36 protein-coding genes, 1 tRNA gene and 2 pseudogenes (1 of these 39 running past the window's edge) are annotated in these 57,671 nt (G+C 56.5%); 15 read left to right on the top strand and 24 right to left on the bottom strand.

Going from position 1 to position 57,671, the window contains the following annotated elements:
* A protein-coding gene (gene miaE, locus ACLEXF_RS20210) for a tRNA isopentenyl-2-thiomethyl-A-37 hydroxylase MiaE (RefSeq protein WP_004206526.1) crosses the window boundary here: on the top strand, nucleotides 1-192 show its final stretch. The gene continues 573 nt to the left of window position 1, outside the view; 192 of the gene's 765 nt are visible here — the last part of the coding sequence; its start codon lies beyond the left edge, outside the window; its stop codon occupies nucleotides 190-192.
* Nucleotides 193-475: 283 nt separating this feature from the next.
* Here the strand turns inward: miaE and ACLEXF_RS20205 are convergent, their stop codons facing one another.
* The 4 genes from ACLEXF_RS20205 to pepA form a co-directional block, all read right to left on the bottom strand.
* Complete coding sequence (locus ACLEXF_RS20205; RefSeq protein ID WP_017900565.1) at nucleotides 476-979, bottom strand: GNAT family N-acetyltransferase; 504 nt, start codon at nucleotides 977-979, stop codon at nucleotides 476-478.
* A 119-nt stretch (nucleotides 980-1,098) separates the two neighbouring features.
* Complete coding sequence (locus ACLEXF_RS20200; RefSeq protein WP_017900564.1) at nucleotides 1,099-3,954, bottom strand: valine--tRNA ligase; 2,856 nt, start codon at nucleotides 3,952-3,954, stop codon at nucleotides 1,099-1,101.
* The gene (gene holC, locus ACLEXF_RS20195) at nucleotides 3,954-4,397 is read right to left on the bottom strand and encodes a DNA polymerase III subunit chi (RefSeq protein WP_004206530.1); all 444 of its coding nucleotides are present in this window, start codon (nucleotides 4,395-4,397) and stop codon (nucleotides 3,954-3,956) included. The genes ACLEXF_RS20200 and holC overlap by 1 nt, the downstream gene beginning before the upstream one ends.
* A gap of 121 nt (nucleotides 4,398-4,518) precedes the next feature.
* Nucleotides 4,519-6,030 (bottom strand): leucyl aminopeptidase, encoded by a 1,512-nt coding sequence (gene pepA, locus ACLEXF_RS20190; RefSeq protein ID WP_004206531.1) that lies wholly within the window; start codon nucleotides 6,028-6,030, stop codon nucleotides 4,519-4,521.
* 389 nt (nucleotides 6,031-6,419) lie between these two features.
* Here pepA and lptF point away from each other — a divergent pair, with 389 nt between their 5' ends.
* Nucleotides 6,420-7,517 carry an LPS export ABC transporter permease LptF gene (lptF, locus tag ACLEXF_RS20185; RefSeq protein WP_012969078.1) on the top strand — a complete coding sequence of 366 codons (1,098 nt, stop codon included), beginning with the start codon at nucleotides 6,420-6,422 and terminating at the stop codon, nucleotides 7,515-7,517.
* On the top strand, nucleotides 7,517-8,599 hold the full coding sequence (lptG, locus tag ACLEXF_RS20180; protein WP_002886956.1) for an LPS export ABC transporter permease LptG: 1,083 nt from the start codon (nucleotides 7,517-7,519) through the stop codon (nucleotides 8,597-8,599). Before lptF ends, lptG begins: the two co-directional genes overlap by 1 nt.
* Before the next feature lie 49 nt (nucleotides 8,600-8,648).
* Here the strand turns inward: lptG and ACLEXF_RS20175 are convergent, their stop codons facing one another.
* Nucleotides 8,649-10,151 carry a helicase HerA-like C-terminal domain-containing protein gene (locus ACLEXF_RS20175; protein WP_048322798.1) on the bottom strand — a complete coding sequence of 501 codons (1,503 nt, stop codon included), beginning with the start codon at nucleotides 10,149-10,151 and terminating at the stop codon, nucleotides 8,649-8,651.
* Nucleotides 10,152-10,248: 97 nt separating this feature from the next.
* Entirely contained in the window at nucleotides 10,249-11,070 is an 822-nt protein-coding gene (locus tag ACLEXF_RS20170) for a TIM barrel protein (protein WP_128316135.1), read from the bottom strand.
* A gap of 351 nt (nucleotides 11,071-11,421) precedes the next feature.
* On the opposite strand from ACLEXF_RS20170, the gene ACLEXF_RS20165 reads away from it, so the two are divergent.
* Both ACLEXF_RS20165 and iolB read left to right on the top strand, forming a co-directional pair.
* A complete protein-coding gene (locus tag ACLEXF_RS20165) occupies nucleotides 11,422-12,927 on the top strand; it encodes a CoA-acylating methylmalonate-semialdehyde dehydrogenase (RefSeq protein WP_004146794.1) in 1,506 nt (501 codons plus the stop codon).
* A gap of 18 nt (nucleotides 12,928-12,945) precedes the next feature.
* Nucleotides 12,946-13,755 (top strand): 5-deoxy-glucuronate isomerase, encoded by an 810-nt coding sequence (gene iolB, locus ACLEXF_RS20160; RefSeq protein ID WP_004206535.1) that lies wholly within the window; start codon nucleotides 12,946-12,948, stop codon nucleotides 13,753-13,755.
* An 860-nt stretch (nucleotides 13,756-14,615) separates the two neighbouring features.
* Here the strand turns inward: iolB and ACLEXF_RS20155 are convergent.
* Entirely contained in the window at nucleotides 14,616-15,473 is an 858-nt protein-coding gene (locus tag ACLEXF_RS20155) for a MurR/RpiR family transcriptional regulator (protein WP_004206536.1), read from the bottom strand.
* A gap of 151 nt (nucleotides 15,474-15,624) precedes the next feature.
* A complete protein-coding gene (locus ACLEXF_RS20150) occupies nucleotides 15,625-17,538 on the bottom strand; it encodes a bifunctional 5-dehydro-2-deoxygluconokinase/5-dehydro-2-deoxyphosphogluconate aldolase (RefSeq protein WP_407259952.1) in 1,914 nt (637 codons plus the stop codon).
* A gap of 505 nt (nucleotides 17,539-18,043) precedes the next feature.
* Here ACLEXF_RS20150 and iolD point away from each other — a divergent pair.
* From iolD to iolE, 4 genes are read left to right on the top strand one after another with little or no spacing between them, the layout of a single operon-like run.
* The gene (gene iolD, locus ACLEXF_RS20145) at nucleotides 18,044-19,984 is read left to right on the top strand and encodes a 3D-(3,5/4)-trihydroxycyclohexane-1,2-dione acylhydrolase (decyclizing) (protein WP_004152191.1); all 1,941 of its coding nucleotides are present in this window, start codon (nucleotides 18,044-18,046) and stop codon (nucleotides 19,982-19,984) included.
* A gap of 46 nt (nucleotides 19,985-20,030) precedes the next feature.
* Nucleotides 20,031-21,044 carry a Gfo/Idh/MocA family protein gene (locus ACLEXF_RS20140; RefSeq protein WP_004186740.1) on the top strand — a complete coding sequence of 338 codons (1,014 nt, stop codon included), beginning with the start codon at nucleotides 20,031-20,033 and terminating at the stop codon, nucleotides 21,042-21,044.
* Nucleotides 21,045-21,085: 41 nt separating this feature from the next.
* Nucleotides 21,086-21,970, top strand: a complete 885-nt coding sequence (locus ACLEXF_RS20135; RefSeq protein ID WP_004152193.1) for a sugar phosphate isomerase/epimerase family protein — start codon at nucleotides 21,086-21,088, stop codon at nucleotides 21,968-21,970.
* A 23-nt stretch (nucleotides 21,971-21,993) separates the two neighbouring features.
* The gene (gene iolE, locus ACLEXF_RS20130; protein ID WP_004192343.1) at nucleotides 21,994-22,893 is read left to right on the top strand and encodes a myo-inosose-2 dehydratase; all 900 of its coding nucleotides are present in this window, start codon (nucleotides 21,994-21,996) and stop codon (nucleotides 22,891-22,893) included.
* A gap of 185 nt (nucleotides 22,894-23,078) precedes the next feature.
* Here iolE and ACLEXF_RS20125 read toward each other — a convergent pair whose 3' ends face one another.
* The 8 genes from ACLEXF_RS20125 to ACLEXF_RS20090 all read right to left on the bottom strand — a co-directional run bounded on the left by ACLEXF_RS20125 (nucleotide 23,079) and on the right by ACLEXF_RS20090 (nucleotide 31,459).
* Nucleotides 23,079-24,389 carry an ABC transporter substrate-binding protein gene (locus ACLEXF_RS20125; protein ID WP_043519346.1) on the bottom strand — a complete coding sequence of 437 codons (1,311 nt, stop codon included), beginning with the start codon at nucleotides 24,387-24,389 and terminating at the stop codon, nucleotides 23,079-23,081.
* Entirely contained in the window at nucleotides 24,382-25,455 is a 1,074-nt protein-coding gene (locus ACLEXF_RS20120; RefSeq protein ID WP_407259951.1) for an ABC transporter ATP-binding protein, read from the bottom strand. Before ACLEXF_RS20120 ends, ACLEXF_RS20125 begins: the two co-directional genes overlap by 8 nt.
* Before the next feature lie 5 nt (nucleotides 25,456-25,460).
* Entirely contained in the window at nucleotides 25,461-26,285 is an 825-nt protein-coding gene (locus tag ACLEXF_RS20115; RefSeq protein ID WP_064839899.1) for a phosphodiesterase, read from the bottom strand.
* Between the two features lie 10 nt (nucleotides 26,286-26,295).
* Complete coding sequence (locus tag ACLEXF_RS20110; protein WP_009484068.1) at nucleotides 26,296-27,183, bottom strand: carbohydrate ABC transporter permease; 888 nt, start codon at nucleotides 27,181-27,183, stop codon at nucleotides 26,296-26,298.
* On the bottom strand, nucleotides 27,173-28,057 hold the full coding sequence (locus ACLEXF_RS20105) for a carbohydrate ABC transporter permease (RefSeq protein WP_004146807.1): 885 nt from the start codon (nucleotides 28,055-28,057) through the stop codon (nucleotides 27,173-27,175). The genes ACLEXF_RS20110 and ACLEXF_RS20105 overlap by 11 nt, the downstream gene beginning before the upstream one ends.
* Nucleotides 28,058-28,187: 130 nt before the next feature.
* Nucleotides 28,188-29,207, bottom strand: coding sequence for an NADPH-dependent aldehyde reductase Ahr (gene ahr / locus ACLEXF_RS20100; RefSeq protein ID WP_117062782.1), 1,020 nt, complete (start codon nucleotides 29,205-29,207; stop codon nucleotides 28,188-28,190).
* Nucleotides 29,208-29,318: 111 nt separating this feature from the next.
* Nucleotides 29,319-30,788, bottom strand: a complete 1,470-nt coding sequence (locus tag ACLEXF_RS20095; protein WP_407259950.1) for a SulP family inorganic anion transporter — start codon at nucleotides 30,786-30,788, stop codon at nucleotides 29,319-29,321.
* Complete coding sequence (locus ACLEXF_RS20090) at nucleotides 30,785-31,459, bottom strand: carbonic anhydrase (protein WP_407259949.1); 675 nt, start codon at nucleotides 31,457-31,459, stop codon at nucleotides 30,785-30,787. Before ACLEXF_RS20090 ends, ACLEXF_RS20095 begins: the two co-directional genes overlap by 4 nt.
* A gap of 612 nt (nucleotides 31,460-32,071) precedes the next feature.
* Here ACLEXF_RS20090 and ACLEXF_RS20085 point away from each other — a divergent pair.
* The 3 genes from ACLEXF_RS20085 to ACLEXF_RS20075 all read left to right on the top strand — a co-directional run bounded on the left by ACLEXF_RS20085 (nucleotide 32,072) and on the right by ACLEXF_RS20075 (nucleotide 42,292).
* Nucleotides 32,072-32,156: transfer RNA gene (locus tag ACLEXF_RS20085), tRNA-Leu, on the top strand.
* A gap of 503 nt (nucleotides 32,157-32,659) precedes the next feature.
* Complete coding sequence (locus ACLEXF_RS20080) at nucleotides 32,660-35,959, top strand: STY4851/ECs_5259 family protein (protein ID WP_136084723.1); 3,300 nt, start codon at nucleotides 32,660-32,662, stop codon at nucleotides 35,957-35,959.
* A gap of 12 nt (nucleotides 35,960-35,971) precedes the next feature.
* Nucleotides 35,972-42,292: a DEAD/DEAH box helicase gene (locus ACLEXF_RS20075; protein ID WP_136084722.1), complete on the top strand. Its 6,321-nt coding sequence runs from the start codon at nucleotides 35,972-35,974 to the stop codon at nucleotides 42,290-42,292.
* 40 nt (nucleotides 42,293-42,332) lie between these two features.
* Here the strand turns inward: ACLEXF_RS20075 and symE are convergent.
* The 6 genes and pseudogenes from symE to ACLEXF_RS20045 all read right to left on the bottom strand — a co-directional run bounded on the left by symE (nucleotide 42,333) and on the right by ACLEXF_RS20045 (nucleotide 51,173).
* Nucleotides 42,333-42,660 (bottom strand): annotated as a pseudogene (symE, locus tag ACLEXF_RS20070) (endoribonuclease SymE).
* Between the two features lie 227 nt (nucleotides 42,661-42,887).
* Nucleotides 42,888-44,243 carry a restriction endonuclease subunit S gene (locus ACLEXF_RS20065; protein WP_136084721.1) on the bottom strand — a complete coding sequence of 452 codons (1,356 nt, stop codon included), beginning with the start codon at nucleotides 44,241-44,243 and terminating at the stop codon, nucleotides 42,888-42,890.
* Entirely contained in the window at nucleotides 44,240-45,829 is a 1,590-nt protein-coding gene (locus ACLEXF_RS20060; protein ID WP_136084720.1) for an N-6 DNA methylase, read from the bottom strand. The genes ACLEXF_RS20065 and ACLEXF_RS20060 overlap by 4 nt, the downstream gene beginning before the upstream one ends.
* A 71-nt stretch (nucleotides 45,830-45,900) precedes the next feature.
* Complete coding sequence (gene hsdR, locus ACLEXF_RS20055; RefSeq protein WP_136084719.1) at nucleotides 45,901-49,410, bottom strand: type I restriction-modification system endonuclease; 3,510 nt, start codon at nucleotides 49,408-49,410, stop codon at nucleotides 45,901-45,903.
* 201 nt (nucleotides 49,411-49,611) lie between these two features.
* On the bottom strand, nucleotides 49,612-50,271 hold the full coding sequence (locus tag ACLEXF_RS20050) for a winged helix-turn-helix domain-containing protein (protein WP_108433443.1): 660 nt from the start codon (nucleotides 50,269-50,271) through the stop codon (nucleotides 49,612-49,614).
* Nucleotides 50,272-50,303: 32 nt separating this feature from the next.
* Nucleotides 50,304-51,173, bottom strand: a complete 870-nt coding sequence (locus ACLEXF_RS20045; RefSeq protein ID WP_407259946.1) for a phosphorothioated DNA-binding restriction endonuclease — start codon at nucleotides 51,171-51,173, stop codon at nucleotides 50,304-50,306.
* Nucleotides 51,174-51,352: 179 nt separating this feature from the next.
* Here ACLEXF_RS20045 and ACLEXF_RS20040 point away from each other — a divergent pair, with 179 nt between their 5' ends.
* A complete protein-coding gene (locus ACLEXF_RS20040; RefSeq protein WP_114465968.1) occupies nucleotides 51,353-51,991 on the top strand; it encodes an HNH endonuclease in 639 nt (212 codons plus the stop codon).
* 81 nt (nucleotides 51,992-52,072) lie between these two features.
* Here the strand turns inward: ACLEXF_RS20040 and ACLEXF_RS20035 are convergent, their stop codons facing one another.
* Together ACLEXF_RS20035 and ACLEXF_RS20030 are read right to left on the bottom strand one after the other, a co-directional pair.
* Nucleotides 52,073-53,752 (bottom strand): glycoside hydrolase family 43 protein, encoded by a 1,680-nt coding sequence (locus tag ACLEXF_RS20035; protein ID WP_153245311.1) that lies wholly within the window; start codon nucleotides 53,750-53,752, stop codon nucleotides 52,073-52,075.
* 58 nt (nucleotides 53,753-53,810) lie between these two features.
* Complete coding sequence (locus tag ACLEXF_RS20030) at nucleotides 53,811-55,250, bottom strand: MFS transporter (protein ID WP_072206957.1); 1,440 nt, start codon at nucleotides 55,248-55,250, stop codon at nucleotides 53,811-53,813.
* A 426-nt stretch (nucleotides 55,251-55,676) separates the two neighbouring features.
* Between ACLEXF_RS20030 and xylA the strand changes: the two genes are divergently transcribed.
* Both xylA and ACLEXF_RS20020 read left to right on the top strand, forming a co-directional pair.
* A complete protein-coding gene (gene xylA, locus ACLEXF_RS20025; RefSeq protein ID WP_017900971.1) occupies nucleotides 55,677-56,996 on the top strand; it encodes a xylose isomerase in 1,320 nt (439 codons plus the stop codon).
* Nucleotides 56,997-57,326: 330 nt separating this feature from the next.
* Nucleotides 57,327-57,671, top strand: a pseudogene (locus ACLEXF_RS20020) (carbohydrate porin); the annotation flags it as partial.

Below are 57,671 nucleotides of genomic sequence, written 5' to 3'. Positions count from 1 at the left end.
CTGCAGAAGTTCTATCTGTCGCTGCTGCGCTCGGAAGCGCGTCACTATCAGGACTACCTGGATCTGGCGCAGAAGATTGCCGGAGAAGATATCAGCGAGCGGGTACGCCAGCTCGGCGAGGCGGAAGCGGCGCTGATCCTCCGTCCGGAGGCCGAGTTCCGCTTTCACAGCGGCGTGCCGGCGGCGGCGTAGCCCACGCTATTCGGCCCCTGTAGCCCCGGTAGCCACTAACACCGGCAGTTTCATTAGCCATGGGGAGAGAGATAGCGTTGAGAGCTTCAGCTCGCAATAGTACGGGCCGTAGGTTGGGTAAGGCGTTAGCCGCCACCCGACAAAAAAACGGCACCGCGAGCACGGGTAAGGTGCCAGCAGTGCCATCCGGGACATACCCCGGCTCGCGCTGCGCTTAGCCGGGCTACCGAACTGTAGCCCCGATAAGCGTAGCGCTACCGGGGACGCCTGCGATATCGAGGCGCTACAGCGTTTTCAACATCCGCACTTCGCAGTCCACGTGGCCGGTGCAGCCCAGCGGACCGTCAATATGTTCGAAGCCAAGATGCTCATATAAGCCGATCGCCTCCGTCAGGAAGGCGGTGGTTTCCAGATAGCAGCGTTTAAAGCCCTGCTCGCGGGCGTAGTCCAGCGCCAACAGCGCCAGCTTCTTCGCCAGCCCCTGGCCGCGGGCGCTGGTCATAAAATACATTTTCTGCAGCTCGCAGATATCCGGCTCGCTGCAGGCGAGCGGCGCGACGCCGCCGCCGCCCACCACTTCTCCCTCTTTCTCCACCACCCAGTAGGCGGAGCCCGGCTGGCTGTACAGCTCATACAGCTCATCGAGATTCGGGTCGGCGACCGTATAGCCTTTATCGGCGGTCAGGCCGTATTCAGCGGAGACCTGACGGATGACCCTGGCGATGGCGGGATTGTCTGCCGCCGTAATGCGACGCAGCAACGTCGCCGCGGGGACGCTCGTATTCATACAATGACTCATTACCCAAAAAAGACGAATGATGATGTTAATAACATCGCGGCAGGGGAGAGCGCAAGCGAGGATGTTTCATAAAAACGCCCCTTGCCGGGTGGCAAGGGGCGGGAGGGTTACAGCGCGGCGATCACCGCCTGCTGTTCAATCAGCTTCGCTTTCGCTTCCGCGTAGCCTTCCAGCTTCTCGCGCTCTTTGGCGATCACCGCTTCCGGCGCTCGGGCGACAAAGCCTTCGTTGGCCAGCTTGCTTTCGATGCGGCCAATTTCACCTTCGATTTTGGCCACTTCTTTCGCCAGACGCGCCAGCTCATCTTCTTTGTTGATGAGGCCCGCCATCGGGATCAGCAGTTCGGCGCCGTCGACGATCTTGGTCACCGAGACCGGACCTTTATCCTCGGCAGGCAGCACGGTAATGCTTTCCAGACGCGCCAGATTCAGCAGGAAGCTGCGGTTGTCGTTCACGCGACGCTCGGCCTCTTTGCTGCAGCCGCGCAGCAGCAGTTCCAGCGGTTTGCCCGGAGCGATGTTCATTTCCGCACGGATGTTACGCACGGCGACGATCGCCTGCTTCAGCCATTCGGTGTCGGCCAGCGCCGCGTCGTCCACCTGAGAGGCATCGTACTGCGGGAACGGCTGCAGCATGATGGTGTCGGCGGTGATCCCGCAGATGACCTTCACGCGCTGCCAGATGGTCTCGGTGATGAACGGAATGATCGGATGCGCCAGGCGCAGCAGACCTTCCAGCACAGTCACCAGCGTATGGCGAGTGCCGCGCAGCTCCGCTTCGCTGCCGCCGTTCATGACCGGCTTGGTCAGTTCCAGGTACCAGTCGCAGAACTGGTTCCAGGTGAACTCATACAGGATGCCGGCGGCGATATCGAAGCGGAAGTTATCCAGCGCTTCGCGATACGCTTTGACGGTGTGGTTGAATTCCGCAAGGATCCAGCGGTCGGCCAGGGAGAGCACCATCTCGCCGCCGTTGAAGCCGCAATCCTGATCTTCAGTATTCATCAGCACAAAGCGGCTGGCGTTCCACAGCTTGTTACAGAAGTTACGGTAACCTTCCAGACGCTTCATATCCCAGTTGATGTCGCGGCCGGTAGAGGCCAGCGCCGCCAGGGTAAAGCGCAGGGCGTCGGTGCCGTGCGGCTCGATGCCGTTCGGGAACTGTTTCTCGGTGCGCTTACGGATTTTCTCGGCCAGCTGCGGCTGCATCATGTTGCCGGTACGTTTCTCCAGCAGCTCCGGCAGGGTGATGCCGTCAACCATATCCAGCGGGTCGATAACGTTACCCTTGGATTTGGACATCTTCTGGCCTTCGTCATCGCGGATCAGACCGGTCATGTAGACGGTCTTAAACGGAACCTGCGGTTTACCGTTTTCATCTTTGATGAAGTGCATGGTCATCATGATCATGCGGGCGATCCAGAAGAAGATGATGTCGAAGCCGGACACCATCACGCTGGTTGGGTGGAACTGACGCAGGGCGTCGGTGTTTTCCGGCCAGCCGAGGGTGGAGAAGGTCCACAGCGCGGAGGAGAACCAGGTATCGAGAACGTCTTCGTCCTGACGCAGCGCAACGTCGGCGCTCAGGTTGTTTTCCTGACGCACTTCGTCTTCGCTACGGCCCACGTAGACGTTGCCGTCGTTGTCATACCATGCCGGAATGCGGTGACCCCACCACAGCTGACGGGAGATACACCAGTCCTGAATATCGCGCATCCAGGAGAAGTACATGTTTTCGTACTGCTTCGGCACGAACTGGATGTCGCCGTTTTCAACGGCTTCCACCGCCGGCTTGGCCAGCACGTCCGCGCGCACGTACCACTGGTCGGTCAGCATCGGTTCGATAACCACGCCGCCGCGGTCGCCGTAAGGGACGGTCAGGTCGTGCGGTTTGATCTCTTCCAGCAGGCCGAGGGCGTCAACCGCCGCAACGACGGCTTTACGCGCCGCGAAGCGTTCCAGTTTCTGGAACTCCGCCGGGATCTCGCTGGAGTAGACGTCAGATTCATTGCCTTTGGTGTCGTACACTTCCGCGCTTTCGCGGATGTCGCCGTCAAAGGTCAGGATGTTGATCATCGGCAGCTGGTGACGACGACCCACTTCGTAGTCGTTAAAGTCGTGCGCCGGGGTGATCTTCACGCAGCCGGTGCCTTTCTCCATGTCGGCGTGTTCGTCGCCCACGATCGGGATGCGGCGGTTTACCAGCGGCAGCACCACGAATTTGCCAATCAGATCTTTGTAGCGCGGATCTTCCGGGTTAACGGCCACGCCGGTATCGCCCAGCAGGGTTTCCGGACGGGTAGTGGCGACCACTAGGTAGTCTTTACCGTCAGCGGTTTTCGCGCCATCGGCCAGCGGGTAGCGGATGTGCCACATCGAACCTTTCGATTCGCGGTTTTCCACTTCGAGGTCGGAAATGGCGGTGCGCAGTTTCGGGTCCCAGTTAACCAGGCGTTTACCGCGGTAGATCAGATCTTCTTTGTACAGGCGAACAAAGACTTCTTTCACGGCATTGGAAAGCCCCTCGTCCATGGTGAAGCGCTCGCGCTCCCAATCCACGGAGTTGCCGAGACGGCGCATCTGACGGGTAATGGTGCCGCCGGATTCCGCTTTCCACTGCCAGATTTTGTCGATGAAGGCGTCGCGGCCGTAGTCGTGGCGGGTTTTCCCTTCTTCAGCGGCAATCTTACGCTCAACCACCATCTGGGTAGCGATACCCGCGTGGTCGGTCCCCGCCTGCCACAGGGTGTTTTTGCCCTGCATGCGCTGGTAGCGAATCATCGTATCCATGATGGTTTGCTGGAAGGCATGACCCATATGCAAACTGCCGGTGACGTTCGGCGGCGGGATCATGATGCAGAAGCTCTCCTGGCTTTCATCACCATTCGGTTTGAAATAGCCCTGCTTTTCCCAGTGCTCGTAAAGCGGCTGTTCGATATCTTGTGGGTTGTATGTCTTTTCCATTATTTCCAGGTTGCCGTGTTCAGGTTGAAACCAGCCATGCGGTACGCCTTATAGCGTTCGCGCGCCAGTTGTTTCAGATTTTCTTCGTAAGGGACAAAGTCTATCACTTCTGTGAAAGCGGTGGCAAAATCTGCAAAGTTAAGCCGCAGGCTGATCAGAATATCCCGCGGGCTGCTGTTGCGCTTTTGCGGCCAGGCAATCTCCACCGGCGCGCCGCCTCGCGGGCCTTCGCCCGCCAGATTGTGCGGCACAAAGCTCTCCGGCGGCCGCGACCACAGCGCCTCATCGAGACGAATCGCCTGCTGCTCATCTTCACAGGCGATCAGGACGCGCTTGCCGTTGCGCCAACGTTCTGCGGCAATGTCACACACCAGCTGCTCGACGGCGCTCAGGCCGTCGACGGTGTCTTCGTTGTCCAGAAGGTAGAACGTTGCATTCTTCATATATGGGGCTTCTTGTCGTGGATTTAAATGCAAAGCCGGGTGGCGCTACGCTTACCCGGCCTACAAACGGCATCTTTCCGTAGGCCCGGTAAGCGTAGCGCCACCGGGCATCAGACGGCAATCACTCTTCGCCGTTAAAACCCGCGCGATTGAGCAGGAACTGCGACAGCAGAGCGACCGGACGACCGGTGGCGCCTTTGGCTTTGCCGGAACGCCAGGCGGTGCCGGCGATGTCGAGGTGCGCCCAGTTGTACTTGCGGGTGAAGCGCGACAGGAAGCAGCCGGCGGTGATCGCGCCGCCAGGACGGCCGCCGATATTCGCCATATCGGCAAAGTTGGATTCCAGCTGGTCCTGGAACTCATCGGCCAGCGGCAGACGCCATGCGCGGTCGCCGGCCAGTTCGGAGGCGCCGATCAGCTCATGGGCCAGCGGGTTATGGTTCGACATCAGGCCGGTGATGTGATGGCCGAGGGCAATCACGCAGGCGCCGGTCAGCGTTGCGACATCGATAACCGCTTCCGGCTCGAAGCGCTCAACGTAGGTCAGCACATCGCACAGCACCAGACGGCCTTCGGCGTCGGTGTTCAGCACTTCCACCGTCTGGCCGGACATGGTGGTCAGAACATCGCCCGGGCGATACGCGCGACCGCCAGGCATGTTTTCACAGCCCGCCAGCACGCCGATCACGTTCAGCGGCAGCTGCAGCTCAGCAACCATCCGCATCACCCCGTACACCGCCGCGGCGCCGCACATGTCGTACTTCATCTCGTCCATGCCTTCAGCCGGCTTGATGGAGATACCGCCGGAATCGAAGGTCAGGCCTTTACCGACCAGCACGATAGGGCGCGCGTCTTCCGACGGGTTGCCTTTATACTCGATGACCGACATCAGCGACTCGTTCTGCGAACCGTTGCCGACGGCGAGGTAGGCGTTCATTCCCAGCTCGCGCATCTGCTGTTCGCCGATCACCCGGGTGATAACGTTTTTGCTATAGGTATCGGCCAGCTGGCGTGCCTGGGAGGCCAGATAGGCGGCGTTACAGATGTTCGGCGGCATGTTGCCGAGATCTTTCGCCGCTTTGATGCCGGCGGCGATCGCCAGCCCGTGCTGAATGGCGCGTTCGCCGCTGGTCAGCTCGCGACGGGTCGGCACGTTAAAGACCATTTTACGCAGCGGGCGACGCGGCTCGCTTTTGTTGGTCTTCAGCTGGTCGAAGCTGTACAGCGTCTCTTTGGCGGTTTCAACGGCCTGGCGAACTTTCCAGTAGTTGTTACGGCCCTTGACGTGCAGCTCGGTCAGGAAGCAGACCGCCTCCATTGAACCGGTATCATTCAGGGTATTGATGGTTTTCTGGATGACCTGCTTGTACTGACGCTCATCCAGTTCGCGCTCTTTGCCGCAGCCAATCAGCAGAATGCGCTCAGACAGAATGTTTGGCACATGGTGCAGCAATAACGTCTGGCCAGGTTTGCCTTCCAGCTCGCCGCGACGCAGCAGGGCGCTGATGTAGCCGTCGCTGATTTTATCGAGTTGTTCGGCGATGGGGGAGAGGCGACGTGGTTCAAAGACGCCGACCACGATACAGGCGCTCCGCTGCTTCTCCGGGCTACCGCTTTTTACACTGAACTCCATGCACTATGCTCCTGAATCTTAAAGACAACAGTGGTGGCTACGGCTATACTCGTCGCCTTTCAAGTTGCAGATGCGCCGGCTGCGCCTGCTTACCCTGACGTGGCACATTGTGCGCGCCAGGGGCCACAGCCCTGCTGCTTTCTTACAACTCGAAATCCATTGAGTATATAATTGCAAGCTTTCGTAACTCATATCCGCTGTTGCGGTGACTTCGTGTTAATCTTAACGTTATTAAGGCCTGGGTTCGTCAGAAAAGATCCTGACATGCAGAACCGATGAGTCATTTAATCTTAGCGACGTTTTCGACGACCAAAGAGAATAAATGACGTTTAAGCCATGAAACAAGCAATTTTCCTGCACTAAAACGGGTTTTTACGGGCGTATTTATAGTGATAATCATAAGATATCTGGTTCGTGAGACGCTGAAAAGCCAGTTGGCGATCCTATTCATCCTGTTACTGATTTTCTTTTGTCAGAAATTAGTCAGGATCCTCGGCGCTGCGGTGGATGGCGATATCCCAACCAATCTGGTGCTCTCGCTGTTGGGGCTCGGCATCCCGGAGATGGCGCAGCTTATCCTGCCGTTAAGTCTGTTCCTTGGCCTGCTGATGACCCTCGGCAAGCTGTACACCGAAAGCGAAATTACGGTGATGCACGCCTGCGGCCTGAGTAAAGCCGTGCTGATCAAGGCGGCGATGATCCTCGCGCTGTTCACCGGCGCGGTGGCGGCGGTCAACGTGATGTGGGCGGGGCCGTGGTCGTCGCGCCATCAGGATGAAGTGCTGGCGGAAGCCAAGGCTAACCCCGGCATGGCCGCTCTGGCCCAGGGCCAGTTCCAGCAGGCCAGCGATGGTAACGCGGTGATGTTTATCGAGAGCGTCAACGGCAACCGCTTCCATGACGTCTTCCTTGCCCAGCTGCGTCCGAAAGGCAACGCGCGACCTTCCGTGGTGGTGGCGGATTCCGGCGAGCTGTCGCAGCAGAAAGACGGTTCGCAGGTGGTGACCCTCAACAAGGGCACCCGCTTTGAAGGCACCGCGATGCTGCGCGATTTCCGCATTACCGATTTCAATAACTATCAGGCCATTATCGGCCACCAGGCGGTGACCTCCGATCCGGACGACACCGAACAGATGGATATGCGCACTCTGTGGCAGACCCACACCGACCGCGCGCGCGCCGAACTGCACTGGCGCTTCACGCTGGTGGCGACGGTCTTCATTATGGCGCTGATGGTGGTGCCCCTCAGCGTGGTGAACCCGCGCCAGGGCCGCGTGCTGTCGATGCTGCCGGCGATGCTGCTCTACCTGGTGTTCTTCCTGCTGCAGACCTCGATTAAGTCGAACGGCGGCAAAGGCAAAATGGACCCGGCTATCTGGATGTGGGCGATCAACCTGCTCTATTTTGCGCTGGCGGTGCTGTTAAACCTGTGGGACACGGTGCCGATGCGCCGCTTCCGCGCCCGTTTTAATAAAGGAGCGGCCTGATGCAGGCGTTTGGCGTACTTGACCGTTATATCGGTAAGACGATTTTCAACACCATCATGATGACGCTGTTCATGCTGGTGTCGCTCTCCGGCATTATCAAGTTTGTCGATCAGCTGAAAAAGTCCGGGCAGGGCAGTTACGACGCGCTGGGCGCCGGCCTCTATACCATCCTCAGCGTGCCGAAAGACATCCAGATCTTCTTCCCAATGGCGGCGCTGCTTGGCGCGCTGCTGGGGCTGGGGATGCTGGCCCAGCGCAGCGAGCTGGTGGTGATGCAGGCGTCCGGTTTCACCCGGCTGCAGGTGGCGCTGGCGGTGATGAAAACCGCTATCCCGCTGGTGCTGCTGACCATGGCGATCGGCGAGTGGGTGGCGCCGCAGGGCGAACAGATGGCGCGCAACTACCGCGCCCAGCAGATGTACGGCGGTTCGCTACTTTCCACCCAGCAGGGGCTGTGGGCGAAAGATGGCCATAACTTTGTCTATATCGAACGGGTGAAAGGTAACGATGAGCTGGGGGGCGTCAGCATTTATGCCTTCAACCCGGAGCGTCGTTTACAGTCGGTGCGCTATGCCGCCTCGGCAAAATTCGATAGCGAGAATAAAGTGTGGCGCCTGTCGCAGGTGGATGAATCCGATCTGACCGATCCGAAGCAGGTGACCGGGTCGCAGATGGTGAGCGGTACCTGGAAAACCAACCTGACGCCGGACAAGCTCGGCGTGGTTGCCCTGGATCCGGATGCGCTGTCGATCAGCGGGCTGCACAACTATGTGAAATACCTGAAATCCAGCGGTCAGGATCCGGGACGCTACCAGCTCAATATGTGGAGCAAAATCTTCCAGCCGCTGTCGGTGGCGGTGATGATGCTGATGGCGCTGTCGTTTATCTTTGGCCCGCTGCGTAGCGTGCCGATGGGCGTCCGGGTAGTGACGGGGATTAGCTTCGGCTTTATCTTCTACGTGCTGGATCAGATTTTCGGCCCGCTGACCCTGGTGTACGGCATACCGCCGATCATCGGCGCGCTGTTGCCAAGCGCCAGCTTCTTCCTGATAAGCCTCTGGCTGATGATGCGTAAGGCCTAGCGGGTAAGCCTGAAACCTAAGCCCCCTCATTGATGAGGGGGCTTTTTTTTTAGCGCTTGCGTCCGCCCAGCAGGCTGCCCAGCATGCCGCGGACGATCTGATTGGTGACCTGGCGAACTGCGCTTTTCGCCGCGGTCTGCACGATACCGTCGCGTTTGCCGCCGCGCGGGCCGGTGCTGCCGAACAGGATATCTTTCAGGCCGCCGAGCAGCCCGTCGTCTTCTCCGCTCTGCTGACCCTTCGCCGGCGGAGCCGACTGCTGCTCGGTAGTGACCTGCACCCCTTGCTGCAGCATCTCGAAGGCCGACTCGCGGTCCACCTCCTCTTCATACTTGCCGTACAGCGGCGAGTGATTCAGCAGGCCATTGCGCTCGTCATCGCTGACTGGCCCCATCCGCGAGCAGGGAGCGATAACCATCGCCCGCTCGACCACCGACGGACTGCCTTTCTCATCGAGGAAGGAGATCAGCGCCTCGCCGGTGCCCAGCTCCTGGATCGCCTGTTCGGTACTGAAGGCCGGGTTGGCGCGCATGGTCTGGGCGGCGGTTTTCACCGCTTTCTGATCCTTCGGCGTAAAGGCGCGCAGCGCGTGCTGCACACGGTTGCCCAACTGGCCGAGCACAGCGTCGGGAATATCCGCCGGGTTCTGCGAGACAAAATAGACGCCGACGCCCTTGGAGCGGATAAGACGGATCACCTGTTCGATTTTATCCAGCAGCACCTGCGGCGCATCGTTGAACAGCAGATGCGCCTCATCGAAGAAGAACACCAGTTTGGGCTTGTCGAGATCGCCCGCCTCCGGTAGGCGCTCGTACAGCTCGGAGAGCATCCACAGCAGGCTGGCGGCGTAGAGCTTCGGCATCTGGTAGAGCTTTTCAGCGCTGAGGATATTGATCACCCCTTTGCCACTGGCATCGACGCGCATCCAGTCGGCAATATCCAGCATCGGCTCGCCGAAGAAGTGCCCGGCGCCCTGTTGCTCCAGGGTCAACAGCCCGCGCTGGATGGCGCCGACCGAGGCGCTGCTGATATTGCCGTACTGATTCTGGAAAGATTTGGCGTTGTCGCCGATAAACTGGGTGATGGCGCGGAGGTCTTTGAAGTCGAGCAGCAGCAGGCCGCGGTCGTCCGCGATGCGGAAAATAATGTTCAGCACGCCGCTCTGCACCTCATTGAGATTGAGCAGGCGCGCCAGCAGCAGGGGGCCAAGATCGGAGACCGTCGCCCGCACCGGGTGGCCCTTTTCGCCAAAGATATCCCAGAGCACCACCGGGTTGGCGTGCGGCTCCCAGTCGCTGACGCCGATCTTCTCCAGCCGCGCCTGCAGTTTCTCTGAGCTCTGGCCCGCGGCGGCAATGCCGGTCAGGTCGCCCTTGACGTCCGCCATAAATACCGGCACGCCAATCTCCGAAAACGACTCAGCCAGCTTTTGCAGGGTGACGGTTTTACCGGTGCCGGTCGCACCGGTGATCAGCCCATGGCGGTTGGCCATGGCGGGCAGCAAATAGAGCGCGTTATCCAGCGTGCGCGCAATCAACAGGGGTGAGCTCATGATCGATTCCTCCATTTATCCTGCGACGATTATAGGCAACCTCGTCGTCCGGCGTTGGGGAAATCGTCACGCGCCGCGCACGCTGTCGCGAGAGGCCTCAGGCGCAGTGGCGTTGGATAAGCGCGATGCTCTGCTCAATTTCGCGCTCGATATCCGCTTCGCTCCACTGCGCCAGCTCGGGAGCGAAGGGTTCAAAAGCGTATATCCCCTGATAGCCGCGGGCTTCCAGGGCCTTAACCTGCTCGCAGGTGCCGAGACGATCCTGCGGCGTCAGCATGATGCGCTCGGCATCGGTGAGCTGCTCGCGCGGACGGGTATCGTCCACTCCGGAAAGGTGGACCAGCCCGATGTCCGCTATCTCCACCTGACTGAACTCGTCCGCCGCCTGCGGGTAGAGATGGTGATGGAAGGTGTCGATCAGCAGCTTAAACGGCACGCGCGCGTCATGGATCAGCGTCTGCGCCTGGTGCGCCGATCGCAGCGAGCTTTGCGGGAAGCCCAGCGGCTCCACCAGGCCGTGGATGCCGTAGAAGGCGAACAGCGGCGCCAGATCGCGCAGGGCGCCCAGGGTGTCGCTGGCCGGCACCTCGCTGCCGTCGTTGAGCGGGCAGAGCACCAGCGATTTGGCGCCGATGGCCTGAGCCTCTTTCAGCAGCGACTCGGTCAGCTGCCGCACCTCTTCGCTACGGCGGTTAAAGGGATAGACCGCGTTAATCGTCAGGATCTCGATGTGATAACGCGCCGCCAGCTCGCGCACCTGCTGATGGCTTAAATCGTCGGTCACTTTCCCGCTGGGTAAATCGTTGCGCAGCTCGACTTTATTCAGGCCCAGACGGTTCACCAGACGGAAAAACGCTTCAATGCTGAGCGCTGGCGCGATTTTGCGGTTAATACAAAAACGTTGCATTGCGATGGCCATAGGACACTCCTGACGGAAGAGGGTTAGGTTCGTTCAATTGGCTAACAGTCAAAACGTTTATTCCAAAATAAGCAAGAATGAAAATGATGATTGTTTGAGCTGCCTCGCAAAATATTCCCGGCCGCCGCGGCGGGAGCGACCGGGACCGGGAGCCTGGCATCACGAGGCGGCGCGGCTCGATGGGGGAAGCGCGTCAGCGATGCGTGAGCGCAAAATGCGACTGTTATCACCAAAATGAAATTTCATTTCACAACAATGTTGAAATATAAATTTCATTTTACTACGGTTATAGCACAGCAGAATCAGCGACGGGCCGGTGTGCGCTGGCCCTCTTCACTATGAGGCGAGAACATGACGATCACAGGAAACTTTATTGGCGGGAAAACCGTTATCAGCAGCAGCAACGAAACGATGCCGGTGTACGATCCGGCGACGGGCAAAGCGGTGCGCGAAGTCACGGTATCGACCGCGCAGGAAGTCTCTGAGGCGATTCAGGTTGCTCGCGATGCGTTTGACAGCTGGTCCCGTACCACGCCGCTGCGCCGCGCCCGCGTGCTGTTCAACTTCAAAATGCTGCTGGAGCAGCACGTGGAAGAGCTGGCGGGGATCATCGTCAGCGAGCACGGCAAAGTGTGGTCGGATGCGCTGGGCGAGCTGACCCGCGGCATGGAAGTGGTCGAATTCGCCTGCGGGATCCCGCACCTGATTAAAGGTGAATACTCTTCTGACGTCGGCACCGGCGTCGACAGCTATTCGCTGATGCAGCCGCTGGGCGTGGTGGCCGGGATCACCCCGTTCAACTTCCCGGCGATGGTGCCGATGTGGATGTTCCCGCTGGCGCTGGCCTGCGGCAACAGCTTCGTCCTCAAACCGCCGGCGCTGGCACCGACGGCCGCCGTGCGTCTGGCAGAGCTGCTGAAAGAGGCCGGTCTGCCGGACGGCGTGTTTAACGTCGTGCACTGCAGCAATGAAGATGCCGAGCAGCTGTACACTGACCCGCGCATTGCGGCAGTGAGCTTCGTTGGCTCCTCCGGCGTGGCGGAGTATATCTATAAGACCGCCAGCGCCCACGGCAAGCGCGTGCAAGCCTTTGGCGCCGCCAAAAACCACGCGATAGTGATGCCGGATGCCGATCTTGACGCCACCGTTAACGCCATTATGGGCGGCGCCTTCGGTTCCGCAGGCGAGCGCTGCATGGCGCTGCCGGTGGTGGTCGCGGTGGGAGATGAAACCGCCGACAAACTGATCGCCCGCCTGAAGCCGTTGGTGGAGGCGCTGAAAGTGGGCCCGGGCTGTATGCGCGGCCAGGAAGAGAACGAGATGGGGCCGGTGGTTTCTGATACTCACCAGAAAAAAGTCCTCGGCTATATTGATAAAGGCGAAAGCGAAGGGGCAAAACTGGTGGTCGATGGCCGCAAACTGCGCGTGCCGGGTTACGACGCGGGCTATTATGTCGGCGGCACCCTGTTCGATCACGTCACCCCGGAGATGACCATCTGGCGCGAAGAGATCTTTGGCCCGGTGCTGGGGATTGTGCGCGCGGCGGACTATGACAGCGCCCTCGAACTGGTCAACAGCCACGAGTTTGGCAACGGCAGCGCCGTCTTCACCAGCAACGGCCACACCGCGCGTGAATTCGTCCACGACGTGCAGGCGGGGATGGTCGGGGTGAACGTGCCGGTCCCGGTGCCGATGGCGTTCCACAGCTTCGGCGGCTGGAAGCGCTCAGTGTTCGGGGCGCTGAACGTTCACGGGCCGGACGGCGTGCGCTTCTACACGCGCATGAAGACCGCCACCGTACGCTGGCCGGCAGGGCAGCAGACCGTATCTGAATTCAGCATGCCGACGTTAGGTTAATCGGCGAAGGAGAGCGCCATGTCGTTACTGGCTAAATCGCGAAAAGAGGGACAGATCCAGCATATTACGCCGCAAAGCGCCGGTTGGCGCTATATCGGCTTTGATGTCTGGATGTTGAAAAAAGGGCAGACCGTGACGCTGGAGAGCGGCGACCGCGAGCTGTGCCTGGTGCTGGTCGCCGGCCTGGCGTCGGTGAAAACGCAGCAGGCCGATTTCCCGAATCTCGGTAAACGGATGTCGCCGTTTGAACGCACCCCGCCGTGGTCGGTGTACGTGCCGCCGCAGGATCGGGTCGAGGTGACCGCCGATTCCGATCTGGAGCTGGCGGTGTGTAGCGCGCCGGGCAAAGGCAGCTTCCCGGCACGCCTTATTCGGCCGGAAGACGTCGGCGTCGAGCATCGTGGGAAAGGGCGCAACCAGCGTCGGGTGCATAATATTCTGCCGGACAGCGCCGAGGCGGATTGCCTGCTGGTGGTGGAAGTCTACACCGACGAAGGGGCCACCAGCTCCTGGCCGTCGCATAAGCACGATACCGCCCAGCCGGGCAAAGAAACGCAGCTGGAAGAGACCTACTATCACCGCTTCGATCCGCCGCAGGGCTTTGCCTTCCAGCGGGTCTACACCGACGACCGCAGCCTGGACGCCTGCATGGCGCCCTATAACCACGACGTGGTGATGGTGCCGCGCGGTTACCATCCGGTGGCGGCGATTGCCGGTTACGACAGCTACTATCTGAACGTCATGGCCGGGCCGGACCGGAAATGGCTGTTCACCTGGGAAGATGACCACGCCTGGATCAACACGCCGGAGTATCCGCGTCACGACTGATGCCCGGTGCAGACGCCGATAAAAAAGGCCGGTTAGCAATGCTAACCGGCCTTGTTGTTTGAGGCTGCGGGTGTTTTTTAGCGAAAGGCTCCGCGGAATCCCACTCCCTGGCCCGGCAAGCGCAGCGTTGCCGGGCCGTCAGGCACCGTACCCGTGACTGTGCCGGATGGCGCTACGCTTATCCGGCCTACAGGGTTCGTGCGACCTGTCCTTGATTTACCCACTTGCGCGACTGAAACTGCCGGTGCTGACGGCCTCAAAATCGCTGAGACGTTCCCGGAAGGCCGGGGCAGCCCGCATGGATGCGGGCTGAGGGCCGTGTTTTGCATGGACGCTGCCTCGGCCCGACCCGAAGCCTGCAGGGATAAGTCGAAGGCACCGCGTAGCGGCGATTTTGCTGGCCGGAGCCCGGGGGTACAGGGGGCGGCGGCGACTGGCCGCCCCCTGTGCGCTCCCTGCGCCATGCCAGGCATAACGCAGACGATTAACCGGGAGCGCAAATTTCGCTGAAGTTACACGTGATAAACGCATTGTCTGGCCGGGAAAGTTGCAAACCGATAACAGTGTCTACGGCGACCCGCAGGCGCATATATCACACGCCCGGCAAGCGCAGCGCCGCCGGGGAGGACACCTCAGGCGCCATACCCGTCTTATGCCGGATGGCGCTACGCTTATCCGGCCTACAGGATCCTCTCCTGAGCCCATATACCCCACGCCCGGCAAGCGCAGCGCCGCCGGGCGATGACCGCAGGCACGGAGCTGCTTTTATGCCGGGCGGCGGCTCACGCCTTGCCCGGCCTACGGGATCCTCCCGCAGGCTTATGCCACTCCGCCAGGCAACCGACGCCAGGCGGTCTGTCTCACGCCTTCTGCTTGGCCTCAGACTCCTGACTGCTGTTCAGCGCCAGCGACACCGCCAGCGTCTGGGCCAGGCACAGGGAAGCAACCTGCGAGCGGAAGCCATCCACCTGCGCTTCCCGCACCACAAAGCAGACATCGCTGAAGGCCGCCAGCGGGCTGACCTGGCTATCGGTAATGGCGATCTGCCGCGCTTTGCGCTGCGCGCCCAGCTCCACCAGCTCGACCACTTCCCGGGCGTACGGCGAGAAGCTCACCGCCACCACCACGTCTTTCGGGCCGACCAGACTCAGCTGCTCGGTGAACATGCCGCCGAGGCCGTCGATCAGAAAGGCTTTGCGATCGAGGTGGCGCAGCGCATAGGTCAGATAGGAGGCGACGCTGAACGACCGGCGCAGGCCAATGACGTAGATATTTTCCGCCTCGCCCAGCAGGGCCACCGCGCGCTCCAGCTCATCGCTGGAGGTCTGCATCGCCAGCTGCTGCAGCGCCTGGTTGTTCACCATCGTGAACATATTAAGGATTTCCGTCGGCGTTTCCGGCGGGCTGGACTCATCGCTGGTGGTCTGGCGGAACAGACGGGCGCGCTCGGTATAGTTGGCGGTCTCTTCCATCAAATGCTGCTTGAACATCTGTTTCATTTCGTTAAAGCCGCTGAAGCCGAAGGCGTTGGCAAAACGAATCAACGTGGAAGGGGGAACGTCCGCCTGTTGCGCAATGGAGGCCACGGTATCGAAAGCCACGCTATTGCTGTTATCAAGGATATAGCGGGCGACCTGTTTCAGGCGTTTGCTTAACGTATCGTAGCGACGCCTGATTTCATCCTGCAGGATGGTCAGCTGTGTTGGGTTATTGGCCATAGAGTGCGCTCTGAGAAAATGGAAGGAATATGGCTTCCAGTGTACCAAATGAAGCGAATTTTTCATTTATTGCGACGAAATACGCGATTCATTTCACGAAGAAACAGAAAAACGCCCGCTCCGCAAGGTGACGGAGACGGGCGTCGGGGGATCAGCGGCGGGCTTCGCGCCAGTAGCCAATAAGCGTCAGGTAGTTGCGTTTCACTTCCTCTATCAGCGCCTCATCGCTGAGCTCACCCTGCATCCAGCGCCGAGACGGCTGGCCAAAGATGGTGCGCCCGACGGCGAAACCTTTGATCATCGGGTGTGCGGCCGCTTCGGTGAAACCGGCGCGCAGTTTGTCGGAAGGCGCGTCGAGGCCGAGGATCAGGATCCCGCGGCTCCACGGATCTTCGCGCTCGATAAGGGCGGTGATCTGCTGCCAGCTGGCGCTGGAGAGCGGCGGCAGCTTCCACCAGTCCGGCTTGATCCCCAGCTGATAGAAGTGTTCCAGCATGGTGTGGTAATGGCGCTCGTCTTTGTCCGGGCCATTTTCCGGCAGGATCACCTCCAGCAGCAATTCATGGCCTGACTTGTTACAGGCCTGCCACACCTCGAGCAGCAGGGCGTCCTGCTCTGCACGCAGCGCCGTCGGGTCATCCGGGTGATAGAAGACCAGACATTTGACGACATGCTCCAGCGGCCAGTCGATCAGCTGCGAGCCGATGTTGCCATGCTCCAGACGCAGCGGTCGCGAGCTGGGCAGTTCGATAGGGCGCCCGATCCACCAGCCCTTGCCGGTAATGGCGTTCAGCGCACGCTGGCCGTAGGTGCCGTCGGCCAGAATACCGCTGCGCTGGTCAAGGCCCGCCTCCTGCGCCGCCGCTTCGGCCGCGGCCAACAACAGCAGCTTGAGCTGCGGAATGCAGGCTTCATCGCGCCCGGCCTCCCGCGCCAGATCGGCCAGCTGTTTGCGATGGTCGAAGGCGAAAATGCACAGCTCCGGCCACTGCTGGCGGCGGCTGGTCACCCGGTGCAGGTGGTTGAGGCGCTCGTCGACGTCCGGGCGCGGCACCGATTCGGCGCGCTGCAGATAGTCATCGAGTTCGACTTTGGTCGGCATCGCCGGCGCACAGCCGTGGCGGGAGACCACCAGCGCCCCGCAGGCATTGGCATAACGGCAAGCCTGCTCCCAGCCCTCGTCGTTAAGCCAGCCGCGCAGCAGGCCAGACATAAAGGCATCTCCGGCGCCCAGCACGTTGAGCACCTCCACGCGCACGCCCTGCTGCAGCGGCACCTGGTCCCAGCTGTCCGGGATGTCGCCTTCCAGCACCACGCAGCCCATCGGCCCGCGCTTGCAGACGAGGGTGGCTTTGGTGGCATGGCGCACATTTTTGAGCGCGGTCAGGGTATCGGTGCTGCCCCCGGCAATATGAAACTCTTCTTCGGTTCCCACCACCAAATCGAACAGATGCAGCACTTCCTGCAGCTGGCTGGTGACCGGCCCGGACTCAATGAAACGGGTTTCGCCATCGCCGAGCGAGGTGAGTCCCCACAGCACCGGACGGTAATCGATATCCAGCGCGGTACGCAGGCCGTGACGGCGGGCGTACTCCAGCGCCTTCAGCACCGCGGCGCGGGTGTTGGCGTGCGACAGATGGGTGCCGGTCACCGCCAGCGCCCGGGAGGAGGCAATATACTCCTCGCTGATGTCGTCAGGCGTTAAGGCCATATCGGCGCAGTTATCGCGGTAGAAAATCAGAGGGAAAGTCTCCTGATCCTTGATCCCCAGCATCACCAGCGCGGTCAGGCGGGATTTGTCGGTAATCAGATACTCAGTATCCACCCCGGCGCGGTTGAGCGTTTCACGCAGGAAACGGCCGTTGTGTTCATCGCCAACGCGCGCCAGCATGGCCGATTTCAGCCCCTGAATCGCGGTGCCAAAGGCCACGTTGCCGGAGGAGCCGCCCAGATATTTCGAGAAACTGGCAACGTCTTCTAGCCGCGAACCGATCTGCTGGGCATAGAGGTCGACGGCCACCCGACCTATACAGATGACGTCGAGCCGCTTTACTGCTGCATTCATAGCTAGGATTTCCTTTTTGGTGTCTGCTGCCTGGAAGGGTCGGGATCCCGACGTCGACTCCGTGAACAGCCTGAGGGTTATTGGTTACCCTTAGTTTGAGAAATAAATATTTCATTTGCAAACTCGTTCGAAATTAAAAAACCAAAAGTGTGAGGGATCTACCACTCTGCCGCACTGAGCCTCGCGTGAGCGCGGATCGTCCCCACTGTTGACCCGGGAGGAAATGAAACGCCACACGACAGCCATTTACCTATGATTTTTAAGGGGATATTGCCGTGTGCTGCGGCAAAAAAGGGCCCGAAAACGTGTCAGGAATGTAAGTGAAACGTATGAAATGGGTAGAGAGTTTGATCCTTCTCGCAAAATGAAATATTTCTTCTGTATTTGTATTTAATGAAAAAAATGTTTGCCTATAATCCACAGGTATTCCAGTGACGTGAACGACGGCCCCGGCGGCATCGGCGCGACGCCACACACAAATACTGAACAATAAGGATTGTGCATCATGGGCAAACTGAGACTGACAACGGCGCAGGCGCTGGTGAAGTTCCTCGATAACCAGTACCTGGAAGTGGATGGCGTAGAGCTGAAGTTCGTGAAAGGCATTTTCGCGATATTCGGCCATGGCAACGTCCTGGGGCTGGGGCAGGCGCTGGAGCAGGACAGCGGCGACATGCGCGTCTATCAGGGGCGCAACGAGCAGGGGATGGCCCACGCGGCCACCGGTTTTGCCCGCCAGGCCTTGCGCCGGCAGATTATCGCCTGCACCTCCTCCATCGGTCCGGGGGCGGCCAACATGATCACCGCCGCCGGCACCGCCAGCGCCAACCGCATTCCGCTGCTGCTGCTGCCGGGCGATGTCTTCGCCACCCGCCAGCCGGACCCGGTGCTCCAGCAGATTGAACAGAGCTACGATCTCAGCATCAGCACCAATGACGCCTTCCGCGCGGTCAGCAAATACTGGGACCGCATTACCCGCCCGGAACAGCTGATGAGCGCCTGTATCAACGCCATGCGCGTCCTGACCGACCCGGCGGAAACCGGCGCGGTGACACTGTGCCTGCCGCAGGACGTACAGGGTGAAGCCTGGGACTACCCGGAATCCTTCTTTGCGCGCCGGGTGCACCGTCTCGACCGCCGCCCGGCCAGCGCCGCGCAGCTGGCGGACGCCGTGGCGGCCATCAAAGCCAGTCGTAAACCGCTGATCGTCTGCGGCGGCGGGGTGAAATACTCCGGCGCGGGCGAAGCGCTGTCCCGTTTCGCCGAGCGCTACGGGGTGCCCTTTGCCGAAACCCAGGCCGGGAAGGGGACGGTGGTCTCTTCTCACCCCCTGAACGTCGGCGGCGTCGGCGAGACGGGCTGTCTGGCGGCGAACCTGCTGGCGAAAGAGGCCGACCTGGTGATCGGCGTCGGCACCCGTTTCAGCGATTTTACCACCGCCTCGAAATGGATTTTCCAGCACCCGGAGGTGCGTTTCCTGAATATTAACGTCAGCAACTTCGACGCCTGGAAGCTGGACGGCATTGCCATGCTGGCGGACGCCCGGGAAGCGATGACCGCCCTCGACGCGGCGCTGGCGGACAGCGGCTGGCAGGCCGGCTGGGGCGCGCAGATCGAGAGCGTGCAGAGCCGTCAGTTAAAAGAGACCCAGCGCGTCTACCAGGCGGTGTGGCAGGAAAAATCCTTTGTCCCGGAGATCGACGATCATCTCGATCGCGAATCAGTGTATCGCGAATTCCGACAGATCACCGACTCCACCCTGACCCAGAGCAGCGTCCTTGGGGTACTGAATGAAACGCTGCCGGCCGAGGCGGTGATCGTCGCGGCGGCGGGCAGCCTGCCCGGCGATCTGCAGCGCGTCTGGCGCAACCGCGCGGAAAACACCTACCACGTGGAGTACGGCTACTCCTGCATGGGATATGAGGTCAACGCCGCACTGGGCGTAAAGCTGGCGCAGCCGCAGAGCGAAGTCTACTCCCTGGTCGGCGATGGCTCGTTCATGATGCTTCACTCTGAACTGGTCACCTCTCTGCAGGAGCGGGCGAAGATCAACGTCGTGCTGTTCGACAACATGGCCAACGGCTGCATCAACAACCTGCAGATGGAGCACGGGATGGACAGCTTCGGCACCGAGTTCCGCTACCGCCAGCCGGAAACCGGCCAGCTGCAGGGCGGCCTGGTGCCGGTGGACTTCGCCACCATCGCCGCCGGCTACGGTTGCAAAACCTGGCGCGTCACCACCCTGGACGAACTGCGCCACGCGCTGGACGCCGCCCGTCGCGAAACGGTCAGCACCCTGATTGATATTAAAGTGCTGCCGAAGACCATGGTGCACAAATACGGCAGCTGGTGGAACGTTGGCGTCGCCCAGACGGCGCTCTCTGAGCGGATCCGCAAAGTTGCGCAAATGATTAATGAAAAGCGCGCCCAGGCGCGTGATTACTAAAACGAACATCCACTCTGAATCCTACAGACTTACGGAGAAAACCATTATGTCGCTCAAATTAGGTGTCATCGGCGCTGGCGCTATCGGTAAAGAACACATCCGTCGCTGCACCCAGGTTCTGCAGGGCGCCACCGTTGTGGCGGTGTCTGATATCAATGCCGACAACGCCCGTGCGGCGGTCGCGCTGCCGGGCGTGCAGGCGGAAGTCTACGCCGACGGCCACGACGTGATTAACGCCAGCGATGTCGATGCCATCCTGGTCACTTCGTGGGACCCGACCCACGAAGAGTACACCCTGGCCGCCATCGCCGCCGGTAAGCCGGTGTTCTGCGAAAAACCGCTGGCGATGACCGCGGAAGGCTGCCGCCGCATCGTCGATGCTGAAATGAAGGCCGGCCGTCGCCTGGTGCAGGTAGGTTTTATGCGCCCGTACGACGAAGGCTATCTGGCGCTGAAAAAAGTGATCGACGATGGCGATATCGGCGCGCCGCTGATGCTGCGCTGCGCCCACCGCAACCAGTCGGTCGGTGAGAACTACACCACCGATATGGCGATCACTAACACCCTGATCCACGAGCTGGACGTGCTGCGCTGGCTGCTGAACGATGACTACCGTTCCGTGCAGGTGCGCTTCCCGCGCTCCACCTCGCACACCCATGCGCGCCTGAAAGATCCGCAGATCGTCTCCTTTGAAACCAAAAAAGGCACCCTGATCGACGTCGAAGTGTTCGTGAACTGCCAGTACGGGTATGACATCCAGTGCGAAGTGGTCGGCGAGACCGGGATTGCCCGTCTGCCGGAGCCGTCTGCCGTCCAGATGCGCAAGTCCGCCAGCCTGTCGACCGCCATTCTCACCGACTGGAAAGACCGCTTTATCAAAGCCTACGACGTCGAGCTGCAGGCCTTTATCAACGACGTCAAAGCCGGCCAGCTGCACGGCCCCTCGGCCTGGGACGGCTACGCGGCGTCGGTGGCGGCGGACGCCTGCATTAAAGCGCAGGGAACCAGCGAGCCGGTTGAAGTGACGCTGCCTGAGTGCCCGGCATTCTATAAACGTTAAGCACGTTTTGCTGACGGAACTTCTTTGCACAGGTAACGACGATGAAAATTGCCTTTGATGTGGATGTGATTAAGGACCTCGGGATCACCCGCATGGTCCATCAGGTAGCGGAGTGGGGCTACAAGTACATTGAACAGTCGCCGCACCCGCAGATTAACCCGTTCTACAAGCACCCGCGCGCCAGCCGGGAGATCATGGCGGAGTACAAGCAGGCGCTGCGCGATACCGGCCTTGAGCTATCGTCGTTTATCTGCGTCTACCGCTGGTCCGGCCCGGACGAACTGCGCCGTCAGGCGGCGGTGAAAAACTGGAAACGGCTGGTGGAAATTGCGGTGGAGATGGGCGTTCAGGTGATCAACACCGAGTTCTCCGGCGATCCGAATCAGCCTGAGATCTGCGATGAAATGTTCTATCGCTCGATGGAAGAGCTGTTGCCGATTTTTGAGCGGGAAGGCATCCGCGTGGAGATCCAGGCGCATCCCTGGGATTTCTGCGAAGAGAACAATGAAACCGTCGATATCGTGAAGTCGTTCCGCAGCGATAACGTGAAGTACGTCTACAGCGTGCCGCACACCTTTTTCTACGACAAAGGCGTCGGCGATGTGGCGAGCATGCTGCGCTATGCCGGGAGCGATCTCTCCCATGTCCTGATTGCGGACACCCGCAATCATACGAAACATTGCCGCTATATCGTTAACCCACCGGGCGTGGATGCCGTGGTGCACCAGCACGTAGGCGTCGGGGAAGGGGATGTGGATTTCGACGCGCTGTTCCGCACCCTGCGCGAAATGAAATTCGCCGAGCAGACCTTCAAGGTCGGCGGGGAGCCGATTGTCGCCACCTCGCTGTTTGGCTACCCGGAAAAAATGAAATACCAGGCAGTGGAAACCCGTGAACTCATTGAACGTGAATTGCTGCGCCGCTAAGGCGCAGCGGCAGGAGCCCTACTATGAACAAAGATAACGTCAAACTGGCTATCGCCCCGATCGGCTGGACTAACGATGATATGCCGGAGCTCGGCAGCGAAAACACCTTCCAGCAGATCGTCAGCGAAATGGCGCTGGCCGGCTTTACCGGCAGCGAAGTCGGCAGCAAATATCCGCGCGACCCGGCGGTCCTCAAGCCGATGCTGGACATCCGCGGCATTCAGATCTGCAACGCCTGGTTCAGCACCTTTTTCGCCAACGGCCAGCGGGAAAAAACCATTGATGAATTCGTCAATCACATGAACTTCCTGCATGCGATGGGCGCGAAAGTGATTGGCTGCTCCGAGCAGAGCGGCAGCATCCAGGGGCTGGATAAACCGATCCTCGGCGATGCGAAGCCGTGCTTCAGCGAAGAGGAGTGGCAGCGGGTGGCGGAAGGCTACAACACCCTCGGTCGCCTGGCGGCGGAGAAGGGGATGCAGGTCTGTCTGCACCACCACATGGGCACCGGCATTCAGACCACCGCGGAAATCGACAAGTTTATGTCGCTGGTGGACGAGCGCGTCTTCCTGCTGTTCGATACCGGCCACGCCTGGTATTCCGAAGGCGGCGAAGCGCCGATGCTGGCGATCCTCAAAAAGTATCTGCCGCGCATCAACCACGTTCACCTGAAAGACGTCCGTCCGCCGGTGATCGACCAGGTGCGCCGCGACGGCCTGTCGTTCCTCGACGGCGTGAAAAAAGGCACCTTCACCGTCCCGGGCGACGGGGTGATCGATTTCCGTCCGGTGTTCAAGCTGCTGGACGACTTTGGCTATAAAGGCTGGATGGTGGTGGAAGCAGAGCAGGATCCTGCTCTGGCCAATCCTTTCGAATACGCCGTCAAAGCGCGCAAATATATTCGCGAAACGGCAGGGATCTAATCGTTGTGACATTTTCAGGCCATACCGGGTATGGCCTGCTTTTTTCCTTTCTCAACCGGACCCAGGGCTCAACCACGGCGCCGGACAGTTCCCTCTCCCGGGCCCAGGGCTTAACCACAGCGCCGTACCGTCCCCTCTCCCTCAGGGAGAGGGCCAGGGTGAGGGTGACGATGACGGGTAAAGCGTCACTTCACTTCCGCCAGCGCGGTCTTATCCACATAAGGTTTCATCAGCGCGTCGGCTTCCTTCTGCGCCGCCTGCACCGCCGCTTCCGGCGTCACTTTGGCATCGTTAACCACCGCCGCCAGCTGGTTCTCCATCGCCTTACGTACCGCAACGGTCTCCCAGGTGGAGTACCACGGATGGGCGTACTTCAGCTGCTCAAGGGCGATCGCCGCCCGCGGATCCTGCTGCAGATAGGCCTTCATCTCTGGCGTATCGTATGACGCCTTGCGCGGCGAGAAGTAGCCGGTAAAGCGGCTCCACGCGCCGTTCACGTCGGGGCTCACCAGATAGGTCAGGAACTGATACGCCGCTTTCTTCTGCGCATCGCTGATGCCTTTAAAGCTCACCAGGCTGGCGCCGCCGATCGGCACCGCGCGCTGCTCTTTGGCCGGCAGCATCGCCACCCCAAGCTCAAAATCTTTGCTATTTTCGCGCATAAAGCCCAGCGCGCCGGTGCTGAGCATCGCCATCCCGAGCTTGCCGGAGAAGAAAGCAGCGCTGATCTGCTTCGAGTTCAGCACCCCGGACGGCATCACCTTGTCCTTGTAGATCAGATCCTGCCAGAAGCGCAGGGCGCCGATGGCGGTCGGCGAGTTGTAATAGACCTCGCCAGGATAGTCTTCGTTAAAGTATTTCCCGCCGTTGGCGCGCACCAGCGCCGAGAAGATCCAGCCGCCGTAGTCGTCGTTGGTCGACGGCAGCATGATCCCCCACTGGCCTGTGCTCTCGTCGGTCAGCTTTTTGGCATCGGCCAGCAGCTCGGCCCAGGTCTGCGGCGGCTGTTTTATTCCGGCCCGATCGAACATCGTCTTGTTGTAGTAGAGGATCGGCGTCGAGTTATGGAACGGGATCGCATAGGTGGTGCCCATCACCTGGGCGTTCTTATGCATCGCGGGCCAGAATTCCTTTTGCAGAAAATCGCCGGCCTTTTGATCGCCATATTTAAACAGCTCGTCCATCGGCAGGATCTCATCCTTCAGCGCCAGATCGGTGGTGAAGTTGGCGGACATGATCACCAGCGCCGGCGGCTGGCCGGCCTTCTGCGCCGATTCGGCTTTGATCTTGGTGGTGTCGTAGTTGCCGGTGAAGATGCCGCGTACTTCGACATCCTGCTGCGAGTCGTTGAATTGCTTAATGACGCGGGTCATCTCCATGGTCAGCTTGCCGTCCACCGGCGCCGGGAACATGAAGTCTATTTTCTCTTTTGCCAGCGCCGCGCCGCTCAGGGCAAGACTGAGGCCAACCGCGACTACCGTAAAAGGTTTAAACATAATTACACTCCATCAATAAATTATGCTGGGTCTCAGCATGAAAAAGATGTACATCGGCAGGCGAGAAGCCGATCGGTAGCGACTCGCCTTTCTCCGGCACCGTGCCGCGGTGGCGGCGGCTAAAGCGCAGGGTGCCGATCGGGGTGCTGACGTGGAGCAGGTAGTCGGCTCCCATCAGTTCTCGTTGCAGAACGGTGGCCGGCAGGCGCAGATGGCCCTCCTCCACGCGGTCGGTAATATGTTCCGGGCGAACGCCCAGCCAGACGCGAGTCTGATCCCGGTGGCGCGGCGGCAGCGGATGGCGCTGTTCTCCCAACAGTACTTCACCGTTGGCGCAGGGCAGTGACAGCAGGTTCATCGCCGGCGAACCGATAAATCCGGCGACGAACAGGTTGGCCGGGTTGGCGTACAGATACTCCGGGCGCCCGACCTGCTGCACGTGGCCGCCGTTCATTACCACGATGCGGTCGGCCATCGACATCGCCTCGGTCTGATCGTGGGTCACATAGATGGTGCTGGTTTTCAGCTGCTGGTGGAGCGCCATAATGCTGTCGCGCACTTCGCTGCGCAGGCGGGCGTCGAGGTTGGAGAGCGGCTCGTCCATCAGGAACAGCCGCGGATTGCGCACAATCGCCCGGGCCATCGCCACCCGCTGGCGCTGGCCGCCGGAGAGCTTCGCCGGTTTGCGGTCGAGCAGCGCCTCCAGCTGCAGCATCTGCGCCACTTTATCCACCCGCGGCTGCCAGCTGCTTTTCTCTTCCTTGCGCACCTTCATGCCGAAGGTGATGTTGTCGCGCACCGACAGATGCGGAAACAGGGCATAGTTCTGGAAGATCATCGCGAAGTTGCGCTCGCGCGGCGTGGTGGCGGTGATGTTCTCATCATGCAGCCAGATTTGGCCTTCGCTGACCGGCTCCAGCCCGGCGAGCAGGCGCAGCAGGGTGCTTTTCCCGCAGCCCGACGGGCCGACCAGCACCACGAATTCGCCTTCGTGAATATCCAGCGACAGGGCGCTGAGCGCCGGTTTGCCGTCGAAACGTTTACTGATGTTTTGCAGACTGAGCATAGCGGTTAGCGCTCTTCCGTTGGGCAACTGATGTTTTCGTCGTACAGCCACGGCCCGGCGTAGTGGGCCAGCGAGTGCTGGTAGCTCACCCACTGCTCACCGACCTGACGGTGCATCAGGCACGAGGCCGGGGAGAGGTCGTAATAGGGCCGGGTGTCTTCGTGGCAGTACGGCACCTGATGGACGGTGCCAGGGATAGTGGAGATCAGCGCCTGGCGATACTGGGTCATGGTCAGGCTGTGGTTATGGCCGCAGAAGATGCGCGTCAGCGACGGGAAACGCTCCACCAGCGCCAGCAGACGGTGGCCGTTTTCGCAGGCGATCGGGTCCATCTGCGCATTGCCCAGCGGCAGCGGCGGGTGGTGCATAAAGATCGTTGCCGGTTTGTCGCCGCCCTCGAACAGCTGGGCCTCCAGCCAGCCGATGGTCTCGTCGGTCAGCCAGCCTTTTGACGTGCCGGCATGACTGGAGTCGATAAACAGCAGGCGGGTGGCGAAGTCATCCACCGCATAGTGCATATTTTGCGGATCGTTGCCCAGCTGCGGGCACAGCGGGTGAAGATGCTCGAGAAAATGGGCTTTGTCGTCGTGGTTGCCGGGGATCAGATACAGCGGATAGTTCAGGCTGCCGAGGATCTGGCGGGCCACCTGATACTCCTCCGGGCGGCCGCAGTTGACGATATCCCCGCTCACCACCACCGCGTCCGGGCGCTCGCGCAGCGCGTTAAGCTGGGAGACCACGTCGGCGTTGGCGGCATTGACGTCGATAAAGCCGTACAGCTTCTCGCCGCGGCTGCGGAAATGGGTATCGGAAATGTGCGCTAACAGCATGAATCACTCCTTATTTGATCCCGGAGAAGCCGAAGCTCCGCAGGAACTGTTTCTGAAAAAGGATGAACGCCAGCATCAGCGGCAGGCAGACCATCAGCGTCCCGGCGCCGATGGTGCCCCACTGGCCGCCGGATTCGGCGCCCATGGCGAAAGAGACCAGCCCGACGGTCAGCACCTGCTTATCGGGATCGTTGAGCATCATCAGCGGCCACAGGTACTCGTTCCAGTGGTAGGTAATGCTGACGGTGGCGAAGGCCAGCACCGACGGCCAGGACATCGGCAGCAGCACGCGGAACAGCACCTGCCACCAGCGGCAGCCCTCCATCAGAGCCGCCTCCTCCAGCTCTTTCGGAATGGCGAGGAACGCCTGACGCATCAGGAACACGCCGAACGCCGAGGTGAAGTAGGGCATCATCACCCCGGTGAGGGTGTTGAGCAGGCCGAAGGTTTTCAGGGTCAGCATGTTTGGCACCATCATCACCACCGGCATGATCATCAGCTGCACCAGGAACAGGAGAAACAGCGTCTGCTTGCCGCGAAACTCGTGGCAGGCGAAGACGTACCCGGCGGTGGTGATGGTCAACAGCTGCACGAAGAAGGTGCCGAAGGTGAAGATAAGGGTGTTGGCGTACAGGCTCAGCCAGTCGGCGCTCTGCCAGGCGTCGCGGAAGTTATCGAGAGTCAGCGGCAGGCGCGGCAGCAGCGACGCCATATCGTCGCCGAAGGTGGTAGCGCTGAACGAGGTCGCCAGCATCCAGATAAACGGGCTGACCCACAGCAGCGCCATGCAGCACATCAATACTGTGAGCGTAAAGGGCGACGAGCGGCGCAGGCGCAGCCACAGCGGACGGGCGGCGGCGGGCGTGCGGACCAGCAGCGGCGAGATTTCAGCGCTCATAGTGGGCTCCTTTCTCCAGCAGTTTCAGGTTAATCAGCGAGAAGGCGAACAGCCCGGCCAGGGTCAGGAAGGTGGCGGCGGAGGCTTTACCGAGGTCGTGGGTATCCCAGGCGAGATTCTGGATGTAATAGAGCAGCACGGTGGTGGCGTTGTCCGGCCCGCCGCGGGTCATTACCGCCACGTGATCAATCTGGGTGATGGAGTAGATCAGCGCGGTGGTGATCACAAAGCTCAGCGTCGGGCGCAGCAGCGGCAGCGTGACCTTAAAAAAGACCTGCGTGCGGGTAGCCCCTTCCATCAGCGCCGCTTCCCGCGTCGAGGCCGGAATGCTCTGCAGCCCGGCGAGGAAAAACAGCATGTAGTAGCCGGCGAACTTCCACACGCCAATCAGCGCCAGGGCCAGCAGCGCGCTGTTGCTGCGCCCCAGCCAGTTGTTGTTCATCGGCCCGAACAGCTTCGCCAGATAGTGGTCGAGCAGGCCGAGGCCGGGCATAAAGATAAACAGCCACAGCGCGGCGGCGCTGACCATCGGGATAATCATCGGGAAGAAGAAGGCGGTGCGCAGCCAGCGGTTGACGCGATGGTTCTCGCTCAGCGCCACCGCCAGCAGCAGGGCGAGGGTCACCCCGGGCACCACCGTCAGCAGGATATAGAGCAGGTTATTGCCCAGCGACTGCCAGAAGACGTTATCGGCAAACAGGCGGGCGAAGTTATCCAGCCCGACGTACTGTGCGCCGTCGCTGGCCATGCGGGTATCAAACAGGCTGTCATACACCGAACGCCCCAGCGGGAACCAGGTAAACAGCAGTAAAAACAGCAGGGAAGGCGACAGGATCAGCCAGGGAAGCCAGGTCTTTCTCATGGTGACGCGCATCTCGTTCAGCCATTTATCGAAGCCCGGATTGTGGGAAGCAATGACTACAGAGGCATGGCGGGGAGATGACGGTTTGATGAAGCGACGGGGAAAACGCCGGGCGAGCGGGCCGCCCGGCGGGAGAGAACCATCAGAAGTCGGCTTTCAGCACCGCGCGGTAGCGGGCTTTGCCTTCGCGAACGTGCTTCAGCGCTTCGTTAATCTGCGACATCGGGAACAGCTCGGTGGTCGGGGCCACTTTGCTGCGCCCGGCGAACTTCATCAGCGTGCGCAGTTCGGACGGGTTGCCGGTCGCCGAGCCGGAGATGCTGCGGTCGCCGCCGATAAGGGTAAAGGCCGGCACCGGGAACGGCTTCATCACCGCGCCGACGGTATGGAAGTTGCCGCCGTAAGCCAGGGCTTCGAAGTACGGCTGCCAGTCGAGATCCACCGCCACGGTGTTGATGATCAGGTCAAACTGACCGGCCAGCGCTTTTAAGACTTCCGGATCGCGGCTGTTGACCACGCGATCGGCGCCCATCGCCAGCACTTCCTGCTCTTTGGCCGGGTTGGAGCTGAAGGCGGTCACTTCCGCGCCCATCGCCCGCAGCAGCTTAATGGCGATATGGCCGAGGCCGCCGATGCCGATCACCCCGACGCGGCTGGTGGCGGTGACGTGGTGGGTCAGCAGCGGTTTAAAGACGGTGATGCCGCCGCACAGCATCGGGCCGGCGGACGCCAGATCGATGCTCTCCGGCAGGGGGATCACCCACTGCCAGTCGGCGCGCAGCTTATTGGCGAAGCCGCCGCGGTTGAGAATGGTCGGCACCGAGCCTTCCAGACAGTTGATCTGGTTGCCGCTGATGCAGGCGTCGCAATGACCGCAGCTGCGCGCCGTCCAGCCGATGCCGACCTTCTGGCCAATCTTCAGCCCTTTATCCTGCGCCGCGCTGCCCAGCGCCGCCACCCGGCCAATCACCTCGTGACCGGCCACCAGCGGGTAGCTCGACATCCCCCATTCGTTGTCGATCATCGACAGGTCTGAATGGCAGATCCCGCAGTATTCCACTTCAACTTCGACATCTTCCGGCTGTAGCTCGCCGGCATCGTATTCCCACAGCGACAGATCGGCGCCCGCTTCTTTGGCGGCGTAGCTTTTAATGATGGTCATGTTCATTTCCTTGGGGTTGGCGTGATAACCCAGAAAGTGTAGAGCATGGTATTCCCCGGCGCTTGGCAATCGGAGGGGTCGCGAAGCGGGCGGACCAGCCGCCCGTTAAGGTCAGCGGCTGGCCAGCGGCCAATGATTAAGGCGGATGCCGCGCTGCGGGGCGTTCTCGGCAAAATCATCCAGCACCGCCCGCACGTCCGGGTCGAGATAGCCGACGCTGTCGTGCTCGACGATCACCACGCTCTTTTCCGGAATCTTCGCCAGCAGGGCCAGCAGATGCGGATTGTGCATAAAGGTCAGATTCTGCTGGATGCGCAGCACGTAGTGGTCATCGTAGCGCGCCAGCTGCAGCGAGTGGCGATGGCTGCGCCAGAGGCTGAATGCCATCTGGGTGGCAAGACCAATCCCGATCCCCGCCAGCATGCCGCAGGCGATAATCCCGCCGATGGTGGCGAGGAACGGAACGTACTGCGCCGCCCCCTGGCGGAACTGCTCGATGAACAGCCGCGGCGTCGCCAGCTTATAGCCGGTATACAGCAGCACGGCGGCGAGGCTGGCGAGCGGGATTAAGGTCAGCAGGCCGCTGAACCACAGGCCGCAGATCAACAGCAGTACGCCGTGGATAAAGATCGACAGTTTGCTCTGCGCGCCGTTGCTGACGTTCACCGAGCTGCGGACGATCACCGCGGTGATCGGCATCGCCCCCAGCACGCCGGAGAGCAGGTTGCCCACGCCCTGGGCGACCATTTCGCGGTTCGGCGAAGGCGGCGGATTTTGCGGGCGCAGCTTTTTCAGCGCCTCCTGGCTGAGCAAGGTTTCGAGGCTGGCGACCAGCGCCAGGGTTACCGCCACCACCCACACCGACGGATTGCGCCACGCGCTCCACGCCGGAGACTCCAGCTCGCCCAGCAGATCGCCGAGGCTGCCGAACGCTGGCAGGGTAATGCGCGGCAGGGCGGCCAGCTGCTGCGGCGCAAAATGGGTCAGTAGCAGGGTGGTCACGCAGCCGAGCAGGACGGCGATCAGCGGCCCGGGGATCCAGCGCAGGCTCTTCACCCGGCGGATAAGCGGCGAGCCCCACAGCCAGAGTACCAGCAGGCCGCCCGCGGCCACGGCCATCGCAGTGACGGAGAAAGCGGCATTGCCCTGAACCACATCGGCAAGCCCGGTCTCTTCCGCCGTGCCGAGCGCGACAGGGATCTGCTGCATAATCAGCAGGATGCCGATCGCCGCCAGCATGCCTTTGATGACGCTGGCGGGAACCAGCGAGATAAAGCGCCCGGCCCGCAGGATGCCGAACAGCAGCTGCAGCACGCCGGCCAGCACCAGCGCCATCAGGAAGAGGGAGAAGGAACCCAGGGATTCAATGGCGGCGACGACGATGGTGACCAGTCCGGCGGCGGGGCCGCTGACGGCGAAGCGAGAGGGGCTGAGGACGGTGACGACCAGGCCGCCGATGATGCCGGTCAGCAGGCCGACGAAGGGCGGTAAGCCGCTGGCCTGGGCGATGCCGAGGCACAGCGGCAGGGCGACAAGGAAGACGACGATGCCGGCGAGAGAGTCCTGACGAAGCGTGTTCATGGGGCGTGCTCCTGCGGTGAGAGGTGTTCGACGAGGGTGGTTAAATGGCCGGAAGCCAGATCGTAGACGCAGCCGTGCAGGCTGAGCGGCCGCCCGCTGGCGAGCACCGTCTGCACCGGTTCACTCTCCAGCAGACGGGCGAACTGGGCGCGAACGTTGGCTTCCACCAGGGCGTCCAGCGCATGACGAGAGCGCTCCGCGTCGGTGCTGGCGCTGGCGCCGGGGGAGGCCGCAACACAACATCCATCGGCGATCTGCGCCATTTCGTGATGCAGGGTGTGGCGCAGCTGGCCGATGCGGCGAGCCAGCGCCGAGGATTCCTGCGCCAGCGGCAGGGTGGGCAGAGAGAGCGCCGTCTGCACGCCGCCGCAGCCGTAGTGGCCGCAGAGCACCACCCGCTCCACCTCAAGGTAATGCAAAGCATACTGCAGGACGCTCATGACGTTGTCGTCGGCGGGGTCGAGCATGTTGGCGATATTACGGTGGACAAAGAGCTCGCCGGGCTGGCTGCCGGTGAGCACCTCGGCGGGAACGCGGCTGTCGGAGCAGCCGATCCACAGCGAGTGGGGCCGCTGCCCGTCGACCCATTTTTCGAAATAGTCCGGATCATGCTGACACTTCTGCAGCGCCCAGCTGCGGTTGCGGGCCAGCAAAGGTTTTAACGTCGTCACAAGTATTCTCCTGAGTTAATTCATCGAGTGAATATGTCCATCAAGACTCGTACAGCGACTAGTAAAAATAGTGTTTACCGGAACCCTTCACGCCTGAGGAAAATCCTGGAATAAACGGCAAAAAGAAAACTTTTCATTAATGTAAAGTTATAAAAATATTGATGAAATTGATATTTGACTGTGGGGCGAGTGAATAACAAAAAGGTATTGGCTAAAACTTTCTGGAATATATAGGAATGGCGTTGGGTGGGGTTAGGGGGAATATTGAGGGATTGGATATTGGGGATGGATGGGGAACGTTGGGTTGTGTTGGGTTGTGTTGAGTTGGGTTGAGTGATTCGGGTGAGAATGGTGTGAGAAAAAATAGAGATGACTTTGAGTGAAGTTTGGGGGGGCAAGGGGAAAGGGGAGTGGCTGGCAGGTGGTGCTGGGGTTGCGGGGGTTGTGAGAGGAGGGTTGCTGATGGCAGTCGCGCTATGGAACGGCAGCAAAAGGTGACGCCGCGCAGGATAGCGCTGTTTTTTTCGACACTTAGCGCAATGACGACACGCTGTCGCTTGCATGGCCGCCGCCGACAGGTATAATCCAGAACGTTTCCGCATCCCCTTCAGTGCCGAAGTGGCGAAATCGGTAGACGCAGTTGATTCAAAATCAACCGTAGAAATACGTGCCGGTTCGAGTCCGGCCTTCGGCACCATACAAAGCTTTTTTAAGTCTACTAACGTCTACTTTAGTCCATAAAAACAGTAAGTTAAGCAGGTTTCTGGCTTTTATTAGTCTGTCCACGTCTACTCAATTCCTTGAACATATACCAACCGATGATGGTATAACTGGCCAGGGTCAGAAAGACGAAGATCTCTGATTTAGCACTGCACCGATTTTGGACCAGGGTCAAAAAACCGGAACTCTCAAAAAGTACGTAGAGCTAAAGCTGGGATGCTTGCAACACCGGCTCCCGGTTTAAAAATTCATTTCCCTCCTTGGAACCATTCACTGTGATAGTCGCATATAACATTCACATCCCCTATACCTGATGGCTGTTTTATGATGACACTATCTATTTTTTTGTATATATACCACCTATATTTATAGGTGGTATATAAGAAAAAGATGTATTATTATCGGTTATAAATTTTATGCCACTCTATGTAAAATTTTTCTCACCATACTCATTCACTATGAGAATAAAAGGAGAATGCTTTGAGTTATCATGAACATATATCAATACTTAAGTGTACTCCTTGGTTAGTCAAGTTTCTAACTCGTAGAGGTTTAAGAAAACCTGATAATCGTCCTCTTTATGAATACCACGCAACGAGCGATGAATATGATGAATTGAAACGGCTATTGCGAGCTGTAGGGCTACCTGATGGTTACAAAAGTGATAAAGGATACGCAGCCTGCTTTACGTTGTTCTGCTCAGAGTGGTATCGAAGAGATTATGAAAGGGAGTGTGGATGGGCATGGGAGCCAATTTATAAAACGATAGGCATATCAGCATCTTCTTCGGAAATGGGGAAGATAATCCCTAAAGGCCTGGATGGATACTGGGGGCGCCCGGTGCGGTTCTATGATACAGAAAGACGGAATTTTTTAGGCTCTTTATTTAGTGAAGGCGGTTTACCTTTTAGGTTACTAAAGGAATCTAATAGCCGTTTTCAGTCGATGTTCTCTCTCATTCTTAATCAATACGAACAGGCCCAATTATCTAACATATCTACGTTCATGTTAGTTCATTCAGCGGTAGAGAAATCATCTCTGCCAGTCGTTTTCAAAGAGGATACTTCAGTTGAGCTTATAAGTCGGATGGCTGAACAGTTAGTATCTCTTGTTCAAATTTATGATCTGAGTAACCACACCGAACCTGTAAAAGAACTTGAACGTGTTCATCCGAAGTGGCGGGACAGTTTTCCTGTTCCTCTCGATGATGATACGGGTACCAGTTTCCTTAATGGACTTTTACAAACAGCTTCTATTGAATCCAAACCCCGCCTCCAAAAGAATAAAGCGACTCTCTGCCAGTTTTTATGGTCAGAAAATCATCCTGAAGCCGTCCAGACCGTCATTGCGTTGCCTGAAGAACTGAACTTTTTACTTGAAAGCGAGCCTTCAACAACTCGCTTCGAGCTTGCTATCTACGAAGATGGTAACGAGATTGCTAGTCTGGGCCCTGCCTATGCAACGCTAAATAACTCGCAAGCAAAAATAAGGGTTCGTAAGCGCGAAATTAAATTTTATCGAAAAACGCCTAATGTAAGTTTGTTCATTGTCGCGAGAGCTGGGGGGATGCTTGTCGGCTCTAAGCTGTTGGAGGGAAGTGAAATTGCAGCGGGAGATGTGCCGTTAATTTTTGTTTCTGATCATGATGAATGGTTGCTACAGGGACAAGCCTCTTGCTGCGTACGCGGCAGTCGTGTGCTTATTATTCTACCAAAGGATGGTTGTCTGGCTTCAAAACATGAGGCTTGTGATGTTGGCCTTTCGGCTTTGGGATGTAGGGCTTTTACTATCGAAGGTCGACAGGATATAATTATTGAAGGCGATGAAACATATCGGATAAAGACAGGAAGAGATAAGATTATTCAGGCTGGGTTCTCATTCCAGGGGAAGCGGTTAAATTGGACAAGCTACCCGGATGAGGTCTTTCTTGGTATTCCCGGAATTACCAAAGATCCTGATGATATATCAGAACATCATTATAAGCGATTTTTCAACGGTACATTTATAGATGATTGTGATGTGCATGAGAAAATGGGTGCACAGTTTCTTTCAGTACGTAACAATAATAATGAAACGTTATTGCGTAAAAAAATAGGTATTCTTCCCAATGATTTTAGCCTTGAAATAAAAAATGGAGAACAAGCAAATGAAGGTTCTATTATTATTTCAACCAAGCATTCTTGCTGGTATAGTTTGAAAGAAAAAACATTGGAGGTTGATAGGAAGCGATCACCCGGCAGCACAGAAATAATGATGAAAACTGAGGGCGTTCCCCCAGCATCGATTTTACTACAAATAACGCCAAACCTTGCTGCTAACCCCATTGTTGTTTCTCTCCCTTTCCCTGCTCGAGGTTGCCTTGCCTTTGATAAAGACGAAAAGCCCCTACCCAAAAATTTAACGATTCACGATCTTTTGGGAGCCAGAGCATACCTTTTCGGAAAAAATGGTGAACCTACGCGATACCAACTTGAGCTACGTTTACGCTCCCGTAGCGGAATTCAGGCATGGTATGAGTGGCGTTATAGTGCGGGCGAAAGCCCGGTAGAGATTTCGTTATACAGCTTAAGGGAACATATTGACAATTTACTTTCCCTGGAGGAAGGCATTGATCAAACGGTGGATATGTGTATTGAGGGCGGAGGTAGCTCTTTCACCTGGCAAATCAGGCGCTATAAATATAGCCTTGAGTATGACCGGGAAAGGCAGCTTCTTCTTGCTAATTCAGTGAGCAATCGTACGGGGCAGATCCCTTCACCCGTTATAATGTTACTCAGTGAGCCCGAAAGAAAGGCAATATCGCTTGTGTCGAGAACAAGCGAAGGTGTACCGGTTGGTGAGTTCGAATTAAGTTCGACGATCCAAAATAATGGCCCATGGCTAGTTGTTCCCAAGCAAGGTGATGAAGCTTCATTTCGGCCTTGCTACATTGCAGGCGAGCCGGTGATCCAAAGCGATACTACGACAATACAGTCTCTGCAAAAGGCAACGCAGCTTTTCAATCCCCGGTCGGATGTAAATACCATTACGTTAGTTCTGGAACAAATGGCGAGCGACCCTGCACACTCGGGCTGGCAGTTCTTACGTAACTTATACAACCAGTTTGGATATTTACCGCTGGCTACCTTTGAGGTATGGCGTGCCTTGGTCCTGCATCCACGGGCATTGGCAATGTCATTGTTTAAATTCGAGATGTCCATTGATTATCTCAGCCGTATTGAAAGCGAGTTTCCTGTTTTCTGGGAGTTTTTGCCTATTATCGAGGTTAAATATGCTGCGATGCGTTTTCGAGCATTTCTGACTCATAAAGGTGCCCCGGAGGAAATGCAGAACAAGTCATTGGGTCGAATGTTTCAGAAATTAGGAACTGTATTTCCAACCTATGCCAGCGAGGTGCAAACCTGGTTAGACCAGGGGAAATTACCACCGACTTTTCCGGCACAAATGATAGAAGGTATCATTCATGAGTGGTATCAGGAGCTCTTACGTGAACATGGTGAATCACGTTGGCCAGAGTTTGGTGGGCCGGGTCTTTTTCGTTGGTACGCCTCGCAAAAGGATCCCATTATAGAAGTTTTGCCTGATACCAGTTATCGATATTCCGTCACTTTGCTCCCAATATTTGCTGCTGCTGTTACATGCGGCAAAACAACTTTTGACAGCGTTTTTGAGAATAAACCTGGTGCCGTATTTTTCTTAAGGCAAGTGAGAGATTTTGACTCGCGATGGTTTAATGCCATTTTCCAGTATTGCTTATTGCGTAATGTGGCTGAAAAATAAAAAGGAATAAGAATGACTACACGCTATTTTTCTTCGCTGATTGAACAGTCGTTATCTCGTTCGACGGAAGCTACGCTGAGCATTATGGGCGTAACCAACCCGCATCTTCGTGAGCACCTTACGCAGCAGATGGCGGCTGAATGTGGAAAGGATGGAACATTTCTGGCTTCTCCCGTGTTTGAACAAACATTTGGCTGGAAAGAGTCAAATTTCACTATGAGGGAGCTTGCCACAAAGCAAACGTTACTGAGTAAGGAGGTTGTTGATTCTCTCGATAACGAAGAAAATGGACGTTATCGTTTTGGCTCAACCTGGAAACCGTTCACACATCAGTTAGCCAGCTGGCAAGCATTGCTTGATAAAAAACATTCGGTAGTTGTAACCAGCGGCACGGGCTCGGGTAAAACAGAGTGCTTCATGGTTCCGGTACTTGAAGATCTTTATCGCGAGCTACGGGACAACGGGAAAAAACCACTAATAGGCGTTAGAGCCCTTTTCCTTTATCCCCTGAATGCCCTGATCAATTCACAGCGTGAACGTTTAGATGCCTGGACCCGAGGTTTTGGAACCGGGATTCGGTACTGTCTGTATAACGGTAATACTGAAGAGCTGCATGCCTCAGTAAAAAGTGAGCAGGCAAATCGGCCAAATGAGGTGCTTTCGCGTGAGAAAATGCGTGAGGAACCAGCCCCTGTTCTGGTCACAAACGGTACCATGCTGGAATACATGATGGTGCGTCAGGTTGATGCACCTATCATTCAGAAATCAAAAGCGGAAAAATCATTACGCTGGATCGTTCTGGACGAAGCCCATACCTACGTAGGTTCCCAAGCCGCTGAATTGGCTTTACAACTCCGTCGTGTCATGACGGCATTTGGCGTCACGCCTGATGATGTTCGCTTTGTGGCGACGTCGGCCACCATTGCCGGAAGTGATGCTGAAAAGCAGCTGAAAAAATTTTTGTCTGAGCTGTCAGGAGTACCACAGGAACGTATTAATGTTCTGGGGGGAAGTCGCGTTATTCCTGAGCTCGACCCCTGCAAACAATATTCTCTGTCACTGGATGAGATTGAGCATATCCCTGATTCGGAGAGTGAAGGGATCAGTCCGGAGCGTTATAGTGCGTTGACCCACTCTCCGGAAGCGCGCTGTTTACGCGAAATGCTGGTTAGCCAACCCCGACCAATGAAACTTGATACGCTGACCCAGCGTTTGAACGAGCTGACCAAACATCAGTACACGCAGCAGGATGTTTTACGCTGGATCGATCTTTGCTCTGGCACACTCCCTAATGCAAAGGATCCTGCATTTCTGAAAGTCAGAGCACATATTTTCCAGCGAAACACCCAGGGCATCTGGGCCTGCGTAGATAAACATTGCTCCGCTAAACACAATACTGCGCTGGAGAAGGGGTGGCCTTTTGGCAATGTGTATGTAAATCAGCGGCAAAGCTGCGAGTGTGGCAGCCCTGTTTATGAACTCGCGTTCTGCAATGAGTGTAATGAACCGCATTTACTTGCCCGGGACAAAAAAGGAAAACTTGTACAGTGGGATAATAAAGGTGGGGATGAGTTTTCGCTGCAGGATGAAGCTCCTGATGATTTTGACTCCTCCAGTGAAAAAGTTCAAAAAGAACAGGTATTCCAGCCACCCCATATTATTGCCGCGGAATGTAATACCGAAATGGGCTATATCGTGCAGCGCCTCGATCGTCAAACTCGAAGTATTGGCGTAGTCAACCCGGATAGTATTCCGTTGGCGATGAATGATATTGAGCAGGTCTGTAGTGCCAGCAACTGCGGTTACAGAGGGGGGAAAGGTAAACAACCCTTCCGGCGGGCACTGTTAGGCGGGCCTTTTTATGTGACGAATATCGTGCCTACCGTGCTGGAATATTGTCAGGACTTTATCAGTGATGAAGGTAAAGAGGGGGTTGGCCCGCTTTCTTTGCCTGGACGAGGGCGGCGACTGATCACCTTCACTGATAGCCGTCAGGGAACGGCACGGATGGCGGTGCGGATGCAGCAGGAAGCGGAGCGCAGCCGTTTGCGTGGTAGCGTGGTGGATATTCTCGGATGGTACCAACGGAAACAGTCAACATATGCGCCAAATGCTCAGGCTGACGTAACGAAGTTGACTGAGATGGCAGCAAAGGCACGTGAAGAAGCGAAAAATCTTCATGATTGGGGGATGCCGGAAGAAGCGATCCGTCGTGAAGAACAAGCTGAGCGTTTAGAGCACGCCATCCAGGTCGCCACTGGCGGAAAAGTCGATACGGTTTTGATTTCCCTTTCCTGGCCTGAAATGGTCAAGGAATTGAAAGATAAGGCGGATATCAAAGGTCCTATCCTGCAGTATAACCACTATCTTAAACCCGAAATATTCACTGAAAATGGTGGCCCTTTAAAACTCGCTGAAATGCTGCTTTTCCGTGAATTTATGCGGCGCCCGAAACGCACCAATAGCCTGGAAACACAAGGGCTGGTTCAGGTGGGTTATCTGGGGTTGGAGAAGGTGCATAGCATCCCTGCTCATTGGCAGGAAAAAGGATTAACTCTGGATGACTGGCGTGATTTTCTTAAGGTCACGCTGGATTTCTATGTCAGGGAAAGCAACTACACCCAGTTGGACGAAGATCTGAAAAACTGGATCGGTAGCCGTTTCTCTTCAAAATTTGTCCGTAACCCCGATTCGAAAGAGCCTGATGACAACCAGGTTAAACGCTGGCCGCAAATTCGTCACGGTAACGTCACGCAGCGCTTGGTCAAGCTTTTGATCCTCGGCGCTAAATTCAGCAGCGTAAATACGGTCACAATCGATATCGTTAATGCGTGGCTAAAAGAGGCATGGCTTCAGTTGACGGGGTCATTAGCGGTATTGAAATCCGACGGCAACCGTTTTTATTTACCTAAAGAGCATCTGACATTCTCTCTGGTACAAAAAGCCTACATTTGCCCGGTAACCAATAAATTACTGGCGACGGCTTTCAGAGGTCTGACGCCTTATCTGCCAATGCATATTCAGTTTGAACGGCTGACCAGTGCACAATATGACGCCTTTGTCGCACAGGCGGTGACGCTGCCTGAGATTTGGCAGCACGATCGTTCTCAGGATGATTATGTCGATGGGTTAAGAAAAGTTCGTGACTGGCTTGGGCAGGACCCTCTGGTGGCGCAATTACGTTCGCAAAACCTCTGGACGGACATTAACGATCGCGTCGTTGAAGGTGGATTTTACTACCGCACGGCAGAGCATTCCGCCCAGCAATCATCCGAACGTCTACAAAGTTATGAGCGTATGTTTAAAAACGGACAGCTTAACGTTCTTAACTGTTCAACCACTATGGAAATGGGCGTAGATATTGGCGGGATTTCTGCCGTGGTGATGAATAACGTCCCGCCGCACCCCGCTAACTATTTACAGCGTGCCGGGCGTGCCGGGCGTAGCAAAGAGTCCCGCGCTATTTCTTACACGTTGTGCAAAGGCAACCCGCACGATCGGCAGGTTTTTGCTAACCCTCTCTGGCCTTTTGAAACGGTGATCCCTGCGCCGATGGTGGCAATGAATTCTGAGCGTCTGGTACAGCGCCACGTCAATTCTCTGCTGCTGTCAGACTATTTGTGCCATGTCATCGGTGAAACCGAAAAAGAACGCACCAGCCTTAATAGTCAGTGGTTCTTTGGTGAAGAGCTTGAACAGTCGGTGTGTAACCGTTTCAAAGCCTGGCTGGAGCGTCCGACGCTCAGCATTGACGCGGCTTTGGTTCGTTTGGTTAAAGGCACCGCGCTTCATGGCGTTGCGGCAGAAAAGCTGCGGGATAAAACGTGCGACGCGATTGCGGCGCTGCAGAAGCGCTGGCTGGGAATTTATCGCGATCTTGTTAAGCAGGAAAGTGAATCGCAGCCCAATACGCCGTATCGCAAACGTCTGGAGCTGGAGAAAAAACGGCACTGCGGCGAGTATCTGCTGCGCGACTTGGCGGCCAGAACCTTCCTGCCTGGATATGGCTTCCCAACGGATGTTGTCACTTTTGATAACTTCACTATGGAAGATTATATCCGCGAGAAAACGTACAAAGTCCGTGATAAGAGCGATCGTGAAGATAACGTCTCGCGTTATAAAGGCTTGCCCTCACGCAACCTTTCCGTGGCGATCCGTGAGTATGCGCCAGGCGCGGAGATTATCCTTGATGGCCGGGTCTTCCGCTCTGCCGGGGTGTCTCTACACTGGCATAATCTTAATGCTGATACCAATGAAGCTCAGCGTCTGGATAGCGCCTGGCGTTGTCACAAATGCGGTACGTTAGGCTATGAGGAAGGTATTGGCGGTTCGGGTGATTTGTTCTGTACCAATGATGCGTGCGGTGAGCGCATCACGCCGGAAAACCGCCGTCAGGTTTTACAGCCGGCGGGTTTTGTGACGGATGCGCACGATCCGGTGACCAATAACATTGAGACCATGAAATTCATTCCGGTTGTACCGGCCTGGGTATTTGTTAAGGCCGAGCGTGTGCCTTTGCCGAACCCGTTGATGGGCTTTATGGCTTCCGGGGCGGACGGTAATGTGTTCCAGCAAAGTATGGGGGAAGGCGGTCACGGCTATGCGCTGTGCCTGAGCTGCGGCCGTGCAGAGTCGATGCTCAACCCCACGGATGCGCCGAAATCCATGGAAGCACACTATCCGCCCCGTCCTGGAAAGGCCGACCGGGACAGTCAGAATCAGCGGATTATCTGCCCGGGTTCAACGGCGCTGAATAAAAATGTCACGCTGGGAGCGCTGGCCAGAACGGATGTCTTCGAGCTGATTGTCCGTCGCCCGCAGGACGGAGAGTATATTGCTGATAACACGGAAGAAGGGCGTATTGTTGCAATGACGCTGGCCGTGGCGCTGCGGCGCTCGCTGGCGAGCGTGCAGGGCGTTTCCGCAGCGGAGCTGGGCTACGCGGTGCGTCCGGTCAGGCTGGAGAACGAGCAATCCGTTCTGGCGGTACAGCTGTACGATATTATCAGCGGCGGTGCGGGCTTTGCTTCCAGCGCGCCATTGCATATTGAGGCCGTGCTGAAGGGAATGGTGAAGCAACTGGGCTGCCACCACTGCGATACCGCCTGTAGCGAGTGCCTGCTCGATTCACAGACCCGCCACGATCACGATCTGCTGGATCGTAAAGCGGCGCTGGCCTGGCTGGGTGCGGATTTCAGCCACTATATTGGTTTGCCGGATGAGGAGAAATTCTCTCTGGCTGATGCACAATATTGCCCAGGGAGCATTGAAGATACTCTGCGGCGGGCCATCAACGATGGGGGGCGAAAGCTCACGCTGTGGATGAGTGGGCCGTTGAATGAGTGGGATCTGTATGCCCGTCAGTTCCGCACCGCGATCCAGAACTACCGGCTAAAAGATGATGTTGAGGTGGTGCTGGTTATTCCGCGAAACATTGACGATCCGGAGATCCTTCTGGAACTCGCGCAGTTCACGGCGATAGGCGTGCAGCTGTGCCAGTCTGAGCTGGATACGGATACGCCGCTCGTTGCGCAGGTGACGTTTGACGATCGCCTGATGACGTTAATTTCTCGCAGCCATGACGCTACCATCCCCGGGCCGAACTGGCATCTGAATAGCCAGATGGTTATTCGCAGCCATTTGCAGGCGCCGATAGCGCTTTATAAAGCCGAGTTGCCATCCGAGGATGCGGGCAGCAAAGGCCTGGTTAACGATATTGAAATCCATAAGCAGCTTAACGGCCCGGTTTCTCAGTTTGGCCAGCGTTTCTGGAACCTGCTGACTGAGTCTCAGGATGATATTCAACGCCTGCTGAAGGAATGCCGGGTGACGCGTATCCACTATAGCGATCGCTATCTGCAAAACCCCGTAGCGCTGGCGTTGTTAGGCGGGTTATTGAAGACGTTGAAACCGATGCTGACACAAGAGGCGGAAGTGACGATTGATACGCTGTTCAGGAGTAAAGAGCGCCCGGGGAACAAACCGTTCCATGACTGGATGAGTGAAGCAGACTTCCAGGATTTCGCCGACCAGTGGTTTGCGGCATCCATGGGACGAGCCGTGGAGATTCAGGCGTTCAACTCTGGCCGCGACATTCCGCACCACCGTAAGCTGATGGTGAGTTTTGATAATGGCCAGGCGCTGAAAATCCGCTTTGATCAGGGGATGGGATACTGGCGTATTAACTTTGCGCGAGCCTGGCGTGATTTTAACTTTAATGACGACGTCTCTTTCCAGCTGGGGAATATGGCGCAAGCCTGCGCAGAAGGCCAGGTAGTGAACAGCGAGGAGAGCTGGGCAACCGATGTGCTGGTGCAAGTTATCGCACCTTAATCAGGAACCGCTCCCGACTTACGGTCGGGAGCGGTTAGCGTCAGGCGGAACGTTTACCTGAAATCACGTCGATAAAGTCCTGCACCTGCCGCTGCTTACGGGCGGACAGCTTACCTACCCGATGAAAAGACTGAAGCAGCGTAGAGTCTTCCGGCTGCGGTGGTTTTGCCGTTAGCACAATACAGCCGTTCATCACCTTCACATCCACCTCGGTGCCGGTGGCGAAACCGGCGGCTTCCAGCCACTGTCCCTTCATGGTGAGGGCGGGGATGCGGGTGGCGCGTCGCATAACTCACGGTAAGATGACGGTTATTTGTTGGGGAGACTTCTGGATCGCACGGATCTGCAATAGAATGGACGGTAGTCATGATGGCTATTCCTTGAAAATAGTGATTGTGATGAGTGATATGGCCGTGTTCCCGCACGGCCATATCGCGCTAAATACCTGTACATAACATCAGTAAATAAAAGAAAAGTCCAGCTGAAAATAGACTGTAATGGGAATGTTCAGGAAGAAACTGGATATATTTTTGATGGTTATGATTGCGGGGGAATAATAAAAAGCGCACCGGGAAGGTGCGCTTGAAAATAAAGGTCAGGATTTTTTACGTGAGTTTTTTTTACCGCCGCTGGCGGCGCGTTCGGCCTTGATTTTTTCCAGCAGGGCGGCGGCGCTGTTTTCACCGCTGATAAGATCCGGATTTTCCGCACGCCACTGGGCGGTAAGCTCACCGCGGAAGGCTTTCGCCAGGATCGACTGGGTGAGGCTGTTGACGCGGTTCAGGGCGTTGTTGACCTGCTTTTCAATGGTGTCGGCCCAGGCAAAGAGTTGTTCGACGCGGCGGACGATTTCGTGTTGTTCTGGGAGTGGGGGAAGTGGTATTTCCAGAGAGGCCAGTTCTTTGCTATTTATGTTATTCACCCCAGAAGTTGAACGTGCAATATTCTCAATTACTTGTCGTAATTGGGGACTTTGCAGGCAATAAGAAATATACTTGGGTGCAGCCCTTTCTTTATCCAGTCTTACTCGGATGAGATATCCTGCATATAAATATTCTGTGTCATTTTCCGAAATTACTGCGACCTTGCCGACCAAATCGACACTACCATTGGATCGGATTAAAAGTAAATCCCCCTCTTTCAACGTTAGAGTTACTAATTCCTTCTGATCAAAATCGGCATATTTGAGGTCGCTGTTAATTATATAACCAGGTCCGATGTTAGGGATTCGCAATACGGCTGTACTTCCCTGTGTTTCAGAACACTTTTTAGATGTTCCATATTTTATATTTTTAGCAATATTCCCGAGAGTTGTTAAAGTGTTTTCATCAATATTGGTATTTACTGATTTCCCATTTACTACTGCAGCTAACGCCGCCTGACGAAAACGTTTCAGGATTTGTGGGATTTGCTCAAGACGTGCTTTGGTGTTGTCTACTTGCGCCAGCAGCGTATCGAGTTTTTCGGCGATGATTTTTTGTTCAGCATAAGGTGGTAGACATAAAGGATGTTCTTTTAAAACAGCTTGAGAAATATTTGGTTGGGCTCCACCTTTACCTTTTTTTATGAATGCATTTTTTTCATTGAGCAAAAAGTAATACAAGAAAATACTTGAGGTAATACCTTCTATTGGGGTACCAACTGCACAAGCTTGGTTAGTGGTTGCGTCAATACCTAAGATAGAAGTTTTACCAATAGTTGCGCCATACATTGCAATGGCAACTGAACCCTTGGGAAAATATTTAGCACTTGAGTTTTTTACGCCAGCATCGGTAATGTATTCACTTGCTTCGGTAATTAATTTAGGCCCTAAGTCACCAGTTTTGAACCAAGGTATATTGCCGTTATAATACTCGTCATGACTGCGGGATGGTGTACCACCGGAACCCCAATTGGCAATATTTTGCAGGTTTGTCACAACCCACCCCTCCGGCAATTTTCTCCCACTCATTCCTTCACCTCGCCAAATGCTTCATTCAGTAACTGACGCTGCGCATCCGCCTCATCGCCCGCACCCAGCTCGCGCATCAGTGCATCCAGCTCGCCCAGCGCCTGCACAAGCTCACCCATCGCTTCCGCTGCCAGCACGTCCGGTTCCGGCAGATTGTCGGCGTCGATGCTGTCCTTATCCTTCAGCCAGGAGATATCCAGCGAATCGGATTTGGCGGTGCGGATCCACTCGCGGGTGAACTTACGCCAGCGGCTGGTGGCCTGGTGCTGGTCGGTGTTTTTATTCTCTTCGCTGTCGGCGACTTCGCTCTCTTCAGCGTTAAAGCTCCATTCGCCCTCGGCGCGCGGGCTTAAGCCGTGCGGATCTTCACCGTAGACGGTTTCAAACGGCTGCAGGTACTGCTCGGTAAACGGCGTGCGCTTGCCGAAGCTCGGCATATTGGTACGTAGGTCATACACCCACACGTCATCGGTGCAGTTTTTATCCTGATTCGGATTGGCTACCGTGCCTTTGGTAAAGAACAGTACGTTGGTTTTGACGCCCTGGGCGTAAAAGATGCCGGTCGGCAGACGTAAGATGGTGTGCAGATGGCATTTGTCCATCAGGTCGCGACGAATATCGGTACCCTTACCGCCTTCAAACAGCACGTTATCCGGCACGACTACCGCCGCGCGGCCGCCGGGACGCAGGGTTTCAATAATATGCTGCATAAAGCACAGCTGTTTGTTGCTGGTCGGGTGTACGAAGGTGCGGGTAATGTTGGTGCCCGCGGCGCTGCCAAACGGCGGGTTGGTGGCGACGATATCGGCCTGCGGTAAACTCTCACCGGCGCTGCCCAGCGTGTTGCCCAGACGGATGGCACCGCCGTGATCGAGATTGCCTTCAATATCGTGCAGCAGACAGTTCATTAGCGCCAGACGACGAGTGCCGGCCACCAGTTCGAGGCCGATAAACGCGCGGTGGATCTGGAAATCCTGGGTGTCGCCATCAAGGTCATCCAGATCGTTAGTCTGCGATTTCACGTAACGGTCGGCTTCAATCAAAAAGCCCGCCGTACCTGCAGCTGGGTCTTGCACCACTTCACGCGGTTGCGGCTTCAGCAGATGGATAATGGTTTTAATCAGCGGACGCGGGGTGAAGTACTGGCCCGCGCCGGATTTGGTTTCGTTGGCGTTCTTCTGCAGCAGCCCTTCGTACATATCGCCGAAGTCGTCGCGGGACTTCCCGTGGTCGCCGTTGTACCAGTCCAGCGCGTCCATATAGCTGACCAGCTCAGTCAGTTGTTTGGGTTGCTCAATGGTGGTGCTGACATTATGGAACACCGCCTGCACCAGCTTTTTCTCATCAGCGCCTAACTGGACCAGCAGGTTACGGTAGAACTGCATCTGATCCTGGCCAATGCGCGATTTCAGGTCATCCCAGCGGTAGCCTTCCGGCAGGTAGTCCGCTTCCTGACCGGTCTCTTTGCACATTTTCAAAAACAGCAGCGAGGCGAGTTCATTGACGTAGTTTTGATAGGAGACGCCGCCGTCGCGCAGGTTGTCGCACAATTTCCACAGCTTGGCGACCAGATCGTTATTGTTCATTGAAGATCCCATGTAAAACAGCGGCCCTCATCGGGGCCGCAGAAGAATAAATTGCCGGGGATGATAACGCGTCAGGCGAGCTCATCCCAGATGTAATCGCTGAACTTATCCAGCACGCTGTCGAGGTCGTCGTCAAAAGTGCGCTGTAACATTGGCTTACCGCCGCGGCGATGGAAATTGCCGGTTTTGAAGACATCGTCGTCAAGCACCACTTTCTCTTTCAGCGCCTGCGCTAAACGGTCGAGCCAGCTTAGCTGCTCATCGCTCCAGTCGTTCTCGCCTTTGATGCGCGCCAGCGCGTGGTCGACACGCTCGTCGAACGGTTTGAGTGCATCGCCTACCGCCGCACGACGGATATGACCAATCAGCCTGGCGGCGATATCCTGATTGCGCGTCGCTTTCCACGCGCTGCGCAGGGACGACTCTTCAAAATGCTGGCGGTCGAACCACTCCTGCAATTCCACCAGCCCTTTACGGGTGAGGTCGCGCGGGCGATTGATCACCGCCTGCAGCGCGGGCTGGGCGTTCGGAGCGTGCTGCACCAGCGCATCGAAGGCTTCGAGGAAATCCTGCGGCGTGTCATAATCGCCGTACAGCGATTTGACGCTCACCACCTCATCGTCAATATCGAGGAAAATGGGGGCCTCGCGCAGGGCATTAATATCGGTTTTAAGCCTTTCGAGGCGGGCGATAAAGCCGGGAAGCTTATTGAAAATCTCGGCACTCCAGTGCGGCCCTTTTTCCCGCAGGCGCGAAGCCAGAGCGCCGAAGTTAACGCCCGCGGCGTCCAGACACAGTTCGTCCAGGCGGCGGACCTGCTTATCCACCGCTTCGCTACGGTCGCGATTATAGGTGGCGAGGCCGATGATTCGCTGCAGCTTAGCGACCAGCTGTTCATGGCTATGCTCGGCGAAGCTACGGCCATCCGCTTCGATGGTTTTGTAGGTTTCTGAGTCGGTAATTTCGTTGACCAGCGTTTGCAGCTCCACCTGCGGACGCACAACCACCGGGCGCATGGTGTCGACGCTTTCCAGCGAGCTGTAGATATCAACGCAGTCGAAAATCTTAAAGCTGGTTTTTCCCACCGTTGGACACAGACGCGTGGCGCGGCCCTTCATCTGCTCGTAGAGAATGCGGCTTTTGACTTTGCGCAGGAACACAATATTACAGATAGACGGAATATCCACGCCGGTGGTCAGCAGATCGACGGTGACCACGATATTGGGCAGCCGCTCTTTGTTGAAGCGGACGATCATGCTTTGCACTTTCTTCGCGTCTTTATCGGCATCACCGGTGATCTTGATGATCGCGTCGTGTTCCAGCTGTGGGTACTTTTTCTTAAACGCGGTGCGCAGCTCGTCAACCACCATGTCGGCATGGGTGTTGGTGACGCAGAATACCAGCGTTTTTTGCTGCCCGGTGGGATCAAGGTATTTGGCGAGCTCGGCGCATACCGCGCGGTTAAACCCCGGGATCACCAGACTGCGGTTAAAGTCGGCGACCTCAAAATCCTGATCGTCAGCCAGCGTGTCGTTGATCAGCTCGCCCTGCGGGTTCAGGCGTTCCACCTGTTCGCCTTCGGAAAGGTAGACCCCATCCTGCGCGTTGCGGGTGACGATCTGAATCGGCGGATCCTGGTCGATCAGGAAGCCGTCGATCACCGCTGTACGATAGGTGTAGCGGTAAACCGGCTCGCCGAAAATATCGACCGTGTGCAAGGCTGGTGTGGCGGTCAGGGCAATTTTTACCGCATCGAAGTGATCGAGAATTCGACGGTAGGCGGAAACGTAATCCAGCTGACTGCGGAACTGCAGCTCGCCTTCGGTCTGCTCTTTATCGAGAATGTAGCCGCGGTGCGCTTCATCGACGACGATACAGTCGTAGCGGCCGACCGGCATCGGTTCATCAGATTGCAGCGTGCGTTTGACCAGTGACTGCACCGTGGCGACGTGAATTTTGGTGCTGTCTTCCGGGAATTTGTCGGTCAAGCCTTTGATATCAAAAATGCTGTTAAAGGTATCGCCGTTAATGCGTGTGTCTTCAAACGACCCCAGCGCCTGCTCGCCGAGCGAGCGACGGTCGACCAAGAACAGAACGCGTTTGAAACGCTGCGACTGGATCAGGCGGAACATCAGGGCGATGGCGGTACGGGTTTTACCGGTACCAGTCGCCATCGCCAGCAGAATTTCTTGCTGGCCGTTAACGATAGCCTTTTCTACCGCACGGACGGCATCTTCCTGGTAATAGCGCAGGCCGAGTTCGCTCATTCCGGGGTTTTCAGCAAACCACTGGTTTTGTTTCTGCGGATCGCTGCCCAGCATAGCCAGCAGCTCTTCCGGGCGATGCCATTCCGGTAGCGCTTTTGACATGTTGGTGGTGTGGCGGACGTCGCGATACCAGATGCCGCTTTTGGTCTTCATCGCCGCGCGGTATTCACGCCCGTTGGTGGAGTAGCAGAAAGGGATTTTAAAGCGCTGTTTACCGCTGGTGTCCTGCCAGCTGATTTCATACTCCGGCACGGCTTCGTGTACCTCGTCGGGAGCGTAGTGCTCAAGCAGCGTGTCGCGTAAGAAGGCGTTATCGAAGTATTTGCTGTAGCGGTAAGATTCATTGAGCTTGCTGGGCACATCGGTATTGTTGCGTTTTGCTTCAACGACGGCGATGGGCTTAAGGCCAATGAACAGCACGTAATCGGCAAAGCCTGTTTTACCCGTTTCATCTGTACCCGTCGGCCATTCGGCTATCGCTTTGTTGACGCCGGGTTCCGGGCGAGCGCCTTTGGCAAAGCGTAACGTTTTGCTATCGGCCTGCCAGCCCGCTTTACGCAACTGGGCGTCAATCAGGAAGCGACTCTCTTCTTCGCTGAGATTCAGCGTGCGCTTGATAGCCTGGTCGGTGATCTCTTTGTGATAGGCCTTACGTTCATGTTCGGTCTGTTTTGCTAACTCGGCGTTTTTGGCGGCGAGCTGTGCTTCCAGGGCTGCCACACGGGCTTTGGTCTGAGCTTCGGTTTCCTGTTGCTTACCTTCGAGAACAGCAATGTAGCCATTGAGTGCAATTAAGCGTTGCTGCTGAGCTTCCAGCTCTGTCTGGCTGTGTACTTTTTCCTGTACCTGCTGCTCCAGCAGCTGTTTGAGAGTGATAACTTCGGCGTGGTAGCGATCCTCGCCGTGCTCAGGCATCACAAACGTTGGCACCGGGAAATCATAATCTTTGGTCACCAGCCGGCAGTACCAAACGGCAAGACGGAATCCGAGACGCAGGCACATCTGGGCATCATCCAGATCGTTATGGTATTCGTGAACGGCCTGATTGCCGATACGGCGCAGCTTATGGAAAACGGACAGGATGCTGTCGTCAATGAAGGCAATTTTACCCAGCTCACGTAGCAGGTCATGCTGGTTTTCGCAGGGAGGAATATCCAGTATTAGCCCCAGGTGTTTGGCTGTCGCTTCGCCAAACATACGCATTTTTACCAGTGTCGTATTCGGATCGTCGGGGTAGTTGTTTTCCGCCGCGCAGGCAATGGCGTAAGTGAAATCGTTTACGCCTTTCAGGAAATCGAAGTTGGATTTGTTCATGCACGTTCCGCGTTCAGGCCAGCCTTTGGAATGCTGACATATTAGGATAATCCGTTAAAGGATGAGGCATCAGTGCATGCTACCTCTCTCCAGTTGTACATTCAATCGTCAGAATTTAATGTAACTCACTATTTTGTAAGTATGTTCTTAGTTCCTTGTTCCGCTTTTGTCCCGTGTTTAACAGGCTGCCCTCACTTGCTACTATTTTTGTGCTTTCTTCATTAAGGCTTTCAATGCCTCAATAGTAAGTGAGGGGTATTGTCTGTGGATCATTGCATGGCAATTGGGGCAGACAGGACGAAGATCTTTTACGGGATCCAGTTTGTAGCGCTCTCCAATATCAGACAGCGGGGTAATATGGTGGACGTGAATATAGTCCTTTCCGGTTTCACCATACGTTTCCTCAAAATCCATATTGCACACGCTGCACTGACAGCCGTAATGATCTATGCATTTGTCTCTTGCCGTTTTACTACGTTCGTATTTGTTAACTTTGATTTGCTTTACGGCACCTTCGTAAAAGGTTTCCGGAACATCATCTGGATAATCGATATTCAATCGGGTGGAAAGTGATTCCGCTTTTTTGATGCCATCTGGTGTGAGCTTCCAGATACCAAGGCCTGACTCTTTTGCATTGTGGAGGTACTTGTAATCAACAAGCTTTTTCCTCGCCCACTGGACCATATTGTTCCATTGAGGGCGATTAGTATCATCAGGGAGTAATATCGTCATTTCAGTATCGGTAAGGCCAAATATTTTTCCTAGCGGCTTATAGCATGAGGATGAATTGACCTCACCTCCGCGATTGTAGATCTCTAAAAGCAAAGGTATTTCTATCTCTTTGTAACTTGGAAAAGGCATATATCACCAATTATTGGTAGCAATTTCTATTGCTATGTTCTGAAAACTTCTCGTTTATGCCATTCAATATAACTTTCTTTCGGATAACCGTCCTTCTCCTGAGGCAATCCAATTTGCTTACCATCAAAATCCCAGAACAGCCTGCCAACGATGCCCCCGCCGTTCACCGCCGGCGAAACCTGGATGCGCATATCCTCATCCAGACCAATGGATCCTTTATCAAAAGCCTTGTGGTGAATCGCGCAGAGCGCCAGGCCGTTAGGGATTTCGCAGGGGCCGCCGTGCTGCTTCCATTTGATATGGGCCGCTTCCAGGGCGACAGAGGTATTATCATGGCGCATATTGAAGCCGCAGATAGCGCACTCATAGTTATAGGCGCGCAGCACCTGCTGGCGAAAATGCGGGTCGCGCTCTTTACGGATTTGCTGCAGATCAAACCCCATCTCTTCAGCCAGCTCTTCCTGAATACTCTCCGGGAAATGCGCTTCGAGGATCTGATGGGCGAGGGTATTGATCAGCTTCTTATTTCTGTTGAGTAGCGCAAAATGCGGCTCATCGAATCCGCCGGCGACGTGGCAGAGCTCCAGCTCTTTGCCGGGCGGCTGTCGGCTGCCCTGGGTTGAACACTGTTCGCTGTTGTGCAGCTCCCAGAAGCCGTCGCCTTTCAGGCGCCAAAAGGGCATGTCCGGCCGGTACTGGCGGCGCTGCGGGCCAAAGCGTTCCAGCAGGCTATGCAGCTCATCGCGTATCTCTGAGGCATAGTCGAACATCCGCACATGGCCGCGCTGGTACTGTGAGAGGACGTACAGCAGCAGCAGTGGCTTATGCGGTGCACGCTGTTCGCCTTTGCGCCAGATGGTGATGTTCTCGATCGCGTGTTGCAGGGTCGTGCTGGAGGGCATAGCGTTACATTGGCAGCTAAATAAATGCGATGATGCTCGCAAAATCCTTGCCGATCAACCTACCAGATGCGGCGATTCTACGTGGATCGCTATTTAACTATCACTGCCAGTTATTTGTTCGAAAAGCCCATAGCTTTCTATTTATACTCAAGCTTCGCGCCATCAGATAGCTATGTCTTATGAAAAAACTACCGGACCATTTATCCAGGGAATGCATCATCGCCGCCATTCGCGCTTACGATGCAGGCGTTGCGCATCAGTTTAAAAGCGCGCGTCTGTATGAGATCGAGTTTGAGGGGCGTCGGTATCCTTCAAAAGCCATCGTCGGGTTAGCGGCCACGCTTGCGACAGGCACGGAATTTACCCCGGCGGATTTCAGCGGGGGGATTAAATCCAAATGCGTGCGTCTGTTACTGGAGCAAGGATTTACGATCGCGTCGCAGGGCGCTGGCGATGACGAGGCTGCGCTTTTCCCCGATGAGGGGCAGACGACCATGGAGTACGTGGAAGGGGCGGCGATGCAGGTGGTGATCAATCGCTATGAGCGCGACCGTCAGGCTCGTCAGGCGGCGCTTCGCCTGCACGGCTGCCGGTGTCAGGTATGCGGTCTGGATATGGCCAGCCGCTATGGCGATATCGGCCAGGGCTTTATCCATATCCACCATCTCATTCCGCTGTCCGGGATAAAGCAGGACTACCGTCTGAACCCAGAAACCGATCTGATCCCGGTATGTCCCAACTGCCATACAATGCTGCACCGGCGAGATCCGCCGTTTACTCCCGAAGAGCTGAAGGCCCGGCTGCGCCCTGCAGACTGACATCCGACAGCGCTCGCTTTAATTACATCAAACACACTACTAACCCCACGCTACCTTACCGGTAGCGTGGGCTCACACTCCCTATTTATCCCGCGTCTCGCCAGCCTCCCAGCTATAACTGCCATCGGCCGCTAACCTATCGCCCAGCTCCTGATACTCGAACTGATAAAACTCAGCCTGGGTGCCGTACCCGGCGTAGTCTACCGCCGCCAGGCCGACGAACGCCCCGGTAAAGAACCCTCCGTAGCTCTGCAACACATAGTCATCGGACAGCACTGCGGCATCCAGCTGGACCGGGATCTCGGTGAACGTCACGCCATCGAAGCTGTATTCATAGCTGTAGGTCTGCTTGCGGACTTTGGTCCGGAACCAGACGTATTCCACGCCGTCCGGCACCTTGATGGCGTTATCTTTCAGGTACGATGTGTATTTCCCGCGGTTATTTTCGCCGACTTCGATGACCTTGCCGTTAATTTCATTCCAGGTCAGGAAGACAAAGCTCCAGTGGCGGTCGTTATAGTAATTCGTTAACCCGGCCATCTGCTGGTAGCTGAAGGGCTCGAATTTCACCTTCACCGCGGCGTCAAAATAGAAGGCCTGCCAGCGGCGGGCAATCAGCGACAGGTCATGCGTATTGGCTAACGAACCCTGGCCGATTAAGGTTAATTTGCCGTTGCCGGTGGTGCCCATTTTGGCGGTAAACGGCACCCGCAGGGTATTCCAGTTCGGGTCGAGCGCTGGCGACGTAAAGTCATCCTGCTGGCTATTATCGCTGGCGCTTTCGGTGAAGATGGCGTCTTTCGGCCCTTCGACGACGGTTTTCCCGCCGTGACCGCCTTCAATACGCGGCCAGCCCTCGTCGTCCCAGTACACTTTCTGGATCGAGGTTTCCCGGCCGAGGGTTGACCAGCCGCGCGGGTCGTAGATGGATTCCCCCGGGCGATTCCACGGGCGGGCGCAGAGCGAGGCGTAATACCATTCGCCTTCCGGAGTGGAGACCAGCGCGCCATGGCCCTGTTTCTGGATGTAGCTGTCCGGCGTGTCGACGTTGGTTAAGAACACGTCGCCCGGTTCGGTTTCGAAGCTGTCGGCCTCGAGGGTTTTCGACCGCGCCACCACCTCCTGGTGGGTAAACACGGTGCCGCCCTGGGCGGCAAACAGATAGTAGTAGCCGTTCAGTTTATAGAGGTGCGGCCCCTCGACCAGCGCCACGGCGGTGCCGCGGTAGATGGTGCGCGCGGTTTCCGGCATTAACTTCAGCGTGTTGGTATCCAGCTCCGTTAAGGTAATGCCATCGAAGGGGTGATGGTACTCCCGGTGATCCCAGGTTTGCTGAACGATATATTTCCGGCCATCGTCGTCATGGAACAGCGAGGCGTCAAACCCGACGCCGTTCAGCTTGATCGGGTCGCTCCACGGGCCCCGAATATCCTTCGCGGTGGTCAGATAGTTGGTCATGTCTTTAAAGGCGCCTTCGGTGACTTTCACATCGGTATACACCAACCAGAATTGCCCATCGGCCCAGGAAAGCGCCGGTGCCCAAATGCCGCCGGAGGAGGGGTTGCCCTTCATGTCCAGCAGGGTGGTGGTGGAGAGCGGCGAAGGCAGCAGGTTCCAGTTTTTCAGGTCTTTCGACTCATGTAAACGCACGCCCGGGAACCACTCAAACGTCGAGTTGGCAATATAGTACGTATCCTCGACGCGAATAATACTGGGGTCGGCATTAAAGCCGCGTAATATCGGGTTTTGAATAAGTGACATTTCATTACACCTTTTAAAATGGAAAGTGACGAATCGGTCTGATTTATAATTTTTTTAACTACACGCGGATCTCATCCAGCTGACGGTTGATGTCGGTAACATGTTTATCGGAGATCGGATAAACCTGCATGATCACCATCGAAATAGCGGCCAGCGCAATCGGGATCCACACCGCGGTCATAATGATCCCGTCGATGGCGCTGGCGCTCTGCACGGCGCCGCTTTCATTAAATCCATACACCGCCAGCAGCCACAGCGGGATCGCGCCGCCGATGGTGAAGCCGATCTTGAAGAAGAGTCCCATAATGGCATTGATAATGGCGGCATTGCGTTTGCCAGATTTTAATTCGCCATACGCGATGACTTCCGGTACCAGCGCCCACATAAAGCCGGTGGCGGAGGTTAAGCCCCACTGTTTAATAAAGGTGGCGATATAGGCCAGCCACAGGGCGTCGTGCATCCCTTCGCGGGACCAGACGTAGGTCAGCAGTTCGCCGACGATGAACATGGCGAGGAACAGATGGAAGAAGCCTTTTTTACCAAAGATTTTTTTCAGTTTCGGCCAGAAAATCGGGAAGGCGATGCCGGGAATAGACGCGACGAGACCCACCGCACCCATCCATTCGGAGTGGCCGACGACGTACTGGTTGAAGAAGCCGTTAACGGTGTTCATAAAGAACATGAAGGTAAAGGCCAGCATAAAGAACATGCCGAGAATAACCAGCGGGCGGTTATGTCTGAGCTCGTGGAAAAGGTCGGTGGTTTTGACGTTGGCGGTCTGCTCGGCGGTCGCGACAACGCGTTCTTTGGTGAATTTATAACAGATAAACAGGGCCACCGCGCCGATGATCATATAGATGGCGTACACGCCGAACCAGGCGTAGTTCGCCGACGGATCGGTATAGTTGCCCAGATTCAGCTCAAGGCCGAAAAAGCCGGTGTCTTTCAGGCTACGATCTTTCGGCGCCGCCATCTGCACAAACATCGGGAACAGGGTATAGACCAGCAGGTTGGCGCTGTTGGCCAGCATCATGCGGGTACTGGTCAGCTTATCGATCGATTCCGGGTCGCGGGTCAGCGAGGCATTCAGCGAGCCATAGGGAATATTAACTAAGGAATAAACCAGGTCCAGCGCCAGATAAATAATAAAGGCGAAAGCCACCGAACCTTTCACTCCGGGGATGGGCGCGAACAGTAATGCCGACAGGATCACCAGCGGCACGCCGGCTCGTAACAGCCAGGGACGATATTTTCCTGCTTTCGAGGTTCGTTTATCCACGTAGGTTCCGACCATCGGATCCCAAAACACATTAATGATACGGACAAAAAGAAAAATAAAGCCTGCCGTTGCCGTGCTGATGGTATTTACCGTCAGCATATGCAATGCCAGAAAACCCCCAATGGTGCCGAAAACCAGGTTTTGCGCAAAGTCGCCCATGCCATAACCAATTCGTTCTCCGCGGGTTAATTTATGATATTCATCATGCCGACTGTGCATTATGTTTTTACTCATTCTAAGCAGACTCCGGTTTGTTTTGTGTAGGTGAAACACTTTCTGACACAGTTGACCTGGAAGAATCTATTACGTTTTTAAATTAAGTAATTATGTTTTTTTACTTCTGTGATCCTCGAAGCAACGGCCTGTATCACCTGCGTTGAATCGTTATCCGCCGCTAATTTTCTGACAGATATGCAATGTGACAAAACCGGCATTTTAATTCGCTATGTTCACCTGAATTCCCCAGGAAGTGTACGCTATACGCGCGCGAAGCGAGATATTTAAAATAGTTTTATTTGCGAGATGGCTCACATTTGAGCATTTTCTCAATCGCTGAGTGAAATAACGTAATTGAGCAACCGACGATGAGAATACACGATGTGTCACAGTTGTTAATTTTCGGCTTCCTCATTTTCGGAGTTCATCATGCAAACTTATTTTGACCAGCTCGAACGCGTTCTTTTTGCCGGACCTAAAACCGATAATCCGCTGGCGTTTCGCCACTATAATCCGGATGAAATCGTGCTGGGAAAACGGATGGCAGATCATCTGCGTTTTGCCGCCTGTTATTGGCATAACTTCTGCTGGAATGGCGCTGATATGTTTGGCGCCGGCTCGTTTGAGCGTCCCTGGCAGGCCGCGGGCGATGCGCTGGAAATGGCCAAACGCAAAGCGGACGTGGCGTTTGAATTTTTCTACAAGCTCAACGTGCCGTATTACTGCTTCCATGATGTCGACGTCTCGCCAGAAGGCGCGTCGCTGAAAGAGTATTTGCATAATTTCGCCGTGATGACCGAAGTGCTGGCGGAGAAACAGCAGCAAACCGGCGTGAAACTGCTGTGGGGCACCGCCAACTGCTTTACCCACCCGCGCTACGGCGCCGGGGCGGCGACCAACCCCGATCCGGAGGTGTTTGCCTGGGCGGCCACGCAGGTGGTGACCGCCATGAACGCCACCCACCAGCTCGGCGGCGAAAACTATGTGCTGTGGGGCGGCCGAGAAGGTTACGAGTCGCTGTTGAATACCGACCTGCGCCAGGAGCGCGAGCAGATTGGCCGCTTCCTGCAGATGGTGGTGGAGCACAAGCATAAGATTGGCTTTGGCGGCACGCTGCTTATCGAGCCGAAACCGCAGGAGCCCACCAAGCATCAATACGATTACGATGTCGCGACGGTGTATGGCTTCCTGAAGCAGTTTGGTCTGGAAAATGAGATCAAGGTGAACATTGAAGCCAACCACGCCACCCTGGCGGGGCACTCTTTCCACCATGAAATCGCCAGCGCCATTGCGCTGGGCATTTTCGGCTCCGTTGATGCCAACCGCGGCGATGCGCAGCTCGGCTGGGATACCGATCAGTTCCCGAACAGCGTGGAAGAAAATACCCTGGTGATGTACGAGATCCTCAAAGCCGGGGGATTCACCACCGGCGGCCTGAACTTTGACGCCAAAGTTCGCCGGCAGAGCACCGACAAATACGACATGTTCTATGGCCATATTGGCGCCATGGACGTGATGGCGCTGTCCCTCAAGCTGGCCGCGCGCATGATTGAGGATGGCAAGCTCGATCGGGCTCTGGCAAAACGCTATGCCGGCTGGCAGGGCGAGCTGGGGCAACAAATTATGGCCGGCCGCATGTCGCTGGATAATATTGCCCGGTACGCTGAGCAGCATAATCTGAATCCGCAGCATCACAGCGGGCGTCAGGAATTACTCGAAAATCTCGTCAATACCTATATCTTTGGTTAAATTTGGCTGATATGCCCCTGCGGGGGCATATATTCCGCCATCTGCCCGCTGCCAGGAAATAGCGTTTATTGGTTCGTGTTGTATTTATGCTGTCTGCGCCGCAAGGCTATCTGTTTGACTGTCTATAGATGAACAATCCGCTGTGCGGATGGTTCTGCTATTGTGCCACCTGTTTAATATTAGTGAAGGAGGAAGAGTCGCGATAATTGTGTAATGCCTCTGTGACCGTACAAAATAAAAAATAACTTGTTCTGATGATAGCGACATATTCTGTCAGCTCAGAATAGGCTGGTTATTGTCTGAATAAAATTAACCTATATTGAGAAACTCATGACAATGATAAAAAAACTTCCATTAACCATGGCGGTTATCGCCGCGTTTTTTCCGCTTACCTCTGTAATGGCGCAAGAATTTACTCAGGAACAGATCGACGCCATCGTCGCCAAAGCCGTTGATAAAGCGCTGGCCGACCGCCAGGCGAAAATCGACGCCGCGGCCGACAAAAAGGTCGACGTGATCACCAACCCGCAGACCACCGCCGCCTCGCCGGATATGGCCATTCCGTTCGGCCTCAAGTTCAGCGGCTACGCCCGCTATGGCGCCCACTTCCAGACCGGCGACCAGAAATATGTCGGCGTCGACGGCTCCTATAACGGCGCCTCGGCGATCGGCCGC

The organism is Klebsiella pneumoniae complex sp. WS1778 (assembly GCF_049472055.1).
Classification (GTDB): Bacteria; Pseudomonadota; Gammaproteobacteria; order Enterobacterales; family Enterobacteriaceae; genus Klebsiella; species Klebsiella quasipneumoniae.
The sequence above is the reverse complement of the archived record's forward strand: the minus strand, read 5'-3'. Positions and strand labels throughout refer to the sequence as shown.

Bases quoted from the DNA above. Each gene is read 5' to 3' on its own strand.
- ACLEXF_RS20205 (WP_017900565.1), bottom strand. From the start codon at position 979: ATGAATACGAGCGTCCCCGCGGCGACGTTGCTGCGTCGCATTACGGCG.
- ACLEXF_RS20200 (WP_017900564.1), bottom strand. From the start codon at position 3,954: ATGGAAAAGACATACAACCCACAAGATATCGAACAGCCGCTTTACGAG.
- holC (WP_004206530.1), bottom strand. From the start codon at position 4,397: ATGAAGAATGCAACGTTCTACCTTCTGGACAACGAAGACACCGTCGAC.
- pepA (WP_004206531.1), bottom strand. From the start codon at position 6,030: ATGGAGTTCAGTGTAAAAAGCGGTAGCCCGGAGAAGCAGCGGAGCGCC.
- lptG (WP_002886956.1), top strand. From the start codon at position 7,517: ATGCAGGCGTTTGGCGTACTTGACCGTTATATCGGTAAGACGATTTTC.
- ACLEXF_RS20175 (WP_048322798.1), bottom strand. From the start codon at position 10,151: ATGAGCTCACCCCTGTTGATTGCGCGCACGCTGGATAACGCGCTCTAT.
- ACLEXF_RS20170 (WP_128316135.1), bottom strand. From the start codon at position 11,070: ATGGCCATCGCAATGCAACGTTTTTGTATTAACCGCAAAATCGCGCCA.
- ACLEXF_RS20165 (WP_004146794.1), top strand. From the start codon at position 11,422: ATGACGATCACAGGAAACTTTATTGGCGGGAAAACCGTTATCAGCAGC.
- iolB (WP_004206535.1), top strand. From the start codon at position 12,946: ATGTCGTTACTGGCTAAATCGCGAAAAGAGGGACAGATCCAGCATATT.
- ACLEXF_RS20155 (WP_004206536.1), bottom strand. From the start codon at position 15,473: ATGGCCAATAACCCAACACAGCTGACCATCCTGCAGGATGAAATCAGG.
- ACLEXF_RS20150 (WP_407259952.1), bottom strand. From the start codon at position 17,538: ATGAATGCAGCAGTAAAGCGGCTCGACGTCATCTGTATAGGTCGGGTG.
- iolD (WP_004152191.1), top strand. From the start codon at position 18,044: ATGGGCAAACTGAGACTGACAACGGCGCAGGCGCTGGTGAAGTTCCTC.
- ACLEXF_RS20140 (WP_004186740.1), top strand. From the start codon at position 20,031: ATGTCGCTCAAATTAGGTGTCATCGGCGCTGGCGCTATCGGTAAAGAA.
- ACLEXF_RS20135 (WP_004152193.1), top strand. From the start codon at position 21,086: ATGAAAATTGCCTTTGATGTGGATGTGATTAAGGACCTCGGGATCACC.
- iolE (WP_004192343.1), top strand. From the start codon at position 21,994: ATGAACAAAGATAACGTCAAACTGGCTATCGCCCCGATCGGCTGGACT.
- ACLEXF_RS20125 (WP_043519346.1), bottom strand. From the start codon at position 24,389: ATGTTTAAACCTTTTACGGTAGTCGCGGTTGGCCTCAGTCTTGCCCTG.
- ACLEXF_RS20120 (WP_407259951.1), bottom strand. From the start codon at position 25,455: ATGCTCAGTCTGCAAAACATCAGTAAACGTTTCGACGGCAAACCGGCG.
- ACLEXF_RS20115 (WP_064839899.1), bottom strand. From the start codon at position 26,285: ATGCTGTTAGCGCACATTTCCGATACCCATTTCCGCAGCCGCGGCGAG.
- ACLEXF_RS20110 (WP_009484068.1), bottom strand. From the start codon at position 27,183: ATGAGCGCTGAAATCTCGCCGCTGCTGGTCCGCACGCCCGCCGCCGCC.
- ACLEXF_RS20105 (WP_004146807.1), bottom strand. From the start codon at position 28,057: ATGCGCGTCACCATGAGAAAGACCTGGCTTCCCTGGCTGATCCTGTCG.
- ahr (WP_117062782.1), bottom strand. From the start codon at position 29,207: ATGACCATCATTAAAAGCTACGCCGCCAAAGAAGCGGGCGCCGATCTG.
- ACLEXF_RS20095 (WP_407259950.1), bottom strand. From the start codon at position 30,788: ATGAACACGCTTCGTCAGGACTCTCTCGCCGGCATCGTCGTCTTCCTT.
- ACLEXF_RS20075 (WP_136084722.1), top strand. From the start codon at position 35,972: ATGACTACACGCTATTTTTCTTCGCTGATTGAACAGTCGTTATCTCGT.
- ACLEXF_RS20065 (WP_136084721.1), bottom strand. From the start codon at position 44,243: ATGAGTGGGAGAAAATTGCCGGAGGGGTGGGTTGTGACAAACCTGCAA.
- ACLEXF_RS20060 (WP_136084720.1), bottom strand. From the start codon at position 45,829: ATGAACAATAACGATCTGGTCGCCAAGCTGTGGAAATTGTGCGACAAC.
- hsdR (WP_136084719.1), bottom strand. From the start codon at position 49,410: ATGAACAAATCCAACTTCGATTTCCTGAAAGGCGTAAACGATTTCACT.
- ACLEXF_RS20050 (WP_108433443.1), bottom strand. From the start codon at position 50,271: ATGCCTTTTCCAAGTTACAAAGAGATAGAAATACCTTTGCTTTTAGAG.
- ACLEXF_RS20045 (WP_407259946.1), bottom strand. From the start codon at position 51,173: ATGCCCTCCAGCACGACCCTGCAACACGCGATCGAGAACATCACCATC.
- ACLEXF_RS20040 (WP_114465968.1), top strand. From the start codon at position 51,353: ATGAAAAAACTACCGGACCATTTATCCAGGGAATGCATCATCGCCGCC.
- ACLEXF_RS20035 (WP_153245311.1), bottom strand. From the start codon at position 53,752: ATGTCACTTATTCAAAACCCGATATTACGCGGCTTTAATGCCGACCCC.
- ACLEXF_RS20030 (WP_072206957.1), bottom strand. From the start codon at position 55,250: ATGCACAGTCGGCATGATGAATATCATAAATTAACCCGCGGAGAACGA.
- xylA (WP_017900971.1), top strand. From the start codon at position 55,677: ATGCAAACTTATTTTGACCAGCTCGAACGCGTTCTTTTTGCCGGACCT.